48 protein-coding genes and 1 pseudogene (2 of these 49 only partly in view) are annotated in these 57,671 nt (G+C 63.4%); 26 read left to right on the top strand and 23 right to left on the bottom strand.

From position 1 onward, the window contains the following. From dadA to WBK23_RS02900, 5 genes are all read left to right on the top strand, one after another. Positions 1–769, top strand: the 3' portion of a protein-coding gene (dadA, locus tag WBK23_RS02920; RefSeq protein ID WP_424482488.1) for a D-amino acid dehydrogenase. Its footprint begins 530 nt before the window's first position; only the last 769 of its 1,299 coding nucleotides appear in the window; its start codon lies beyond the left edge, outside the window; its stop codon occupies positions 767–769. After that, entirely contained in the window at positions 744–1,094 is a 351-nt protein-coding gene (locus WBK23_RS02915) for a RidA family protein (protein ID WP_424482487.1), read from the top strand. The genes dadA and WBK23_RS02915 overlap by 26 nt, the downstream gene beginning before the upstream one ends. 165 nt (positions 1,095–1,259) lie before the next feature. Continuing rightward, complete coding sequence (gene alr / locus WBK23_RS02910; protein ID WP_424482486.1) at positions 1,260–2,348, top strand: alanine racemase; 1,089 nt, start codon at positions 1,260–1,262, stop codon at positions 2,346–2,348. Between the two features lie 101 nt (positions 2,349–2,449). After that, the gene (locus WBK23_RS02905) at positions 2,450–2,998 is read left to right on the top strand and encodes a cupin domain-containing protein (protein ID WP_424482485.1); all 549 of its coding nucleotides are present in this window, start codon (positions 2,450–2,452) and stop codon (positions 2,996–2,998) included. Between the two features lie 132 nt (positions 2,999–3,130). Further along, the gene (locus WBK23_RS02900) at positions 3,131–3,553 is read left to right on the top strand and encodes a c-type cytochrome (RefSeq protein ID WP_424482484.1); all 423 of its coding nucleotides are present in this window, start codon (positions 3,131–3,133) and stop codon (positions 3,551–3,553) included. 143 nt (positions 3,554–3,696) lie between these two features. Here the strand turns inward: WBK23_RS02900 and WBK23_RS02895 are convergent, their stop codons facing one another. Continuing rightward, complete coding sequence (locus tag WBK23_RS02895; protein ID WP_424482483.1) at positions 3,697–4,269, bottom strand: xanthine phosphoribosyltransferase; 573 nt, start codon at positions 4,267–4,269, stop codon at positions 3,697–3,699. Between the two features lie 122 nt (positions 4,270–4,391). Continuing rightward, on the bottom strand, positions 4,392–6,401 hold the full coding sequence (gene rep, locus WBK23_RS02890; protein ID WP_424482482.1) for a DNA helicase Rep: 2,010 nt from the start codon (positions 6,399–6,401) through the stop codon (positions 4,392–4,394). Positions 6,402–6,665: 264 nt separating this feature from the next. Here rep and WBK23_RS02885 point away from each other — a divergent pair, with 264 nt between their 5' ends. Continuing rightward, positions 6,666–8,339 (top strand): putative bifunctional diguanylate cyclase/phosphodiesterase, encoded by a 1,674-nt coding sequence (locus tag WBK23_RS02885; RefSeq protein WP_424482481.1) that lies wholly within the window; start codon positions 6,666–6,668, stop codon positions 8,337–8,339. 58 nt (positions 8,340–8,397) lie between these two features. Here the strand turns inward: WBK23_RS02885 and pbpG are convergent, their stop codons facing one another. After that, positions 8,398–9,315, bottom strand: coding sequence for a D-alanyl-D-alanine endopeptidase (pbpG, locus tag WBK23_RS02880; protein WP_424482480.1), 918 nt, complete (start codon positions 9,313–9,315; stop codon positions 8,398–8,400). Between the two features lie 140 nt (positions 9,316–9,455). On the opposite strand from pbpG, the gene chrA reads away from it, so the two are divergent. Further along, on the top strand, positions 9,456–10,799 hold the full coding sequence (gene chrA / locus WBK23_RS02875; protein ID WP_424482479.1) for a chromate efflux transporter: 1,344 nt from the start codon (positions 9,456–9,458) through the stop codon (positions 10,797–10,799). Between the two features lie 47 nt (positions 10,800–10,846). Here the strand turns inward: chrA and WBK23_RS02870 are convergent, their stop codons facing one another. The 9 genes from WBK23_RS02870 to WBK23_RS02830 form a co-directional block, all read right to left on the bottom strand. Further along, entirely contained in the window at positions 10,847–11,806 is a 960-nt protein-coding gene (locus WBK23_RS02870) for an HlyD family secretion protein (RefSeq protein WP_424482478.1), read from the bottom strand. A gap of 2 nt (positions 11,807–11,808) precedes the next feature. Beyond that, on the bottom strand, positions 11,809–12,207 hold the full coding sequence (locus tag WBK23_RS02865; protein WP_424482477.1) for a DUF3302 domain-containing protein: 399 nt from the start codon (positions 12,205–12,207) through the stop codon (positions 11,809–11,811). A 116-nt stretch (positions 12,208–12,323) separates the two neighbouring features. Continuing rightward, a complete protein-coding gene (locus WBK23_RS02860; protein WP_424482501.1) occupies positions 12,324–13,670 on the bottom strand; it encodes a glutamine synthetase family protein in 1,347 nt (448 codons plus the stop codon). Positions 13,671–13,694: 24 nt separating this feature from the next. Next, positions 13,695–14,252: a helix-turn-helix domain-containing protein gene (locus WBK23_RS02855; RefSeq protein WP_424482476.1), complete on the bottom strand. Its 558-nt coding sequence runs from the start codon at positions 14,250–14,252 to the stop codon at positions 13,695–13,697. Positions 14,253–14,367: 115 nt separating this feature from the next. Next, a complete protein-coding gene (locus WBK23_RS02850) occupies positions 14,368–15,657 on the bottom strand; it encodes an NAD(P)/FAD-dependent oxidoreductase (protein WP_424482475.1) in 1,290 nt (429 codons plus the stop codon). A 120-nt stretch (positions 15,658–15,777) separates the two neighbouring features. Further along, complete coding sequence (locus WBK23_RS02845; RefSeq protein WP_424482474.1) at positions 15,778–17,454, bottom strand: diguanylate cyclase; 1,677 nt, start codon at positions 17,452–17,454, stop codon at positions 15,778–15,780. Then, positions 17,447–17,833, bottom strand: a complete 387-nt coding sequence (locus tag WBK23_RS02840; RefSeq protein WP_424482473.1) for a response regulator — start codon at positions 17,831–17,833, stop codon at positions 17,447–17,449. The genes WBK23_RS02845 and WBK23_RS02840 overlap by 8 nt, the downstream gene beginning before the upstream one ends. After that, a complete protein-coding gene (locus tag WBK23_RS02835; RefSeq protein ID WP_424482472.1) occupies positions 17,826–22,259 on the bottom strand; it encodes a PAS domain S-box protein in 4,434 nt (1,477 codons plus the stop codon). Before WBK23_RS02835 ends, WBK23_RS02840 begins: the two co-directional genes overlap by 8 nt. 42 nt (positions 22,260–22,301) lie before the next feature. Next, positions 22,302–23,435: an HDOD domain-containing protein gene (locus WBK23_RS02830; protein ID WP_424482471.1), complete on the bottom strand. Its 1,134-nt coding sequence runs from the start codon at positions 23,433–23,435 to the stop codon at positions 22,302–22,304. A 304-nt stretch (positions 23,436–23,739) separates the two neighbouring features. Between WBK23_RS02830 and desA the strand changes: the two genes are divergently transcribed. The 9 genes and pseudogenes from desA to WBK23_RS02785 all read left to right on the top strand — a co-directional run bounded on the left by desA (position 23,740) and on the right by WBK23_RS02785 (position 31,448). Continuing rightward, positions 23,740–24,927: a delta-9 fatty acid desaturase DesA gene (gene desA, locus WBK23_RS02825; RefSeq protein WP_424482470.1), complete on the top strand. Its 1,188-nt coding sequence runs from the start codon at positions 23,740–23,742 to the stop codon at positions 24,925–24,927. A gap of 249 nt (positions 24,928–25,176) precedes the next feature. Further along, a complete protein-coding gene (locus WBK23_RS02820; protein WP_424482469.1) occupies positions 25,177–26,148 on the top strand; it encodes a GGDEF domain-containing protein in 972 nt (323 codons plus the stop codon). Between the two features lie 89 nt (positions 26,149–26,237). Further along, the gene (locus WBK23_RS02815; RefSeq protein WP_424482468.1) at positions 26,238–26,564 is read left to right on the top strand and encodes an ArsR/SmtB family transcription factor; all 327 of its coding nucleotides are present in this window, start codon (positions 26,238–26,240) and stop codon (positions 26,562–26,564) included. Next, positions 26,561–26,992: a YeeE/YedE family protein gene (locus tag WBK23_RS02810; protein WP_424482467.1), complete on the top strand. Its 432-nt coding sequence runs from the start codon at positions 26,561–26,563 to the stop codon at positions 26,990–26,992. The genes WBK23_RS02815 and WBK23_RS02810 overlap by 4 nt, the downstream gene beginning before the upstream one ends. A 2-nt stretch (positions 26,993–26,994) precedes the next feature. Next, on the top strand, positions 26,995–27,429 hold the full coding sequence (locus WBK23_RS02805; protein ID WP_424482466.1) for a DUF6691 family protein: 435 nt from the start codon (positions 26,995–26,997) through the stop codon (positions 27,427–27,429). Next, positions 27,426–28,313, top strand: a complete 888-nt coding sequence (locus tag WBK23_RS02800) for an MBL fold metallo-hydrolase (protein WP_424482465.1) — start codon at positions 27,426–27,428, stop codon at positions 28,311–28,313. Before WBK23_RS02805 ends, WBK23_RS02800 begins: the two co-directional genes overlap by 4 nt. Further along, positions 28,303–30,024, top strand: coding sequence for a SulP family inorganic anion transporter (locus WBK23_RS02795; RefSeq protein WP_424482464.1), 1,722 nt, complete (start codon positions 28,303–28,305; stop codon positions 30,022–30,024). The genes WBK23_RS02800 and WBK23_RS02795 overlap by 11 nt, the downstream gene beginning before the upstream one ends. 107 nt (positions 30,025–30,131) lie before the next feature. Further along, positions 30,132–30,908, top strand: a pseudogene (locus WBK23_RS02790) (PAS domain-containing protein); the annotation flags it as partial. Positions 30,909–31,007: 99 nt separating this feature from the next. Next, complete coding sequence (locus tag WBK23_RS02785) at positions 31,008–31,448, top strand: methyl-accepting chemotaxis protein (RefSeq protein ID WP_424482500.1); 441 nt, start codon at positions 31,008–31,010, stop codon at positions 31,446–31,448. 34 nt (positions 31,449–31,482) lie between these two features. Here the strand turns inward: WBK23_RS02785 and aguA are convergent, their stop codons facing one another. After that, positions 31,483–32,589, bottom strand: coding sequence for an agmatine deiminase (aguA, locus tag WBK23_RS02780; protein ID WP_424482463.1), 1,107 nt, complete (start codon positions 32,587–32,589; stop codon positions 31,483–31,485). A 453-nt stretch (positions 32,590–33,042) separates the two neighbouring features. Between aguA and WBK23_RS02775 the strand changes: the two genes are divergently transcribed. After that, positions 33,043–34,752, top strand: coding sequence for an amidase (locus WBK23_RS02775; protein ID WP_424482462.1), 1,710 nt, complete (start codon positions 33,043–33,045; stop codon positions 34,750–34,752). A gap of 70 nt (positions 34,753–34,822) precedes the next feature. Here WBK23_RS02775 and rmf read toward each other — a convergent pair whose 3' ends face one another. The 4 genes from rmf to WBK23_RS02755 form a co-directional block, all read right to left on the bottom strand. Next, positions 34,823–35,032 carry a ribosome modulation factor gene (rmf, locus tag WBK23_RS02770; protein ID WP_424482461.1) on the bottom strand — a complete coding sequence of 70 codons (210 nt, stop codon included), beginning with the start codon at positions 35,030–35,032 and terminating at the stop codon, positions 34,823–34,825. 149 nt (positions 35,033–35,181) lie between these two features. After that, entirely contained in the window at positions 35,182–36,762 is a 1,581-nt protein-coding gene (gshA, locus tag WBK23_RS02765) for a glutamate--cysteine ligase (protein ID WP_424482460.1), read from the bottom strand. A gap of 148 nt (positions 36,763–36,910) precedes the next feature. Then, positions 36,911–37,666 carry an endonuclease/exonuclease/phosphatase family protein gene (locus WBK23_RS02760; RefSeq protein WP_424482459.1) on the bottom strand — a complete coding sequence of 252 codons (756 nt, stop codon included), beginning with the start codon at positions 37,664–37,666 and terminating at the stop codon, positions 36,911–36,913. A 48-nt stretch (positions 37,667–37,714) separates the two neighbouring features. After that, positions 37,715–40,039, bottom strand: a complete 2,325-nt coding sequence (locus WBK23_RS02755; RefSeq protein ID WP_424482458.1) for a Tex family protein — start codon at positions 40,037–40,039, stop codon at positions 37,715–37,717. Between the two features lie 227 nt (positions 40,040–40,266). Between WBK23_RS02755 and ompR the strand changes: the two genes are divergently transcribed. From ompR to WBK23_RS02740, 3 genes are all read left to right on the top strand, one after another. After that, positions 40,267–41,001, top strand: a complete 735-nt coding sequence (gene ompR / locus WBK23_RS02750; RefSeq protein WP_424482457.1) for a two-component system response regulator OmpR — start codon at positions 40,267–40,269, stop codon at positions 40,999–41,001. A gap of 431 nt (positions 41,002–41,432) precedes the next feature. Then, entirely contained in the window at positions 41,433–42,746 is a 1,314-nt protein-coding gene (locus tag WBK23_RS02745; RefSeq protein ID WP_424482456.1) for an ATP-binding protein, read from the top strand. Between the two features lie 310 nt (positions 42,747–43,056). Continuing rightward, positions 43,057–46,821, top strand: a complete 3,765-nt coding sequence (locus tag WBK23_RS02740) for an EAL domain-containing protein (RefSeq protein WP_424482455.1) — start codon at positions 43,057–43,059, stop codon at positions 46,819–46,821. A 141-nt stretch (positions 46,822–46,962) separates the two neighbouring features. On the opposite strand, the gene rimK is transcribed toward WBK23_RS02740, so the two are convergent. Together rimK and WBK23_RS02730 are read right to left on the bottom strand one after the other, a co-directional pair. Continuing rightward, positions 46,963–47,868: a 30S ribosomal protein S6--L-glutamate ligase gene (gene rimK, locus WBK23_RS02735; protein ID WP_424482454.1), complete on the bottom strand. Its 906-nt coding sequence runs from the start codon at positions 47,866–47,868 to the stop codon at positions 46,963–46,965. Next, positions 47,865–48,332 carry an ATP-dependent zinc protease gene (locus WBK23_RS02730; protein WP_424482453.1) on the bottom strand — a complete coding sequence of 156 codons (468 nt, stop codon included), beginning with the start codon at positions 48,330–48,332 and terminating at the stop codon, positions 47,865–47,867. The genes rimK and WBK23_RS02730 overlap by 4 nt, the downstream gene beginning before the upstream one ends. A 148-nt stretch (positions 48,333–48,480) precedes the next feature. Here WBK23_RS02730 and WBK23_RS02725 point away from each other — a divergent pair, with 148 nt between their 5' ends. From WBK23_RS02725 to WBK23_RS02705, 5 genes are all read left to right on the top strand, one after another. Continuing rightward, positions 48,481–48,789, top strand: coding sequence for a metalloregulator ArsR/SmtB family transcription factor (locus WBK23_RS02725; RefSeq protein ID WP_424482452.1), 309 nt, complete (start codon positions 48,481–48,483; stop codon positions 48,787–48,789). A gap of 33 nt (positions 48,790–48,822) precedes the next feature. After that, positions 48,823–49,791 (top strand): acyl-CoA desaturase, encoded by a 969-nt coding sequence (locus tag WBK23_RS02720; RefSeq protein WP_424482451.1) that lies wholly within the window; start codon positions 48,823–48,825, stop codon positions 49,789–49,791. A gap of 5 nt (positions 49,792–49,796) precedes the next feature. Further along, positions 49,797–50,219 carry an RNA-binding S4 domain-containing protein gene (locus WBK23_RS02715; protein ID WP_424482499.1) on the top strand — a complete coding sequence of 141 codons (423 nt, stop codon included), beginning with the start codon at positions 49,797–49,799 and terminating at the stop codon, positions 50,217–50,219. A 261-nt stretch (positions 50,220–50,480) separates the two neighbouring features. Next, positions 50,481–51,368 (top strand): Hsp33 family molecular chaperone HslO, encoded by an 888-nt coding sequence (hslO, locus tag WBK23_RS02710; RefSeq protein ID WP_424482450.1) that lies wholly within the window; start codon positions 50,481–50,483, stop codon positions 51,366–51,368. A 159-nt stretch (positions 51,369–51,527) separates the two neighbouring features. Beyond that, a complete protein-coding gene (locus WBK23_RS02705) occupies positions 51,528–53,069 on the top strand; it encodes a phosphoenolpyruvate carboxykinase (protein WP_424482449.1) in 1,542 nt (513 codons plus the stop codon). A 64-nt stretch (positions 53,070–53,133) separates the two neighbouring features. Here WBK23_RS02705 and WBK23_RS02700 read toward each other — a convergent pair whose 3' ends face one another. Continuing rightward, positions 53,134–53,559 carry a hypothetical protein gene (locus tag WBK23_RS02700; RefSeq protein ID WP_424482448.1) on the bottom strand — a complete coding sequence of 142 codons (426 nt, stop codon included), beginning with the start codon at positions 53,557–53,559 and terminating at the stop codon, positions 53,134–53,136. A 167-nt stretch (positions 53,560–53,726) separates the two neighbouring features. Here WBK23_RS02700 and WBK23_RS02695 point away from each other — a divergent pair, with 167 nt between their 5' ends. Beyond that, on the top strand, positions 53,727–55,655 hold the full coding sequence (locus WBK23_RS02695) for a RecQ family ATP-dependent DNA helicase (RefSeq protein ID WP_424482447.1): 1,929 nt from the start codon (positions 53,727–53,729) through the stop codon (positions 55,653–55,655). 31 nt (positions 55,656–55,686) lie between these two features. Here WBK23_RS02695 and WBK23_RS02690 read toward each other — a convergent pair whose 3' ends face one another. The 3 genes from WBK23_RS02690 to WBK23_RS02680 form a co-directional block, all read right to left on the bottom strand. Beyond that, complete coding sequence (locus WBK23_RS02690) at positions 55,687–56,613, bottom strand: exopolyphosphatase (RefSeq protein ID WP_424482446.1); 927 nt, start codon at positions 56,611–56,613, stop codon at positions 55,687–55,689. A 184-nt stretch (positions 56,614–56,797) separates the two neighbouring features. Continuing rightward, positions 56,798–57,451 carry a DUF3313 domain-containing protein gene (locus WBK23_RS02685; protein ID WP_424482445.1) on the bottom strand — a complete coding sequence of 218 codons (654 nt, stop codon included), beginning with the start codon at positions 57,449–57,451 and terminating at the stop codon, positions 56,798–56,800. A gap of 130 nt (positions 57,452–57,581) precedes the next feature. Beyond that, positions 57,582–57,671 carry the final stretch of a class I SAM-dependent methyltransferase gene (locus tag WBK23_RS02680; RefSeq protein WP_424482444.1) on the bottom strand. It continues 849 nt past the right edge of the window, so only the last 90 of its 939 coding nucleotides appear in the window; its start codon lies beyond the right edge, outside the window; the stop codon is at positions 57,582–57,584.

Raw genomic sequence — 57,671 nt, 5'->3', positions numbered from 1 at the left:
GGCCCTGGCCGCCGTTACCGACAAACTGGCCGGCGCGCTGCGTCTGCCCAACGATCAGACCGGCGATTGCCAGCTGTTCACCACCAAGCTGGCGGAAATGTGCATCAAACTGGGTGTGCAGTTCCGCTTCGGCCAGAACATTCAGCGCATCGACGCCGTGGGTGATCGGGTCAATGGCGTGTGGATCGACGGCAAGCTGGAAACCGCCGACCGCTACGTGCTGGCGCTCGGCAGCTTCAGCCCGCAACTGCTCAAGCCGCTGGGCATCAAGGCTCCGGTGTATCCGCTCAAGGGCTACTCGCTGACCGTGCCGATCACCAATGCGACGATGGCACCGACCTCGACCATCCTCGATGAAACCTACAAGGTCGCCATCACCCGTTTCGACCAGCGCATCCGCGTCGGCGGCATGGCCGAGATCGCCGGTTTCGACCTGCATTTGAACCCAAAGCGTCGCGCGACCCTGGAAATGATTACCGCCGATCTCTACCCGCAGGGTGGCGATCTGAGCCAGGCCGAATTCTGGACTGGCCTGCGCCCGGCCACCCCAGACGGCACGCCGATTGTTGGCGGCACTCGCCTGCGCAATTTGTTCCTCAATACCGGTCACGGCACACTAGGCTGGACCATGGCCTGCGGTTCTGGTCGTCTACTCGCCGACCTGATCGCCAAGAAGCGCCCGCAAATCAGCGCCGAAGGTCTGGATATTTCCCGTTACAGCCGTACCCAGGAGAGTCACAAGCATGTCAGTACAGCGCCTGCGCACTGAAAGCCGCTACAGCGAAATCGTCATCCATAACGGCACGGTTTACCTGGCCGGCCAGCTGGCCGACGATTACAGCGGCGACATCGCGCAGCAAACCCGCGAAACCCTGGCCAATACCGACCGCATGCTGGCCGAGGCCGGCAGTGACAAGGCGAAGATCCTTTCGGTGACCATCTACCTTAAGGACCTGGAGCGTGATTACGCCGGGTTCAACCAGGTCTGGGACGCCTGGGTCGCGCCCGGTGCCGCACCGGCAAGGGCCTGCGTCGAGGCGAAGATGTACAAGCCTGAGGTTCTAGTGGAGATCACCGTGGTGGCGGCGCTCTAAGCCGGCTCCATCCCATTTGCGATAAGTGTTTGCCCGGCCATCACACCGGGCTTTTTTATAGCCTGCCATCCCTGGCGGCCACCCTTCGGGCCATTGCTGTGCAATGTTAAAAATGGCTCCCGGCCATTTTTTATAGCCTGAGTACTACTGATAGCCGAGAACATCATGCGTCCTGCCCGTGCCCTGATCGACCTCAACGCCCTGCGTCACAACTACCAATTGGCCCGTGAACTCAGTGGCGCGCGCGCCCTGGCAGTGATCAAGGCAGACGCCTACGGCCATGGCGCGGTGCGCTGCGCCCAGGCGTTGCAGGAGCAGGCCGATGGCTTTGCCGTGGCCTGTATCGAAGAGGCGCTGCAACTGCGTGAGGCCGGCATTCGTGGGCCGATCCTGCTGCTGGAAGGGTTTTTCGAAGCCGACGAATTGCCGCTGATCGAGCAGCACGAGCTGTGGTGCGTGGTGCATTCGTTGTGGCAGCTCGAAGCCATCGAGCGCAGCACTCTGCGCAAGCCGTTGACGGTCTGGCTGAAAATGGACAGCGGCATGCACCGCGTCGGCCTGCATCCGGCCGATTATCAGGCGACTTATCAGCGCCTGCTGGCCAGTGGCAAGGTGGCGAAAGTCGTACTGATGAGCCACTTTGCCCGCGCCGACGAGCTGGACTGCCCGCGCAGCGAGGAGCAGTTGGCGGTCTTTCAGCAGGCGCGCCAGGGCATTGTCGCCGAGGTCAGCCTGCGCAATTCGCCAGCCGTATTGGGTTGGCCCCAGCTATTTGAAAAGCAGGTGCCGAGTGACTGGGTGCGTCCCGGCATCATGCTCTACGGCGCCACCCCGTTCGAGCAGGCGCAGGCCGTGGCGGCGCGTCTGCAACCGGTGATGACCCTGGAATCGAAGATCATCAGCGTGCGCGAACTGCCGGCCGGCGAGCCGGTGGGTTACGGCGCGCGCTTTGTCAGCGAGCGGGCGACCCGTGTCGGTGTGGTCGCCATGGGTTATGCCGATGGCTACCCACGCCACGCGCCAACCGGCACGCCGGTGATGGTTGACGGCCAACTGGCTCGCCTGATCGGCCGGGTGTCGATGGATATGCTCACCGTTGACCTCACCGATCTGCCGCAAGCGGGCCTGGGCAGCCGAGTCGAGTTGTGGGGCAAGCAGGTGCTGGCCAGCGATGTGGCCGCTCAGGCCGGCAGCATTCCCTACCAGCTTTTCTGCAATCTGCGCCGGGTGCCACTGCTCTATCTCGGGAGTTAAACGGGCGTTTGCCAAGGAATTCGTTCAGGGTGTTGTAAATACTGAACGCTGTTGCCATGATACGGCGACTTTTCCGCATATTCCCGAGGGGGACTCCAGCATTGGACGTCGGTGTTCGACTGCAATCCATTCGCAAACTCAAAGGCCTTTCCCAGCGTGAACTCGCCAAGCGGGCGGGCGTCACCAACAGCACCATTTCGATGATCGAGAAGAACAGCGTAAGCCCTTCGATCAGTTCGTTGAAAAAGGTGTTGGCGGGCATCCCCATGTCGCTGGTGGAGTTCTTCTCCCTGGATGTGGAGCAGGATAACCAGGCTCAGGTGGTCTATCGCGCCGCCGAACTCACCGATATCTACAGCGGGGCCATCACCATGAAGCTGGTGGGCAAGGCGCATCCGAGCCGGGCCATTGCCTTCCTCGATGAAACCTACCCCGTCGGCACTGACACCGGCGACGAGATGTACGCCCATGAAGGTGAAGAGGCCGGCATGCTGGTTGAAGGCAAGCTGGAGCTGACCGTAGGCGACGAGGTATTTATCCTCGAGCCGGGCGATAGCTACTACTTCGAGAGCAGCAAGCCGCATCGATTCCGCAACCCATTCGAGCAGCCGGCGCGTCTGATCAGCGCCACCACGCCCGCTAACTTCTAACCGTCTGCCCGCTGAAAGACTAATAACCCTGCGACAATCTGGGTTGTTTCAGCGGCAGCGGCTTCTCGTTATACTGTCGCCCGCTCGCGAAACCGTGGCCGCGAGCGTGACTAGCCACGATGAGGGTGTACCGTGAACCTGATTAAAAAGATCCTGGTAGCACCGGCTACCGTATTGGCCCTGTGGGCAGTGACTGCTCAGGCCACGACCGACGAAGCCATTGCCGAGCGACTGAAGCCGGTAGGTCAAGTCTGCGTAATGGGTGAAGAGTGCAAGGGTGTTGGCGCGGTGGCAGTTGCCGCTGGCGGCGCTGCACGTACTGCCGATGACATCATTGCCAAGCACTGCGGTGCCTGTCATACCCCAGGCATCCTGGGCGCGCCGAAAATTGGCGACACCGCTGCCTGGAAAGAACGCGCTGACCACCAGGGCGGCCTCGATGGCATCCTGGCCAAAGCTATTTCCGGCATCAACGCCATGCCGCCGAAAGGCACCTGCGCCGATTGCTCGGATGACGAGCTGCGTGGCGCGATCCAGAAGATGTCGGGCCTGTAAGCCGAGCATCACTAAAAAAACCGCCTGAGGGCGGTTTTTTTATGGCCTGCCATCCTTGGCGGCCACCCTGCGGGCCGTCGCTGGTGCGACGTGAAAAATTTCTCCCGGAAATTTTTTATGCCTGGAGTTTCGCCCTGCCGCGCTTATTCGAGAAAGCTGACCTGGCCGTCGGCCAGCGAGCTGATCCGTGCCAGCGACTCGACCCGGTAGCCCTGGGCATCCAGCTCGGCGCGGCCGCGTTGGAAGGATTTTTCAATCACCACACCGATGCCGGCGATGCTCGCGCCGGCCTGGCCGATCAGGTCGATCAGGGCGCGGGCGGCATGGCCGTTGGCGAGAAAATCGTCGATCAGCAGCACGTGATCCTTGGCGTTCAGGTGCTTGGCGGCAATTGCCAGGGTGCTTTCGGTCTGCTTGGTAAAGGAAAACACCTTGGAGATGTAGAGGTTGTCCTTGAGCGTCAGCGACTGGTACTTACGCGCGAAAATCACCGGTACGCCCAGTTCCAGGCCGGCCATCACCGCCGGGGCAATACCCGAGGCCTCGATGGTGACGATCTTGGTGATGCCCTGGCCGGCGAAGCGTAGGGCAAACTCATGGCCGACCTGCTGCATCAGTTTTGGGTCGATCTGGTGATTGAGAAAAGCATCTACCTTGAGCACTTGGTCAGAGAGCACGGTGCCTTCTTCGCGAATCTTCTGTTTCAGCGCTTCCACGCGGTTACCCTCGTCGTTCTTTCTGGTGCCCGGTCTGTGCCGGGATGTAATAGTTCAGCGTAGCGCGGATGCAATCCTGGACGAAATTCTACGGATTAGATCCAGCCACGCAGAGTCGTGGTTTATTTCTTCAGCATGGCGCGCATATTGGCCAGCGCCGAGTTGCCAGTGGCGGCCTTGACCTCCGGAGGGGCGTCGTCCTGGCCTTCCCAGATTAGATCCTCGGGCGGCAGCTCATCGAGGAAGCGGCTCGGCGCGCAGTCCATGATCTCACCGTATTGCTTGCGCTTGGCGGCGAAGGTCATGGTCAGGTTGCGCTTGGCGCGGGTGATGCCGACGTAGGCCAGGCGGCGCTCTTCCTCGACCGTGTCGGCCTCGATGCTGGAGCGGTGCGGGAGGATTTCCTCCTCCACGCCGAGGATATACACCGAGGGGTATTCCAGCCCCTTGGAGGCATGCAGAGTCATCATCTGCACACCCTCGGCGCCTTCCTCTTCTTCCTGCTGGCGTTCCAGCATGTCGCGCAGCACCAGCTTGCCGATGGCGTCCTCGATGGTCATGTCGCCGTCTTCGTCGCGCTCCAATGTGTTCTTTAGCGCCTCGACCAGAAACCAGACGTTGCCCATGCGTGCATCGGCAACCTTGTCGTTGGAGGCGTTCTGCCGTAGCCAGTTCTCGTAGTCGATGTCCATGACCATGCTGCGGATCGCCGCAATCGGGTCATTCTGCGCGCATTCCTGGCGCACCCGGTCCATCCACTTGGTAAAGCGCGCCAGGCGTTCGGTGTAGCGCGCATCCAGCTGCTCGCCGAGGCCGATTTCGCCAGCGGCGGCGTACATGCTGATCTTGCGGCTGGTGGCGTAGTTGCCGAGCTTTTCCAGGGTGGTCGAGCCGATTTCGCGGCGCGGCACGTTGATCACGCGCAGGAAGGCGTTGTCGTCGTCCGGGTTGACCAGCAGGCGGAAGTAGCTCATCAGGTCCTTCACCTCCTGGCGGGCGAAGAAGCTGGTGCCGCCCGAGAGGCGATAGGGAATCTGATGGTGCTGCAGCTTCAGCTCCATCAGCTTGGCCTGGTAGTTGCCGCGATAAAGGATGGCGTAGTCGCTGTACGGGCGCTCGGTGCGCAGGTGCTCGGTGAGGATCTCCAGGGCCACCCGCTCGCATTCGGCGTCCTCGTTGCGGCAGCGGATCACGCGGATCTCGTCGCCCATGCCCATCTCGCTCCACAGCTGTTTCTCGAACGCATGCGGGTTGTTGGCGATAAGAATGTTGGCGCATTTGAGGATGCGGCTGGTGGAGCGGTAGTTCTGCTCCAGCATCACCACCTTCAGCGAGGGGTAATCCTCTTTCAGCAGCATCAGGTTTTCCGGGCGCGCGCCGCGCCAGGCGTAGATCGACTGGTCATCGTCGCCGACCACGGTGAACTGGTTGCGCATGCCCACCAGCAGCTTCACCAGCAGGTACTGGCTGGCGTTGGTGTCCTGGTATTCGTCGACCAGCAGGTAGCGGATGCGGTTCTGCCACTTCTCCAGGATGTCCGGATTGTCCTGGAACAGCTTCACCGGCATCAGGATCAGGTCGTCGAAGTCCACCGCGTTGTACGCCTTGAGCGTGCGCTGGTAGTGCAGGTAGACGATGGCGGCGGTCTGTTCCTTGGGGTTGCGCGACTCGGCCAGGGCCTGCTCGGGCAGGATCAGCTCGTTCTTCCAGCTGCCGATGTAGTTCTTGATCTCGTCGGCGCCGTCATCGCCGGCATATTCCTTCTGCATGATGTCCGACAGCAGCGCCTTGATATCGCCCTCGTCGAAGATCGAGAAGCCCGGCTTGTAACCCAGCGCCGCGTATTCCTTGCGGATGATGTTCATGCCCAGATTGTGGAAGGTCGACACCGTCAGGCCGCGGGCTTCGGGGCCCTTGAGCAGGCTGCCGACACGCTCTTTCATCTCGCGCGCGGCCTTGTTGGTAAAGGTCATGGCGACGATATGCCGGGCCTGGATGCCGCAGTTCTGCACCAGGTGGGCGATCTTGCGGGTGATCACGCTGGTCTTGCCGGAGCCTGCGCCGGCGAGCACCAAAAGTGGGCCGCCGACGTAGTTCACGGCTTCCTGCTGCCGGGGGTTCAGTCGGGACATTGCATCGATCATCAGGGGAGTGGGCGCGCATTTTAACAGGCCCGGCGCTTTCTGCCGTGACCATCTGGAAGTGTGTCGCAGCGCACATAATGGCGATGCGCCAGGCTTGGTTAATTTCAGCAATCCAGTACTCTGGTGCCACTTTCGGAGAATTACCTGACCGCAGGATACGCGCCACTGACACACGGATGTGCGTGATTAGACGTCGATTACGACGCATCCGGGCGGCTGTATTGCCCTTTATAGTGCTGTGGGGGAAGTTGTTTGTCCGCGTTAGTCGAACCTTTACGGTTGGTCCTGTTGGCCGAAGCGCCAGACTGGGCCGAGTCGCTGCGTGAGCGCCTGAGCATTCTGGGCAGCGGCTATGCGCTGATTACTGCACCGTCCTGGGAAGCGGCCAGCGGCCTATTCGATACGCTCAGCAGCGCGCTGCTGTTGACCACCCCGCGCTACCTGCCTGCCCCCGGGCACTGTTCGCTACCCACTATCCTGCTGCTCGACGCCGAACCCAGCGAGGTTCCGGATGGCGTGTGCGACTGGCTGGTGCGCGAGCACCTCAGTACCGAAGTGCTGCGCCGCTGCCTGCGCTATGCGCGTGAGCGCGGCAACCTGAAAGACACCTTGCACCGCCTGGCCGAGCAGGATGCCCTGACCGGCATCGCCAACCGCCAGGGTTTCCAGACCCTGCTGGCCGCGCGCCTGGCCGAGTACGAAGGCCGCGGCCTGACCCTCGGCCACCTCGATTTGGACAACTTCCGCCACGCCAACGATGCCCTCGGTTACCAGGGCGGCGACAGCCTGATTCTGCAGGTGGTGGCGCGGATCAAGGCGCAGTTGCAGGCCGGCGACCAGGTGGCGCGGCTGGGCAGCGATGAATTCGCCTTGCTCCTCGACAGCCGCCGCGACCCGCAACGCGCCGAACGCCTGGCCGCGCAGCTGACCGAAGCCCTGGGCGAGCCTTACTGGATCGACGGCGAAAGCCTGCTGATCGGTTGCAGCCTGGGGCTGGCCCATTCCCGCGCAGGCGGCAGTGCCGACCCGCTGATGTGGCATGCGCATATCGCCATGCAGCAGGCCAAGAGTCAGCAGGGCTGCACCTTTCATATCTATGACGAGCGGATCAACCGCAGCGCGCGCAACCAGGCCGACCTGGAAAGCGAACTGCGCCGCGCCCTGCGCCGTGACGAGCTGGAGCTGCATTACCAGCCGCGCCTGTGCCTGCAGACCGGGCGCATTGTCGGCCTGGAAGCGCTGGTGCGCTGGCGCCACAGCGTGCACGGCCTGCTGGCCCCCAACGAATTCGTGCCGCTGGCCGAGGAAAGCGGGCTGATCGTGCCGCTCGGCTACTGGGTGATTTCCCGCGCGCTGCGCGATATGCAGTGGCTGCGCGGGCGTGGCCTGCCGGCGCTGCATATGGCGATCAACCTGTCATTCCGCCAATTTCAGGACAGCCAGCTGCTGCCGACCCTCAGCCGCCTGATCGAAGAGCGCGGGGTGGATGCGCAGTGGCTGGAGTTCGAGCTGACCGAGACCGCGGTAATGCGCCGCAGCGATCAGGTGCAGCAGACCATGCTGGCCCTCGGTCGCCTCGGCGTGCGTTTCTCCCTCGACGATTTCGGCACCGGATTCTCCTCCTTTGTGCACCTGAACAACCTGCCGATCACCCTGCTGAAAATCGACAAGAGCTTTGTCGGCGGCATGAGCGAGCGCGCGGAGAACCGCCAGCTGGTACGGGCGATGATCAACCTGGCGCACAACCTCAACCTGCAGGTGGTGGGCGAGGGCGTGGAAAACGCCGAGCAACTGGCGCTGCTGCGTCAGTTCGGCTGCGATCAGGTGCAGGGCTACCTGATCAGCAAGGCCTTGCCGCTTAACGAGCTGGCGCGGTTCCTGGTATTTGGCATGCGCCAGCCCTTGCTTGGACTGAGCAACAGCTGAGCTACTCGCTGATGCAAAAAGGCCCGCACTTGCTGCGGGCCTTTTGGGTTTTAAGGGCTTACTGCGCGGTCTGGCTTTGGGCTTGGGCCTGGCGCTGCGCCAGTTTCTGTTGGCGGTAGCTGATGGCCGCCGCTGGTACGGCGGTGACCTTGCCGGTTTCCAGCCAGCGCTTGAGGCGATTGGCGTCGGCCATATGGGTGTATTTGCCGAAGGCATCCAGCACCACGAACGCCACTTGGCGCTTATTCATTACGGTATTCATCACCAGGCAGCGGCCGGCTTCACCGGTGTAGCCGGTCTTGCTCAGCTGCACGCTCCAGTCGGCCTTGCGCACCAGGTTGTTGGTGTTGCGAAAGCCCAGGCTGTAGTTGGGTTTGCGGAACGCCTGGGTCTTCTCCGAGGTGGTGCTGAACTGGCTGATCAGCGGGTACTGGCGTGCGGCCTGGAGCATCAGCACCAGGTCGCGGGCGCTCGACACGTTGTACTCCGACAGCCCGGTGGGCTCGACAAAGCGTGAGCTCTTCATGCCCAGGGCGCGGGCCTTGGCGTTCATCGCCGCGACAAAGGCCGCGTGGCCGCCCGGATAGTGGTGCGCCAGGCTCGCGGCGGCGCGGTTTTCCGAGGCCATCAGGGCCAGCAGCAGCATGTCGCGGCGGCTCAGCTCGCTGCCTACGCGCACGCGGGAGAATACACCGCGCATTTCATGGGTGTCGCGAATCATGATCGGCAGCACCTGATCCAGCGGCAGCTTGGCGTCGAGGGTGACCATGGCGGTCATCAGCTTGGTCACCGAGGCAATCGGCACCACGCTGTCGGCGTTGCGCTCGTAGAGCACCTGGTTGGTCTGCAGATCGACCAGCAGCGCGCTGCCGGCGGCCAGTTCCTGTTGCTTGGGCGCGGCGGCCTGGGTGTTCGATGCAACTACAACGCAGCTGCAGATCAGCAGCAGGCTTACTATCGATTGGCGGATTTTCACGGAGGCTTCACGGGCAGGTTGGAAGGAGGGTGCGCGCTGCCAAGTATACGGAAATCCGTGCCCGAGCTTGAGCGCTGCAGGCTTAAATCGTCATTCTGGCGCGCTATAGTGCGCCAACCCTGATTGCCGTGAGCCACCGCATGTCCAGCCTGCCTGAACACTCCCCGCCTGCCTCGGTCAGCCTGCGCGAGGCGGTTCTTTTCTGGCTGAAGCTCGGCCTGATCAGCTTCGGCGGGCCGGCCGGGCAGATCGCGATCATGCACCAGGAGCTGGTGGAGAAGCGCCGCTGGCTGTCCGAACGGCGTTTTCTGCATGCGCTGAACTACTGCATGCTGCTGCCGGGGCCGGAGGCGCAGCAGCTGGCCACCTATATCGGCTGGCTGCTGCACCGCACCTGGGGCGGGGTGATTGCCGGCGTACTGTTCGTGCTGCCGTCGCTGTTTATCCTGATCGGCCTGTCCTGGCTGTATATCGCTTATGGCGATGTGCCGCTGGTGGCGGGGATCTTCTACGGGATCAAACCGGCGGTCACCGCCATCGTCATGCAGGCGGCCTGGCGCATCGGCTCACGGGCGCTGAAGAACAACTGGCTGTGGGGTATTGCCGGGGCTTCCTTTGTGGCGATTTTTGCCTTCAATGTGCCGTTTCCGTTGATCGTGCTTGGCGCAGCGCTGCTCGGTTACCTCGGTGGCCGTCTGTTGCCGCAGCAGTTCAGTCTGGGCGGCGGGCATGCGCAACAGGGCAAGTCTTATGGTCCGGCGCTGATCGATGATGACAGCCCACCGGCGGCGCACACGCGCTTTCGGGCTTCGCGTCTGGCGTTGTTGCTGCTGGTAGGCGCGCTGCTCTGGTTGCTGCCGATGGGCCTGCTGACCTGGCTGTATGGCTGGGATGGCACGCTGACGCAGATGGCCTGGTTTTTTACCAAGGCGGCGCTGCTGACCTTTGGCGGTGCCTATGCGGTGCTGCCGTATGTCTACCAGGGAGCGATCGGCCACTACGGCTGGCTAACGCCGACGCAGATGATCGACGGCCTGGCCCTGGGGGAAACCACGCCGGGGCCGCTGATCATGGTGGTGGCGTTTGTGGCCTTTGTCGGGGCTTATCTGCAGCCGGTATTTGGTGGCGATTCGGGCTTTGTCAGCGGCGCAGTGGCGGCGGCGCTGGTCACCTGGTTTACCTTTCTGCCGTCCTTTCTATTTATTCTCGCTGGTGGGCCGCTGGTGGAATCGACCCATGGCGAGCTGAAATTCACCGCGCCACTAACCGCGATTACTGCCGCAGTGGTGGGGGTGATCCTAAATCTGGCGCTGTTCTTTGCCTACCACGTGCTCTGGCCGCAGGGCTTCGGCGAGACTTTCGACTGGCCGTCGGCTGTGCTTGCCGTGGCGGCGGCGCTGACGTTGCTGCGCTTCAAGCGTGGGGTGATGGAGGTGCTGCTGGTGTCGGCGCTGGCGGGGTTGGCGGTGTATCTACTGCGCTAAAAAAACCGCCGGGCGATTGCCCGGCGATCTGTGTAGCGCTGGCACTATCAGTGGAAGGGGAAGATGTAGTTCATCCAGGCGGCCATGCGCAGGAGGATCTTGCGCATGATGGCGACGTGGTGGAAATGCTCGGAATACAGCGCTGCCTGGCCATAGGCGCCGCCAGGCATGATGTCGCGGTACTGGGCGAAGTCCGGATCGGTCACCTCGAGCACCACCGGCACGCGGCCAGCGGGTGGTGAACCGGTGAAGCCGATCAGCGTGCCGCTGGCTTGCACCTGCCCCTCGGCGATCACTGGTAGCACCCTGCGTACCTTGGCCGTGAAGACCTGACCGGGCAGGCCGTCGAAGGCGATCTCGGCCTCGTCGCCGATGGTCAGGCGCAGCTGGCTGTTCTGCCGCATCCAGGCCACATAGTAGTAGTCCTCCTGCGGAATAAAGACCATCGACGGGCGCAACGGCAAGCGGGCCGCGAAAACCCCCGGACGCAGTGCGACCTGGGTGACGTAGCCGCGTGACGGCGCGCGGACCACGGTGCTGTCCAGCTCGAACTGGGCAATATTCAGCTGTGCCTGCAAGTCATCGACTTGCGCGCGGGTGATGTCGACATTGCGCAGGTTGCCGACGTTGCGCTTGGCCAGTTCGCTGGCGCGTGACAGATCAGCCCTGGCCGAGAACAAGCGGGCCTTGAGCGACTTGACCTGGTTTTCGAATGGCGTGGGGTCGATACGGAACAGCACGTCGCCTTTTTCCAGGGTCCGGTGCTCGTGCGCGGGTACCTCGATCACCAGGCCGCTGACTGCCGGGACGATCGGTGTGCTGACGAAGTAGCTGCGCGACACCTCGGAGTAGGGGTGGTTGTAGTTCATCAGAAAGATCAGCGAACCGATCAATACGATCCCGCCGAGCACGGCGGTCGGCACCGTCCATTTATTCAGCGGAATCTTGAATATTTTGAAGATGGCGACGCAGATGGCGGTGTAGGTAAGGATCAATAACAGGTCCATGTTTACACCTCCTCTGGGCGTTGTGGGGCAGACGCTGGCAGCGTGCTGGCGGGGCTGTCCTGCGGTTCAGCCGGTGTAGCTGGCGGCGCACTCAGCGCTGCCAGGCTGGCCTGCAGTGCGCTGACTTGCTGCTCCAGCGCCTCAAGGCGCGCGTCTTCTACCTTGGCTTGGCTGAAGCCCCAGCCGCGGTCTTCGCGATACAGGGTGGCCCAGATCCACAGGAACGGCCAGATCGCATGCAGGGTGAACAGGCTGACCCAGCCGGCCACGTGGATCGCATCTTGTTGTGGGTGGTTGCGGTGTACGGCGATGTCATAAGGGATGTCGTGCATCACGATAACCCCGTAAAACAGCACCACTGCGGCAAACACGAGAATGCCCAGCGCTATGTAGTCCAGCATCGTTAGCCCCTCCTTGCTTATTCTGATTTGCGGCCATTGTAGACAAATCAGTGTTACCAGGAAGCGCTATCTGCGCTAACAGCGGCCAGGCCATTGTTCGCGCAGATGACGTGCGGCTATAGAAACCAGCGGTACTCCCGCGCACTGACTTCCTGCATAAAGGCCAGGTGGTCCTGGCGCTTGTTCTCGCAGTAGACCATCACGAACTCACTGCCCAGGCCCTGGTTGACCACTGGATGATCGCGCATGGCGCTGACGGCGCTGAGCATGTCCTGGGGGAAGTCGATGCCGCTGCCGCGATCTTCGTTGAGCGGCGCAATCGGCTCCCTGGCGGCATCCAGGCCGTGCTCCATGCCGGTGAGGATGGCCGCCAGCACCAGGTACGGATTGGCGTCGGCCCCGGCCAGGCGGTGTTCGATGCGCAGGTTCCTGCCGTCCGACTCGGGGATGCGGATGCACGCATCGCGGTCCTCAAAACCCCAGCTGGCGCGGCTGGCGGCGTTGACCATGGCCCCGTAGCGGCGGAAGGCGTTGTGGTTGGCGGCGAAGATCGGCATGCAGTGTGGCAGCAGTTCCAGGCAGCCGGCCACGGCGTGGCGCAGCGGGCGCTGTTCGTCGGCGGCCAGCAGGTTGTTGCCGGCCGCGTCATACAGGCTGACATGCACATGCATGCCGCTGCCCGGCGCGTGCAGGTAGGGCTTGCTCATAAAGCTGGCGCGCTGGCCGTGCTTGAACGCCACGCCACGGGTACTGCGGCAGAACAGGGCGGCCCAGTCGGCGGCGCGCAGGCCGTCGTCGCAATGGCCGAAGTTGATCTCGAACTGGCCCGGGCCGAGTTCGGCGGTGATCACGTTGGCGTCCACGCCCTGTTCGTTGGCGGCGTCGACGATCTCGTGCAGCACATCGGCAAAGCGCGACAGGCGTTCGATATGCATATTCGGCTGATCGTCTTCGTCGCCGCACAGCGGGTCGCGGGGGAACTGCGGCAGGCCGTCTTGCAGCTTGCGATCAAACAGATAGAACTCCAGCTCGAACGCCACCACCGGGCGGATACCGCGCGCTTCCAAACGCTTGAGCACACGGGCGAGCACTTCACGCGGTTCGAAATCGATGGGTGCGGCGGTTCCATCGGAGCTGATCAGCATCTGCCCCAGCGGCTGGCTCTCCCAGCGCACCGGCTTGAGCGTGCCGGGGATCAGTCGGCGTGGTGCATCCGGGTCACCGTCGTTAAAGCAGTAATCGCCAATCGGATGCAGGCCGCCCTGCACGCCGAGCAGCACGCAGTTCTGCGGGATTTTCAGCGGGCTGCCGGCGGCGACCTTCTCCAGCATGTCGATGGGGTAACGTTTGCCGTAGAAATGCCCGGGGATGTCCAGGCTGATCAGGTCGACATAGCGCACCTCGGGGTGGGCGCTGCGGAAGGCGCGGACTTCGCTGAGCAGGTCGGGGAATGCTGTTGTTATTGTCATGGCGGCTATCTGCGCGGGTCAGGTGAAGACCCAGAGCACTCGTGTTGGGGAATCGGAAAGGTTGGCGTAGCGAAACTGTGCGTGTGGCGGTAACTGGAAGCTGTCATTCGGGCCGAGGGTGACCGGCTCGGCAGCGTCGCCGTACCAGATCGTCAGCTCGCCTTCGAGGACGAAACCGCCCTGTTCGGAGCTGTCGTTCAAATGCCCGTCACCGCTGCTGGCGCCAGGATCCAAACGGCTTTCGAGCATGGAGAAGCCGCCGGCCATGGTTGGCGAGGCCAGTACGTCGGTGATACCGCCGGCGTAATACAGGGTGCGGCGCTCGCCGGGGCGGGTGACCCAGGGCACGTCGCGCGGCTTGCTCAGGCTGTAGAAATAGGTGGTCGGTACGCCAAGGGTTTCGCTGATGGCGGTGAGATCGGCCACGGTCGGGCGGGACAGGCCGCGCTCGACCTGGGAGAGAAAGCCCACCGAACGGTCGATACGCGCGGCCAGCTCACCCAGGGTGAGGTTCTTGTGCTTGCGCAGGTCGCGGATCAGGATCGCCAGACCTTCGACTTCTTCCTGCATATCCATCGGGTGTTCCTTGCTGTGGTTGGGCTCTTGTAGGGTGGATGACGCTTTTTCATCCACCGGCTTTGGTGGAAAACGCTGCGCGGTTTTCCACCCTACGAGAGCAAGTTGCCCATCATCAAATGACGTCGCGCAGGCGGTACCAAGCCTTGCCGACGGCCTCGATCGGCGCAGCTAGCAGGTCGCCGCCAGGGAAGCGCGGGTTGCTCAGGCCCTGGTACAGCTCAAGCAGATCGCTGTCACCGAGGATCGCATCGCTGACCGCGCGGGCGGCGGCCAGGGTCGGCAGGATGCCGTGGCCAGAGAAGCCTTGTAGCCAGTACTTCTGCCCGTTGCGGCCGACATCCGGGGTGCGGTGCATGGTGCAGTCGATATGCCCGCCCCAGCCGTAGTCGATCTGCACGCCGCGCAGTTGCGGGAATACGCGTTCCAGATAAGGCCGGGTGGCCGCCGGCACGTCCGCCGGGATGCCGCCCAGATAAGTGCAACCGCCGCCGAACAGCAGGCGATTGTCCGGGGTGACGCGGAAGTAATCCGGGACGAACTGGTTGTCGATGGCGCAGGTGCCGCGCGGGAACAGTGAGCGCGCCAGCTCCGGGTCCAGCGGCGCGGTGGCGACCTGGTAGGAGCCGACCGGCAGCAGGCGTTTCGACAGTTGCGCATCGAGCTTGTCGATATAGGCGTTGCAGGCCAGCACCAACACGTCGCTGCGTACCTCGCCGTGCTCAGTGCGCGCTACATAACCGTCCGCCGTCTCTTGATAACTCAGCGCTTTGCTCTGCTCGAAGATTTTGCCGCCGGCTTTCTCGATGGCGTCTGCCAGGCCCTGGGCCAGTTTCAGCGGGTTGAGATGCGCTGCGCCGCTGTCATGCAGGGCGGCCAGGTAGCGCGGGCTGGCGATCCACTCGGGCAGTTCGTCCTTGGGAATAAAGCTCAGCTGCGTGTAGCCGTACTTCTGCTCGGCTTCTTCCAGGCTGTCCTGCAGCTGACGCACGCGGCGCGGCAGCACGGCGGTGTAGATCGCGCCGGTGCGGTAGTCGATATCGAAGTTATGGCGCTCGGGCAGTTCGCGCATTTCCTCGGCGGCCCAGACCATGCTGTCCCACAGGCGGCGGGCGCGTTCCAGGCCGAGGGCCTTCTCGAACGGCGACATATCGCAGGACCAGCCCGGCAGCGCCTGACCACCGTTGCGTCCGGATGCCGCCCAGGCCAGCCGACTGGCTTCCAGCAGCACCACCTTCTTGCCGGCCAGGGCCAGGCGTAGCGCGCTGTGCAGGCCGCTGAAGCCGCCACCGATAATCAGCACGTCGCACTGCAGCGCTTCCTGCAGGCGCGGGCGCAGCGGGATGGAACCGGGGTAGGTGCCGGCGTAGTAGGTGCCGATATGCTGGGCGGATTGTTTGAACACGGTGCGCCTCATGAAATTTCGTAATTAGAATTTCATGAAAAGATACGCGATAAATTTCATAAGGCCAAGCGCCTGGAGCACCTCGCTCGGTTGCAAGCCCGGCTGACGCTTAGGTCGGGCTCAACCTGCGGCCCCCACGTCAAACTGCTGAACACGGTTACGCCCGCTGTTTTTCGCCGTGTACAGCGCGCGGTCGGCGCGTTCCAGCAGGCTGTCGGCGTTGTCCGTGGTGTCTTCGGTGGAGGCGATGCCGGCGCTCAGGGTCACCGAGAACTCGCTGCCGCTGGCGATAAACTGCAGCTCGGCAAAGCGCTGGCGGATTTCGTCGAGAATCCGCAGCGCCTGTTCGGCCGGGCAGTCGGGCAACACCACCAGGAACTCCTCGCCGCCGTAACGGCCGAGGCTGTCGATGCGCCGCAGGCGCTGGCGCAGCAGGTTGGCCAGGGCGCGGATGACGTTGTCACCGGCGGCGTGGCCATGGCTGTCGTTGACCTTCTTGAAGAAGTCGATATCCAGCATCGCCACGCTGGCGGGCTTGCCGCTGCGCTGGGCGCGCTCCAGTTCGACCGCCGCCTGCTCCTTGATGTCGGCGTGCTTGAGCAGCCCGGTCAGGCTGTCGCGGGCCAGGGCGTTGCTCAGCAGGCGCGCGCGCTGGGCGCGGGAGAACACCGCGGCGACCAGGGCGTTGTCGGAAATCGGCTTGGTGACGAAATCATCGCCGGCCTTGATCAGCGCGTTCATCTGCCGGCCGATATCGGTTTCCGCCGACAGGTAGACGATCGGCACGCGCAGCCAGTCGTCGTTCATGCGGATGATCTGCGCCAGTTCCGGACCGGTGCAGTCCGGCATGCTGACGTCCAGCAGCACCACTTCGGGGTTGAAGCTGCGCATGCGGGCGAAGATTTCCGCGGGCTCATGGAGCATTTCCACCAGCATATTGGCCCCGCGCAGAATCAGGCTGAAACGGCTGGCCAGTTCACGGTCGTCATCGATGATCAGCACCCGGTACGGCTCGCCCTGCTGCTGGGCGAAACAGCGCTCCAGGCGGTTTTCCAGCTGGGGGATGTCCACCGGTTTGGTGAAGAAGCCCAGAGCCCCGACGCGCACCGCTTCCAGGTAGGTGGCGAAGTCGTCCTGGGTGGTGATCACCAGCAGCGGCAGCGGTTCATCCAGGCGTTGTTGCAGGCTGGCGGCGTAGGCCAGCCCGGTCTGGCTTTCGTCGGGCAGGTTGACGTCGACAATCAGCGCATCGGGCAGTTGCTGCTGCAGGGCGGCGTCGAGGTCGGCGATGTGGCTGAAGTGTTCGGCGTGATAGCCGAAGTTGTTCAGCGTCAGGCGCATGGTTTCGCCAATCGAGCGCTGGTCCTCGAGGATATAGATGCGCCGCGAGCTGCTGCTCGGCTTGACTGCCTTGGCCTTGCGCGTGGCCCGTGCCTGCGGGCGCTCGGCCTGGAACTGCTGGCTGGCCAGCTGCTGCAGGCTGTGGCTGAAGTCCTGCAGGCTCTGCTGTTCCTGTTGCAGGGTTTCCAGCCAGATGTCCGCTTGCTGCTCCAGCTCGCGGGCGCGCTGGCCGAGGCTGCTGAAGCCGAAGGTGCCGGCCGCGCCTGCCAGCTTGTGCAGCTGGTCGCGCAGGCTCTGCAAGCAGCGCAGCTGGTCCTGCGGGTCGGTGGCGTGCAGCAGGCGTTCGGCGTTCACCCCCAGCGCGGGCAGTTCCTGCTCCAGGCGCTGGGCGAAGGCCGCGCTGAGCCGCTGCAGCTGTTGCTGCAGTTCATCGGCAGGGGCTTTGCCTTTACTCATGGGCCTGGCTCCAGATCTTGCGCACCTGCGCAGCCAGTTGCATCGGGTCGAACGGCTTGATGATCACATCACGCGCGCCGAGGCTGCGGTAGTGCTCGATTTCCGCCGGTTGCACCTTGGCGGTCATAAAGGCCACCGGGATCTGCCCGATATCCACCAGGCGGGCCAGGCGCGCCAGGGTCTGCGGGCCGTCCATGTCCGGCATCATCACATCCAGCAGGATAAAGTCCGGGGCAAAGCCCTGCACCTGGTCCAGGGCGTCCTGGCCGCAGGCGCAACTGAGCACCTGAAAGCCGCCGACGGCTTCCAGGGCGAGCTTGGCGACGGCCTGGATCGACGGGTCGTCTTCGACATGCAGGATGCGCTGCAAATCAGCCATGTCGGTTTTCCTCGGGGGTAGGTGATGCAATCTGGGCGTGCGCAGCCAGGGTAGTCAGCTCGAACCAGAAAGTCGCGCCTTTACCGGCCGGCGAGTCGAAACCGATGGTGCCGCCCATGCGCTCGATGATTTCCTTGCTGATCGCCAGGCCCAGGCCGGTGCCGCCTTTCTGCCGGGTATCGGTGGCATCGGCCTGGGAAAATTTGCTGAAGATCCGCGCCTGGAAATTTTCCGGCACGCCGGGGCCATGGTCGCGCACGCTGACGCGAATGCGTTCGCCCTGCTGCTGCAGGCTGATGTCCACGCTCTGGCCCTGGGGCGAGAACTTCGCCGCGTTCGACAGCAGGTTGGCCAGCACCTGGGCCAGGCGCAGCTTGTCGACTCGCACGCTGGCAGCGGTAGGCGGCGTGTGCAGGCTGAGGCGCACCTGGTACTGACTGGCGTAGGGCTGGTTTTCTTCGATGGCCTGTTCCAGCAGTGGTTGCAGCGCTTCGTCGCTCAGCTCGAAGAGCATCTTGCCGGCCACCAGTTTGTCCATGTCGAGCAGGTCGTTGATCAGCAGGTTGAGCCGCAGGCTGTTGTCCTGGGCAATCTGCAGCATCTGCTGCATGGCGGCGGGCACCGCGCCCAGCGCACCGCCGTTGACCAGGCCGAGGGAGCCGGCAATCGCAGTCAGCGGGGTGCGCAGTTCATGGCTGACGGTGGAGACGAATTCATTCTTCATCTGCTCGATGCGCTTGCGCTCCTCAATGTCGCGGATCACCGCAATAAAGCGCCGCTCGCCCTGGTGGCTGATCTGCGAGATGGCCAGCTCCACGGTGAAGGGCGTGCCGTTCTTGCGCAGGGCGGTCAGTTCGATTTCCTTGCCGAGGATCTGCTGGATATCGGTTTTCAGGTAGTGGCTGAGGTAGCGGGCGCGCTGGCTACGCTGCGGCTCGGGCATCAGCTGGGTGACCCGGTGGCCGCTGATTTCCAGGTGGCTGTAGCCGAAGATGCGCTCGGCGGCATGGTTGAAGGTTTCGATATAGCCCTGCTGGTCGATGGTGATGATGGCATCGAGGACGTTGTCGAGCAGGGTGCGCAGGTAGTCCTCGCGCTCGCGAATGGCCATTTCGGCGGCGATGCGCTCGCTGAAGTCCTGGATCTGCGCGACGAAGTGCACCGGCTGGTTGTCGCTGTCGCGTACCAGCGAGACGCTCAGCAGTACCCAGATGATGCGGTGCTGGCGGTCCAGGTAGCGTTTCTCCATCTGGTAGCTGTCGATACGCCCGGCCAGCAGGTCATCGATGTTCTGCAGGTCGGCGTCGAGGTCGTCCGGGTGGGTGATGTGCTGGAAGTCGATGCTCAGCAGCTCCTCGCGGCTGTAGTCGAGCATCCGGCACAGCACGTCGTTGACCTCCAGCCAGTCGCCCTGCAGCGACACCAGCGCCATGCCCTGGGGCGCGGTGCTGAAGGCGCTGCTGAAGCGCTGCTGGCTGAGGCGCAGTTGGTCTTCGACGGCCTTGCGGTCGCTGATGTCCCAGATAAACCCGGAGATCCACTGCAGGTTGCCGTGGCTGTCGTATTCGCCACGGCCCTTTTCCCGCACCCAGACGCTGTGGCCGTCGGCGTGCAGCAGGCGGTAGGTCAGCTCGAAGGATTCCTGGCGCTCGATGGCGGCCACCGCGCGGTAGGTGATCGGCAGGTCGTCGGGGTGCACCACGCTGGAGAAGCTGCGCGTGCGGTTGTTGACGAAGTCGGCGGCCGGGTAGCCGCTGAGTACCTGAATTTCCTCGCTGAGGTAACTCATCGACCAGTCGGCGTCGTTGCGGCAGCGGTACACCGCGCCCGGCAGGCTGCTGACCAGGCCGCGGAAGCGGCTTTCGCTCTTCTGCAGGGCTCGGGTGGCCTGGTGCAGGTCGTTGATGTCGCTGGCGATGCCCAGGTAACCGCTGATGCTGCCATCCGCGTCATGCATGGCGCTGACGGTGAGGTTGACGATGCGTTGTTCACCGCCCTTGCGCACGTAGGTCCATTGCTGGGTTTGCGCCTCGCCCTTGGCCGGGTTGGTGATAAACACCGCAAAGCCTTCGATGGTGCGCTGCTCCTGCCGGCTGAGCTGCGCGCCGCGGGCCTGGATTTCGCTGTCCAGGTGGAACAGCGCGGGGCTGTGCAGGCCGATCACCTCGGCGCTGCTGTAGCCCAGCAGGCGTTCGGCCCCGGAGTTGAACAGATTGATCAGGCCGTGACGGTCGGTGGTGATGATGCTCACCCCGGTTGCCGAGTCGAGCACGGCCTGCAGGAAGCGCCGCGTCTGGCGGCTCTGCTCTTCATGCTGAAAGCGCTCCAGGGTGGCCCCGACCCAGCGCGCGAACAGGCGCAGGAATTCCTGGTCGGCCTCGTCGAACGGTGCCAGGCGCTCCTCGTGGGCGCAGAAGGCCAGGGTGCCGAAGCGCTGCCCGGCGACCCACAGGCTGATGCCGATGTAGGTCTCCAGGGCGAACAGCGGGTAGCACGGGTGGCTGGCGTATTCGCTCTGGCCCATGTGGCTGATGGCGAGCACGTCGTCGCTGTGCAGCGCGAGGCTGCAATAGGTGTCGCCCAGGGCGAAACACTGGCCGTCCTGCAGGCCGCCTGGCGGGGAGACTTGCACCTGCACGCGGTAGGTGTCCGCCTCGATCTGGCTGATGATGCCGATGGGCAGGTCGTAGAAGCTTGCGCCCAGTTGCAGGGCCTGGCGCAGCTGATCCTGGCTGCTCAGTTTGGGCAGCGCGGCAATTTCGTTGAGCGCGCGCAGGGCCGCCTGCTGGCGCTGCATGCGTTGCTGGGTCTGCTCGCGCTGGATATCCCGGCGCAGGGCCTCGATCAACTGGCCGAGGGTGGCCAGCAGCGGCTGCAGAAATTCGACGAAGGCCGGGTCGTAGCCACCCGGGCGATTGGCCAGGCCGAGCAGGCCGACCCGCTGGCCATCGGCATGCACCGGCAGGCCGGCGAAGGCCTGCAGCGCCAGTGCGTCGGTCGGCACGCTGAGGGCATTGTTGAGCAGCGGCCCCGGGCTGCGCAGCGCCTGCTCGAGCAGGCTGTCGAGATCGGCTGAGTGCAGATCCTGAGGCGCGCCGGCGGGTTTGCCGCGGGTGTAGTCCCAGGCGCTGGCGCTGATGGCGTAGGCGCGCAGCGAGGGCGCGCCCCGCGCGTCGTGCAGCACTTCGCCGATAAAACCGAACTGACTGGCGGTCAGCTCGAGGATGTGCCCGAGCAGTGCATCGAAGGCTTCACGCTGGTTGTGCGCATTGATATAGGCGGCCTGCGCCTGGCTGATCACCGCCAGCAGCCGGCGCGACTGTTCGCTTTGCTGGTGTTTGTCGAGCAATTCGCGGTGATGGCGGTAGATCAGGGTCTGGCTGCTGTGGCGGGTGGCCAGCAACAGCAACAGCAGCAAGGCTTCGGCAGCAATCCAGGCCAGCAGCCACTTGGCGATCAGCCAGCGCTTTTCGGTTTGATGGTGCAGGTAGAGCTCGCTGATGTCGCGCCAGGTCAGAGCAATGGCTGCCGGGCGCGGTGTGGCGGCCGCTGCCTGCGAGTAGCCGGGCAGGACCAGTTGGTTGAGCAGGTAGGTGCGGCCATCGGCCTGCAGCAGCTTGAGGGTGTCGCCGGCATCCGGGGCGGGCAGCAGGTGCTGGGTATGCCAGCGCTGGATCTGCGTGCGTGAGAAGCCTTCCAGGTACCAGCGCTGGGCCGACTCGCCGGGGTTCGGCGACAGTGGTGCGGTGCGCGGCAGCAACAGGGCCACTCCGGCGTCCAGCTCGCGATCCAGTTGTTGCAGGTCACTGAGCACGTCGAGGCTGACCTCCAGGGCCCCGATGCTGAGTGGGCCGTTGCTGCTTTCCACTTGCAGCGGGGTGATCGCATGCATGCCCAGGCCCTCATCGCCCATGCCCAGGCCGACCTTGTCGCTGGCGTCGCGCAGCGCATCGAGCAGCAGCGACCGTTGCGCGGCGGGCTGGTCGGCATAGCGTTCGGGCTGATGCACCCGCAGCAGCACCTCGGCGCTGGGAGCCAGGTGCACATACAGGGTGAACGGGTGGCTGCCTTGCAGGTTGCGCCAGCGTGGGGCGAGGCGGGTGAAGAGTTGCTTGCGGATGGCGTCCAGGGCCTTGTGGTCCGGGCTTGCCGTGGTTTGCAGGGCATGCGCCTGGCGTACCAGTTCGACCAGCCAGGAGTCTGCGGCAATCGTCTGGGCCAGCAGCTGCGCCTGGTCCTGCAAGCCCAGCTGGCTGCTTTGCAGGGCCAGGTTTTGCAGCTCGTGCTGCTTGGCGATCTGCAACTGCCAGAGGGTGTCGCGCTCCTTCAGGGCTACGCCGCCCAGCACGGCAAAGAAGAGTGCCAAGCCAACACTGCCCAGGCCGACGATCCAGCGGATTGTCGTGGGCTTTACCTCTTTACTCATGATGGGGCTGTCCTGATAGCGGGCAAACATGGGCTGACGGCATCAGGTGAGGCCCGCCAGGCGGCGCAGACGCGCGCGTTCCGGGCCGTTGAGGTCGCCGTCGTATTCACAGGCGGCCAGGCGCATTAGAACATTTTCCCGTTTGACGTTGCTGCTGGGCAGGCTGTAACAGGCCCCGATCAACTCGCGCAGGGCCATTGGCAAGTGCCACTGGGCTTTGATGGCGACCGCAAACTCGCCGCTGAACTGCTCAATGGCGCGCAGTACCGCGACTTCCTCCAGGGCATGACCGTCGTCTACCCAGAGTTGCGCGTGGTAGAGCACGCAGAGTTCGCCCATGCGGTGCAGCAAGGCGGCGGTATGCAGGGGCGCGGGGTCCAGGCCGCATTGGCGGGCCAGTGCGGTGCTGCGCTCGGCCAGCTGTTCGGCGGCCTCCAGATGGGGTTGCGCGAGCCCGCCGAGCAAGGCGTGGTGCAGCGTGCTGGATTGGCGCAGGGCCAGGCCCATGGCCATGTTCAGGCTGGTGGCCAGACCCAGGCGCTGCAGCGCCTCGGTGAGGTTGCCGCAGGGTCGGCCGGCACTGTTGTAGGCGCTGCTGTTGGCCACGGCGAGCAGGCGGGCGCTGAGCGCCGGGTCGTGCTGCCAGTCCTCGGCCAGTTCGCGCAGGTCGAGCTGTTCGCCATTGAAGCTTTGCCGCAGGCGGTCACTCACGTTCTGCCGCAGGGGCAGCTGCAGGGCGCTGGCGGGCAGGCTGCGCAGGTGGCTGAGCAGATCAGGGGCGGCGTTGCCGGCGGTACTGGGCCGCGTCTGGGCCTGGACGGGCAGCAGTTTGTCCAGGCTGGCGGCGACATGCGCGGCCTGGAAGGGTTTGCTGATAAAGGCGCTGATATGCAAGGCGCGCACGGCCATCACACTGGCGCGATCGGCGCGGCCGGTAATCAGCACCAGCGGAATGGCGGGGTCATTCTGGCGCACCTGTTCGAGCAGTTGGGTGCCGGGGCCATCCGGCAGGTTCCAGTCGCTGATGATCATGTCCACCGGGTGCTGTTGCCAGTCGTGCAGGGCCGCGCTGACAGTCTCCAGGCACACCACCTGGCTGCCGGGGCGCAGGCTGAGCACGATCTGCTTGAGCAGGTCGGCGATCCAGCTGTCGTCCTCAAGAATCATTACACGCATGCGCTATTCCTTTTCAGCAGCGGCACAGGCTCCAATTGCGGCAGTGGCAGACCCAGGGCGACCAGCTATCCATCGCTGAACAGCGCCCAGCGCATAGCCGAGAGTCAAGCAGCAAGCGCTTTGCGGAGCATTCATAGGCGAAAAAGTCAGTCCTTTGCCTGAGACCGGCAGTATAGATGCTGATAAGGGGGCGGCATCCTTATGCAAAAGACCAACTGGTTTTCTGACCCGGCTCAGGGATAATGGCAGTCGGCGTGTGCTAAAAATCGGCGGCGTCTTTCCTTCTGCACGAGGCACACGATCCATGTGGTACAACGGTTTTCTCGACCTGTCGATCTGGCAGCTGATCGCAGTCACCCTGCTGATGACGCATGTCACCATCGTCAGCGTTACGGTCTATCTGCACCGTTACTCGGCGCACCGCGCGCTGGAACTGCACCCGGCGCTTAAGCACTTCTTCCGTTTCTGGCTGTGGCTGACCACGGCGCAGAACACCCGCGAATGGACCGCGATCCACCGCAAACACCACGCCAAGTGCGAAACCGTGGATGACCCGCACAGCCCGGTGATCAAAGGCCTGGGCACGGTGCTGCGTACCGGTGCCGAGTTGTACGCCGAAGAGGCGAAGAACCCGGAAACCCTGCGCATCTACGGCAAGAACTGCCCGGAAGACTGGATCGAGCGCAACCTCTATTCGCGCTTCCCGGTGGCCGGTGTGGTGCTGATGGGGGCCATCGACCTGGCCTTGTTCGGCGCGGCCGGTATCACCATCTGGGCCGTGCAGATGATGTGGATTCCGGTGTGGGCCGCCGGCGTGATCAACGGCCTTGGCCACGCCGTCGGCTACCGCAACTTCGAATGCCGCGATGCGGCGACCAACCTAGTGCCCTGGGGCATTCTGATCGGTGGCGAAGAGCTGCATAACAACCACCACACCTACCCGAACTCGGCCAAGCTGTCGGTGAAGAAGTGGGAATTCGACATGGGCTGGTTCTGGATCAAGCTGTTCAGCCTGCTCGGCCTGGCTCAGGTGCAGCGTGTTGCACCGATCGCCCATCGGGTGGAAGGCAAGCGCAACCTGGACATGGACACCGCCATGGCCATCCTCAACAACCGTTTCCAGATCATGGCGCAGTACCGCAAGCTGGTGATCGCACCGTTGGTGCAGCAGGAGCTGGCCAAGGCCGATGCCTCGGTTCGTCACCACTTCCACCGTGCCAAGCGCCTGCTGTCGCGTGAGCCGAGCCTGCTCGACGAAGGCCACCAGGTGCGCATCCAGCGCATGCTGGAACAGAGCCAGGCACTCAAGGTGATCTACGAAAAGCGCCTGGCCCTGCAGCAGATCTGGGTGAAAACCAGCGCCAATGGCCACGACATGCTCGAAGCCATCAAGCAGTGGGTCAGCGACGCCGAAGCCAGCGGCATCCAGTCGCTGCGCGAGTTCGCCGAGCAGCTGAAGACCTATTCGCTGCGCCCGGCTGGGGCCGTCTAACGCCTCCTGTGTTGCTCAAGCCCGCCACTCGGCGGGCTTTTTATGGCCTGCCATCCCTGGCGGCCACCCTCCGGGCCGTCGCTGCGCGACGTTAAAAATTGTTCCGGACAATTTTTTATGGCCTGTCATTTATGGCGGTCATCCTCTGGATTGCTGCAGCGCGACGTTAAAAATGCCTCCCGGCCATTTTTTAGTTTCTGGCGTATGCTTCTGCCATTGCCCGGTCATTTAAGTGCAGTGGCGGTTGTTATGGACGAAGTCAGCAGACAGCAACTCGAGCATGAAGAGTTGACCCTGGCGCTGTTGCACACCCGCGCCGAGGTGGCGCGCCTGCAAGAACGCGAGCACCTGTTCAGTACCCTGCTGGGCAGCGTCAACGCGGTGCTCTGGGCCTTCGATTGGGATGCGCAACGGGTGATCTACGTCAGCCCGGCGTACGAGCGGATCTTTGGCCGTTCCGCGGCGCTGCTGATGTCCGGCTACGAGGAGTGGCGCAACAGCATCTACCCGGATGACCTGCAATACGCCACCGAGAGCTTTGCCCAGGTGCTGCAGACCGGCGCGGTCGAGGCGCGCGAATACCGCATCATCCGCACCGACGGGCAATTGCGCTGGCTCAGCGACAAGTGCTTTGTCAGCCGCGAGAATGCTGCTGGCCAACCGCAAATCATCGTCGGCATCGCCGAGGACATCACCGAGAAGAAGCAGCTGGAGGGCGAATTGCACCGCCTGGCCACTACCGATGTGCTGACCCAGAGCAGCAACCGTCGGCACTTCTTCGAATGCGCCCAGCGTGAGTTCGAGCAGGCCCGCGAATACGGCAGCCCGCTGGCGTTTCTCCTGCTCGACCTCGACGACTTCAAGCAGATCAACGACCGTTATGGTCACCAGATGGGCGATCAGGTCTTGCAGCGCCTGGCCTACAGCGGTGCCACCACGCTGCGCCGCGGTGATCTGTTCGGGCGTATCGGTGGTGAGGAGTTCGCCGCGCTGTTTCCGCGTTGCGAGCCCGATCTGGCGGAACAGATTGCCGAACGCCTGCAGCGTGAGGTGCGCCGCCTGAGTTTCAACCACGAGGGCAGCACCTTCGGGGTGACCCTGAGCCAGGGCTTGACCAGCCTGCGGCCCGAAGACACCAGCCTGGACGCCCTGTACGCGCGAGCCGATGCCGCCATGTACCAGGCTAAGCGCCAGGGCAAGAACCGCATCGTGATTGATTGAGCGAGTGTGCCCTGACCGCTGGATCGGCTCATGGTTGTCATTCAATATATAAACTAATAGATTGTTTTTATATTAATTGAGTGGCAGCCATGACCCCCAGCGACGCTTCCATCGATATTCAGCAATTGCGCGCCAATGCCCATGCGGCCGGGCAGCTGCTCAAGGCCTTGGGCAATCCGGATCGCCTGTTGCTGCTGTGTCAGCTGTCTCAGGGCGAGCGCAATGTTAGCGAGCTGGAAACCCTGCTGGGCATTGCGCAGCCGACTCTGTCGCAGCAACTGGCGGTGCTGCGCCGTGAATGCCTGGTGGAGACCCGCCGCGAGGGTAAGCAGATCTACTACCGGATCTGTAGCCCGGCGGCGCTGGCGGTGATCAATACGCTGTATCAACAGTTCTGCGCAGGCGCTCAGGCATGACGATTGACTGGTACAACTTCACGCCCTGGAGCGCCTTGGCCGGCGGTGCGCTGATTGGTCTGGCGGCGAGCCTGTTCGTGGTGATGAATGGCCGGGTGGCTGGCATCAGCGGCCTGTTGGGCGGCCTGCTCGAGGGCGGCGAGGGGCGTGGCGAGAAAGCCCTGTTTCTGCTCGGCCTGCTGCTCGCGCCGCTGCTCTGGCAGCTGTTTAGCCGACTACCTGAAATTCAGATCGATAGCGGCTGGCAGGCACTCACGGTTGCCGGCCTGCTGGTGGGGATTGGCAGCCGCTATGGCGCGGGCTGTACCAGCGGCCATGGGGTTTGCGGGCTGTCGCGGTTGTCGCCACGCTCACTGGCCGCCACCTTGAGCTTTATGGCCGCCGGGTTCGCCACGGTGTTCGTGCTGCGCCATCTATTGGGAGCTTGAGCATGCGCAAACTGTTGGCCTTTCTCGCCGGTTTGCTCTTTGGCATCGGCCTGCTGATGGCAGGCATGGCCAACCCGGTCAAGGTGCTGGGCTTTCTTGATCTGGCCGGTGCCTGGGACCCTTCGCTGGCCTTGGTAATGGCGGCGGCCATCGGCGTGGCATTTTTACCGTTCAGTTGGGCGCGGCTGCAACGCCGCAGCCTGCTCGGCGCGCCGATGCAATTGCCCGGCAAGCGTGCGCTGGATCGCCGGCTGCTCGGCGGCAGTTTATTGTTTGGCGTCGGTTGGGGCATCGCCGGAATCTGTCCTGGCCCGGCTCTGGTTACGTTGCTGACTGGGCGCTGGCAGGTGCTGCTGTTTGTGGTCGCCATGCTGGCCGCAATGGCGTTTTTTGCCGTGCTGGAGCGCCGCACCGCCATGGTTGGGGGCGCGGGATGAGCGCCATCTCAGGGCAGCCTGCACCAGCCGTGATTCAGGCCTTTTTCGATCAGGCGTCATCGACCTACAGCTATGTGGTCAGTGATCCGGCCAGTGCACAGTGCGCCATCATCGACTCGGTGCTGGATTACGATGCCGCCGCCGGGCGCACCGCCTACGACAGTGCCGACCGGCTGATCGCCTACGTGCGCGAGCAGGGGCTGAGCGTGCAGTGGCTGCTGGAAACCCATGTGCATGCCGATCACCTCTCGGCTGCGCCCTACCTCAAGGCCGCGCTGGGTGGGCAGCTGGCCATCGGCGAGCAGATTTGCGTGGTGCAGAACACCTTCGGCAAGTTGTTCAATGCCGGTAGCGAGTTCGCCGTCGATGGCCGCCAGTTCGACCAGCTGTTTAAGGATGGCGAAGCCTTCCAGATCGGCACCATCCCCGCCCGCGCCCTGCATACCCCGGGGCACACGCCAGCCTGCATGAGCTACCTGATCGGCGATGCGGCGTTTGTCGGCGACACCCTGTTTATGCCGGACTACGGCACCGCACGCTGCGATTTCCCCGGCGGCGATGCGCGCACCCTGTACCGCTCGATTGCGCGCCTGTTTGCCCTGGCAGACAGCACCCGGCTATTTATGTGCCACGACTACCTGGCCCCGGGACGTCAACAGCATTGCTACCAGACCACGGTGGCCGAGCAGCGCGCGCATAACGTGCATGTGCACCAGGGCATCGGCGAGGATGCGTTTGTCGCCATGCGCCAGGCCCGCGATGCCAGCCTGGAGATGCCTGCGCTGATGTTGCCGGCGGTGCAGGTGAATATGCGCGCCGGCCATCTGCCGCCCGCCGAGGACAATGGTGTGTGTTATCTCAAGGTGCCGTTGAATGTTCTCTAAGTGGCCATTACTCAACACCCTGCGTGGCTATGACCGCGACCAGGCCGGGCGCGACCTGCTGGCCGCCTGCCTGGTCTGCCTGCTGCTGGTGCCACAGGCGCTGGCGTATGCGCAGTTGGCCGGCTTGCCGGCGGTGGCGGGCCTGTACGCGAGCATCCTGCCGCTGGTGGTCTATGCCGTGATCGGCGCGAGCCCAGGGGTGGCGCTGTCGTTCGGCCCGGTGGCGGTGTTGTCGCTGATGACCGCCGCGGCCTTGGCCCCGGTGGCTAGCGCCGGCAGCGCGGCGTATCTGCTGGCGGCCACCACCTTGACCCTGTTGGTCGGCGTGCTGCTGTTGCTGATGGGCCTGCTGCGGATGGGCTTTATCGCCAACTTTCTCAGCCACCCGGTGATTTCCGGGTTTGTCAGCGGCTCGGCGCTGCTGATTGCGGTCAGCCAGTTCAAGCACTTGCTGGGCATTTCGGCCGATGGCCTGACCCTGTTGCAGGTGCTGCCTGCGTTGTATGCGCAGTTATCGGCCGTGCATCTGCCGACGCTGCTGCTGGGGGTGGCCAGCCTGGCGCTGCTGGTGCTGCTGCGTAACCTCAGCCTGCTCGGCGTGCCTGAAGCGCTGGCGCTGCGCATTAGGCAGTTGAGTGCGTTGCTGCTGATGCTGCTGGCGATGGCCCTGGGCGCGCTGCTACAACTGGAGGCTTATGGCGTCAAGGTGGTTGGCGTGGTGGCTGCGAGTGTGCCGCCGCTGGCGCTGCCGAGTCTGGAGCCGGGCTTGCTGCGTGAGTTGCTGCCGGCGGCAGTGCTGATCGCCCTGGTGGGGTTTGTCGAGTCGGTGTCGATCGCCCAGAGCCAGGCGATGCGCAAACGCCAGTCGATCGCGCCGGACTTGGAATTGCTCGGTCAGGGCGCGGCCAACGTCGCCGCCGCCTGCAGTGGTGGCATGCCGGTGGCGGCGAGCTTCTCGCGTTCGGCGCTGGCGCTGCAAAGCAACGTGGCGACGCCGCTGGTCGGGGTGTTTGCCGCTGGCCTGATGCTGGCGGCGGTGCTGGGCCTGGCACCCTTGCTGCAGCATCTGCCGCAGGCGGTATTGGCGGCGAGCATTATCGTCGCGGTGCTGGGCCTGATCGACCTGGCCAGCCTGCGCCGCACCTGGCGCTACTCGCCGCAGGAAGGCGCGGCGCAACTGGCGACGCTGCTCGGCGTTCTGTTGTATGGCGTCGAGGCCGGCATTCTGCTCGGCGTCAGCCTGTCGCTGCTGCTGTTCCTGTGGCGCACCAGCAGGCCGCATATGGCGGTGGTCGGCCAGCTGCCGGGCAGCGAGCACTTTCGCAATGTCGAGCGCTACAAGGTCGTGGAAAGCGCCAGCGTGCTGTCGCTGCGTGTCGATGAAAGCCTGTATTTCCCTAATGCGCGTTACCTGGAGGAGCGCATCGGCGCGCTGATCGCCAAGCGCCCGGACGTGCGCCATCTGGTGCTGATGTGTTCCGGGGTCAACCTGATCGACGCCAGCGCACTGGATACCCTGGAGGCCATCAGCGAGCGCCTGCAGAGTGCCGGCGTGCAGTTGCACCTGGCCGAAGTGAAGGGGCCGGTGATGGACCGGTTGCAACGTTCGGACTTTATCCAGCGCTTTGGCGGCCAGGTATTTGTCAGCCAGTACCAGGCCCTGCGCACGCTGGACTCGGAAAGTACACAGCGCGCCATGCGCCCGCAGTGAAACTGGGCTAAACGTTAAGCACAGTGTGTCGATACGCTGTTTGGATCAGGGATGAATGACCTTGCCGCGTGCCCTGAGCAAATGTTGTCCTTCTTGAGGCTCTTCGCATGTTCGGATCACAGCTTCGCAGTGAGTTGCAGCAGTCCCAGCTGCAACTGGCAACCAGTCAGCAGGTCATAGAGGCCATTCGGCAAACCTTCGCCATGATCGAGTTCACCGCCCAGGGCGAGATTCTCGATGCCAACGCGCCGTTTCTGGCGACCATGGGCTATCGCCTGGAGGAGCTCCGCGGCCAGCATCACCGCATGTTCTGCACTAAGGAGCAGGTGGCAAGCCCCGCCTATGCGCAGTTCTGGCGACGCCTGGGCGATGGCGATAGCTTCAGTGACCGCTATATGCGGGTGGCCAAGGGTGGGCGGGAAATCTGGCTGGAGGCCAGCTACCTGCCGGTGCGCAATGCCCAGGGTCAGGTCATCAAGGTGATCAAACTGGCCGCCGATATCACCGAGCGCATGCATGCCGAGCATCAGCACGAGAGTTATCTGAAGGCGATCAACCGCTCGACGGCGGTGATCGAATTCAACCTGGCCGGCGAGGTGCAGGATGCCAACGAGAACTTCCTCAGCACCATGGGTTATCGCCTGGAGGAGGTCCGTGGCGTGCATCACCGGCAGTTCTGCACCCACGAGGAGGCGTCGAGCGATGGCTACCGGCGGTTCTGGCAGCGTCTGAACCAGGGCGAGTTTATTGCCGACCGCTTCAAGCGCGTGGCCAAAGGCGGCCGTGTGGTGTGGCTGCGCGCCACCTACAACCCGCTGTATGACGCCGGTGGCCGCCTGTATGGGGTGGTCAAGTTCGCCAGCGATATTTCCAGCCAGGTCGAGCACCGCGAGGCGGAGTCCTCTGCTGCCCAGCTGGCCTTCGATATCGCCCGGGAAACCGATGAAAGCGCGATCAAGGGGGCCGCAACAGTCGAGGAAACCGTGCAGGTGGTGCGTGGCATCGCCGATGAGCTGGCGAAGGTGGCGGGCAATATCGAGGCCTTGAGCGCGCAGTCAGAGCGTATCAGCAGCATCGTCCAGGTGATCCGCGGGATTGCCGAACAAACCAACCTGCTCGCGCTCAACGCGGCCATCGAAGCGGCGCGTGCCGGCGAGCAGGGACGCGGTTTTGCCGTGGTGGCCGATGAGGTGCGCAACCTGGCCGCGCGCACCAGCCAGGCCACGGTGGAAATCAATGAAGTGGTGCGCCTCAACCACGATCTGGCTCTGCAGGCGGTCGGTGGTATGGAGGGCAGCAAGCTGAAGGCCGAACAGGGTGTGCTGCTGGCCAACAAGGCGGGCGAGGTGATGCTGGAAATCCGCGATGAAGCGCAGCGCGTGGTGGATGCGATAGGGCAGTTCACCCAGGCCATGCAGGACTAAAAATGCCCAACCGCTGGCGGTCGGGCGTTGTTCATCAGCGCCCTTGCGGCGCGGGCTGCTGCTGGGTGATGCAGTGGATATTGCCACCGCCCAGGAGAATCTCCCGACCGGGCAGCATGACCACGCGGTGCTGCGGGAACAGGCGCCGCAGGATCGCCTCGGCCTCGGCATCCTTGGCGTCGTCGAACTTGGGCGCAATGATGCCGCCGTTGACGATCAGGAAGTTGACGTAGGAGCCGGCCAGGCGGATCGACGGGTCACGTTCCTGGGTGCCCGCCGCCAGGTCGACGCCGGCGCACTCCTCATCGGTGGCATACAGCGGGCCGGGAATCGGCATCTTGTGCACGATCAACTGGCGACCCTTGGCATCGCGCGCGCTTTCCAGCACGCGCATGGCGGCCTGGCAGCGCGGGTAGTTGGGGTTGGCTTCATCGTCGGTCCAGGCCAGCAGCACTTCACCGGGGCGCACATAGCAGCAGAAGTTGTCGACGTGGCCATCGGTCTCGTCGTTGAACAGGCCGTCTGGCAGCCAGATCACCGTGTCGATGGCCAGGTGCTCGGCCAGCAGCTGTTCGATCTGCTCGCGGCTCAGGTGCGGGTTGCGGTTCGGGTTGAGCAGGCATTCCTCGGTGGTGATCAGGGTGCCTTCGCCATCGACGTGGATCGAGCCGCCTTCGAGCACCAGCTCATCGGTGCGATAGCGCGATTGACCTTCGATTTGCAGAATCTTGCGCGCCACCTGGTCGTCGCGCACCCAGTTGGCGTACAGGCCGCCATTCAGGCCGCCCCAGGCATTGAAGGTCCAGTCCACGCCGCGCACTTCACCACTGTTGTTGGTGACGAAGGTCGGCCCGGTGTCACGTACCCAGGCGTCGTCGGTGCTGATTTCCACCACGCGGATATTGGCGTGGGCGAGGCGCTCGCAGGCGTTCTCGTACTGGCCGGCGGACACGCCAACGGTCACCGCTTCGAATTCGGCAATGGCCCTGGCCACGGCGGTAAAGGCCGCCTGCGCGGGTTTGCCACCCAGACGCCAGTTGTCCGGGCGTTCCGGCCAGACCATCCAGGTCTGGCTGTGGGCTTCCCACTCGGCGGGCATGCGGAAACCATCGGCGCGTGGGGTGGTCGTCAGGGTTGTCATAAATTCACCAAAAGACGGAGCAGGGTAAAAGGGCGGCAGACGCTGCGTGACATGGGCTGGCACCTAACAGAAGCGGCTGGCGCTGCTTATCTGACACTAGCAGAGCGCTGTTACGGCACCACGGTACTCGGTGTCGCTGCAGTGGATAGGCTATTTATATCCGATAAAAATCGACTTTTAAAGCGTAATAATCTTTCTTTAAGGGTTTTTAATCGATTAATATCGAATAAAAATCCGTAACGGCTGCCGATTACCTGCTTCGAGGCAGGCCAAAGCAAGCGTCGGGTAAAGACCTCTGGCCAGTCCGGGTTTGAGCTCAGCCCTGCTCGTGTAGCGGTGTGAAACGAGGAACGCTATGAGAAGTGCTTTTGCGATAAATAATGTCTCTGAACCCAAGGTGCAGTGTGATGGATATAGTCACTGCATAACCTTCCAGCAGCCAACGGTGACAGCATGATCGAGGTAACCGAGGTTTCCATTGCGCAACTGCGCGCCGCGCTCGAAGCCGGCCAGACCACGGCGGTCGAGCTGGTGCAGGCCTATCTGGCCCGTATCGACGCCTACGATGGCCCTGACACGGCCACCCAACTCAACGCGGTGGTGGTGCGCAACCCCGAGGCACTCAAGGAAGCGCAGGCCTCCGATGCCCGCCGTGCGCGTGGCGAAACGCTCGGCCCGCTGGACGGCATTCCTTATACGGCCAAGGACAGCTATCTGGTCAAGGGCCTCACCGCCGCCTCCGGCAGCCCGGCCTTCAAGGACCTGATTGCTTACCGCGACGCCTTCACCGTCGAGCGCCTGCGCGCCGCCGGGGCCATCTGCCTGGGCAAGACCAATATGCCGCCCATGGCCAACGGCGGTATGCAGCGTGGCGTCTATGGCCGCGCGGAAAGCCCGTACAACGCCGCCTACCTCACCGCGCCCTTCGCCTCGGGCTCCTCCAACGGTGCCGGCACGGCCACCGCCGCCAGCTTCGCCGCCTTTGGCCTGGCCGAGGAAACCTGGTCGAGCGGACGCGGCCCGGCCTCGAACAACGGCCTGTGCGCCTACACGCCGTCGCGTGGGGTGATCTCGGTGCGCGGCAACTGGCCGCTGACGCCGACCATGGACGTGGTGGTGCCTTATGCGCGGACCATGGCCGACCTGCTCGAAGTGCTCGACATCGTGGTCGCCGAAGATCCCGACACCCGTGGCGACCTGTGGCGGCTGCAGCCCTGGGTGCCGATCCCCAGCGTCAGCTCGGTGCGCCCGGTCGCCTACGCGGAACTGGCCGCCAGCGCCAAAGCACTCGCCGGTAAGCGCTTTGGCGTGCCGCGCATGTTCATCAACAAGGATGAGCAGGCCGGCACCAGCGCCAATCCTGGCATCGGTGGCCCGACCGGCCAGCGCATTCACACCCGGCCCGCGGTGATCACCCTGTGGGAGCAGGCGCGCAAGGCACTGGAAAGCGCCGGTGCCGAAGTCATCGAGGTCGACTTCCCGCTGGTGTCCAACTGCGAGGGCGACCGCCCCGGCGCGCCGACCGTGTACAACCGCGGCATCGTTTCCAAGGAGTTTCTCCATCACGAGTTGTGGGACCTGTCGGCCTGGGCGTTTGACGAATTCCTCCAGGCCAACGGTGACCCCAAACTGAATCGTCTGGTCGATGTCGACGGCCCGCAGATCTTCCCGCACGACCCCGGCACCTTGCCCAATCGCGAGGGCGACCTGGCCGCCGGCATGGACGAATACGTGCGCATGGCCGAGCGCGGCATCACCCCGTGGAACGAGATCAGCACGCTGCCCGACGGCCTGCGCGGCCTGGAGAAGACCCGCAAGCTCGACCTGGAAGACTGGATGGACGGCCTCGGCCTCGATGCCGTGCTGTTCCCCACTGTCGCCGACGTCGGCCCGGCGGACGCCGATGTGAATCCGGTTTCGGCCGATATCGCCTGGAGCAACGGCATCTGGGTGGCTAACGGCAACCTCGCCATCCGCCACCTGGGCGTGCCCACCGTCACCGTGCCAATGGGCGTGATGGCCGACATCGGCATGCCGGTGGGTCTGACCTTCGCCGGCCGCGCCTACGACGACTCGGCGTTGCTGCGCTTTGCCGCCGCGTTCGAGTCGACCGGCTCGAAGCGCCTGGTTCCTCCACGTACTCCGCCAATCGCGCGGAGCTAAAACGGAAACGGGGTTGGCGCGAAAAGCGTCAACCCCGTCTGTCTGTTCTTAGGTCGGTGCCGAATAAGGCTCAGGCGCTGTAGCGTTTGTGCAGCTCGAATTGCTCGTGGCCGTCATCCCAGCCGGCTTCCCAGGCGGCGATCAGCACATCGGCTGAGAGCCCGCGTGGGGTGTTGGCTTGTCCGGTCAGCCCTGCCATATAGCCCTGTTGGTAAGCCTTGTTAAGGCTTTCCAGGCTCCAGTGCTGGTCATCTTCCGTGTTGAGGTCGGCGCAGGCCATGGCGGCAGCTCGCAGTGGATTTACCCATGCAATGCTAGCCGCATCGCCTGGGCAGGGCTGCGCCGCTGATCCCGCTTTTGCCACCGCTGGCGGTTTGTGTGATGCAGTTGGCGAAATGCCGGCTGCGCGCGAGCCGGCATTTTTCGGGCTTAAACAGCCAAGGCCAGAATGCTGGCTTGATAGGCGGCAGCAAAGCTGTCGAAGTCGCCTTCTTCCTGGGCTTCTAGTTCTGCTTGGTCCTGCAGCGACTGGGCGGCGCTGGCCTCGAAGGCGGCCTGCTGTTCGGCGCTTAGCGGCTGGCTGCGGAAGTACGCGGCGTGCTGTTTGCTCTGGCGCAGGGCGAACTCGGTAAAGCTTATGCCCTGTTGCAGCTGCGCCAATACCTGGGCAGACGGCGTCAGGCTGACATCCGCGACCTTGGCCTGCTGCGCCTGCAAGGCCAGACGGTGGGCGTTGTCGCCCTGGTTCTGGTCGAGCAGCTCGGCCAGCGGGCGGATTTGTTCGAGCAACTCATCGGCCCAGGTTTGCAGCGTCACCGGCTGGCCATTGCGTTGCAGTTGCAGGCCGGGGCGACGGCCTTCCTTGACCACCGTGAGGAAGTTGTCGGTGCAGGCGTGGCATTCGCCGCTTTCCAGCAGCGGGCTGTCCTGCAGCGCGCAGAACAGCAGGAAGGCGTCGAGGAAGCGTGCCTCGGTGAGGTCGATACCCAGCGGTAGGAACGGGTTGATGTCCAGGCAGCGCGCCTCGACGTACTGCACGCCACGGGCCATCAGCGCCTGGATCGGCCGTTCGCCGCTGTAGGTCACGCGTTTCGGGCGGATGTTCGAGTAGTACTCGTTCTCGATCTGCAGGATGTTGGTGTTCAGCTGCAACCACTCGCCGTCCTTCTTCGCGCCGATCTCCACATAGGGCGGGTAGGGCGTGCCGACCGCCTGGCGCAGGCTGTCGGTGTAGCTGGCGAGGTCGTTGTAGCAGGGCGTCAGGCCGGCTTGCGCGGTGCTCTGGTAGCCCAGGTCGCTCATGCGCAGGCTGGTGGCGTAGGGCAGGTAAAGGGTGTCGGCGTCCAGTTCCTGCAATTGGTGTGGGCGGCCGCGCATAAAGCCCTTGTGCAGCGCCGGCGAGGCCCCGAACAGGTACATCAGCAGCCAGCTGTAGCGGCGGAAGTTGCGGATCAGCGCGATATAGCGCGCCGACTGGTAATCCCGTGCGCTGCGCTCGTCGCCTTCGGCCTGCTGTTGCAGCTGCCACAGCGCTTCCGGCAGGGAGAAGTTGTAGTGGATGCCGGCGATGCACTGCATGGTCTTGCCGTAACGCAGGGCCAGGCCCTTGCGGTAGACGTACTTGAGTTCGCCGATATGCGAACTGCCGTAGCGGGCGATCGGGATCGTCTCTTCATCCGGCAGGGCGCAGGGCATGGACGGGCTCCACAGGTATTCGCCGTCCAGCTTGCTGTAGGCGAAGCGGTGGATCTGCTCCAGCTCGGCCAGGGTAGTGGCCGGGTCGGGTTCGGCCGGGGTAATAAACTCCAGCAGCGATTCGGAATAGTCGGTGGTGATCTGCGCGTGGGTCAGCGCCGAGCCCAGGGCCGCTGGATGCGCAGTCAGGGCCAGCTGGCCTTCGCCATCGACGCGCAGGCATTCACGCTCGATCCCGTGCAGGCACTGGGACAGCAGGGAGAGGTTGGCGCGTTCGCCAAGCTGGGCCAGGCGGCGGGAGAACAGGTCGCTCAAGATTGCATTCCTTCACGCATCGGTCGCCTCAATATGGGGACGACACGCATGCTCTACAAGGGGGCGAGAAAACCGGTTTTGCCGGTCGATAGCGCTTTATAACCCGAGGCGGGTGAAGAAGGTTATAGCTGGGCGCAGTGCATTTGCGTCAGGGCGACGCGGTGCTGTGGATGGTTAGTGTTAGTGGCATGTGGTCGCTAACCCTGAGCCAGTCGTGCTTCTCACCAATTTCAAGTTGGCTCAATTGCAGCAGGTTGCTGGCCGTGAACACGTAATCGATGTGGTAAGGCTTCGCACTGTTGCGATGTAGATAAAAGGTCGGTCGCTGCTCGCTTCCCTGACGCTCGCCGGTTTGTTGATGATAAATGCTGTGCAGTTCTAGCTCGGCCAGCTCGCGGACTACATCCGAATGGCTCCACCACCTGTCAGGCTTATCCCAGATAGCATTGCTATTGAAGTCGCCCAGTACGATCACGTTGTCATTGGCTAATTCGCGACGGTGAATTTGCAGGTATTTCCACAGTTGCCCGATATAGGCGAACGCTTGCGAGTCACTGCCCTTAGTCCATACGGCAAGTACGGTCAGGCTGTTATTGACCGTAAACGGGAGGAAGTATTTCAGCTCATGGCTGTGCCAAGTATGTGATGGCGCTGAGCTGGCGAGCCCGCTAATGCTGTAGGTGCCAGACCAATCGAGCGCATCAACCCGATGATTGTTTTTTGGGAAAACACCGATGCCTTTGTTTTTTGAATCACCGAACCATAGGTAATTTCCAGCCCACTTCCGGTATGACTCACTGGAGCGGGCTGGGTCTTCACACTCCTGAATGACCAGGATGTCGGCGTGCAGGGCATCTGCCTCGACCAGTTTGTTACGCAGTGCGCCGTTACAGTTCCAGGTCACGATTCTCACAGATCACCCGATAAAGGTAACGGCGCAGGTCTAAACGCCCTATTTCTTCAGTTGCTTGGCATTGGCAAACAGCGCCGCCATGCCGCCGCTGGCCGGGGCCGGCTTGTCCTGGCTGGAATGGCGTTCGCTGCGCGGCGCATTGCCGGCCGGCTTGCCGCCCCGAGCGCCGCCGCGCGGGCCTTCGATCTTCTCGCCGGGGGTGTCGCCCATGCGCATCGACAGGGCGATGCGGTTACGCGGGATGTCGACTTCCATGACCTTGACCTTGACCACGTCGCCGGCCTTGACCGCCTCGTGCGGGTCTTTGATGAACTTCTCCGACAGCGCCGAGATATGCACCAGACCGTCCTGGTGCACGCCGATATCGACGAAGGCGCCGAAGTTGGTCACGTTGGTCACCACGCCTTCCAGCATCATGCCCAGCTTGAGGTCGTTGAGGGTTTCCACACCTTCCTGGAACTCGGCGGTCTTGAACTCCGGGCGCGGGTCGCGGCCGGGTTTTTCCAGCTCGCTGAGGATATCGCCGATGGTCACCAGGCCGAACTTGTCGTCGGTGAACTGCTTTGGATCGAGGCGCTTGAGGAAGCTCGAGTCGCCGATCAGCGAGCGGATATCGCGGCCGGTGTCGGCGGCGATGCGCTGCACCAGCGGGTAGGTTTCCGGGTGCACGGCGGAGGCGTCCAGCGGGTTGCTGCCGTTCATCACGCGCAGGAAGCCGGCGGCCTGTTCGAAGGTCTTGTCACCCAGGCGCGGCACCTTGAGCAGGTCGGCGCGGCTGTTGAACGCGCCGTTGGCATCGCGGAAGGCGACGATATTCTGCGCCAGGGTGGTGTTCAGCCCGGAGATGCGCGCCAGCAGGGCGGCGGAGGCGGTGTTCACATCGACGCCGACGGCGTTTACGCAGTCCTCGACCACCGCATCCAGCGAACGCGCCAGCTTGAGCTGGGACACGTCGTGCTGGTACTGGCCAACACCGATGGATTTCGGGTCGATCTTCACCAGCTCGGCCAGCGGGTCCTGCAGACGGCGGGCGATGGATACAGCGCCACGCAGCGACACGTCCATGTCCGGGAATTCCTTGGCGGCCAGCTCGGAAGCCGAGTACACCGAGGCACCGGCTTCACTGACCATGACCTTGGTCAGCTTCAGGCCCGGCAGCTTCTTGATCAGGTCAGCGGCCAGCTTGTCGGTCTCGCGGCTGGCGGTGCCGTTGCCGATGGAAATCAGGTCGACCGAGTGCTTGGCGCACAGCTTGGCGAGGATCGCCAGGGTGCCGTCCCAGTCGTTGCGCGGGGCGTGCGGGTACACCGTGGCGGTTTCCAGCACCTTGCCAGTGGCATCCACCACTGCGACTTTGCAGCCGGTGCGCAGGCCCGGGTCCAGCGCCAGAGTGGCGCGCGGGCCGGCCGGGGCGGCCAGCAGCAGGTCATGCAGGTTACGGGCGAACACGTTGATCGCCTCGTCCTCGGCGGCTTCACGCAGCTCGCCGAACAGGTCGGTTTCCAGGTGGGTGTAGAGCTTGACCTTCCAGGTCCAGCGCACCACTTCGCCCAGCCATTTGTCGGCGGCGCGGCCACGGGCGCTAATGCCGAAGCGCTCGCCGATCATGCCTTCGCACGGGTGCATGCTGCCCGGCAGCTCGTCGCCGACCTTCAGGCTGGCGCTGAGCACGCCTTCGTTACGCCCGCGGAAGATTGCCAGGGCGCGGTGCGAGGGCGCGCCCTTGAGCTTCTCGTCGTGCTCGAAGTAATCGCGGAATTTCGCCCCTTCGTTCTCTTTGCCGGCGACTACGCGGGCGCTGAGGATGGCGTTGTCTTTGAGGTAGCTGCGCAGGCTGGCCAGCAGATTGGCGTCTTCGGCGAAGCGCTCCATGAGGATGTACTTGGCGCCTTCGAGCACAGCCTTGACGTCGGCAAAGCCTTTTTCAGCGTCGATAAAGCGTTCGGCTTCGTTCTCGGGATTCAGGGTCGGGTCGTTGAACAGGGCGTCGGCCAGCTCGCCGAGGCCAGCTTCCAGGGCGATCTGGCCCTTGGTGCGGCGCTTCTGCTTGAACGGCAGGTACAAATCTTCGAGACGGGTCTTGGTTTCGGCTAGGTTGATTTCGCGGGTCAGCTCGGCGGTCAGCTTGCCCTGTTCCTCGATGCTGGCGAGGATGCTGGCGCGGCGCTCGTCGAGTTCGCGCAGGTAGCGCAGGCGCTCTTCCAGGTTGCGCAGCTGGGTGTCATCCAGGCTGCCGGTGACCTCTTTGCGGTAGCGCGCGATAAACGGCACGGTGGAGCCTTCATCGAGCAGCGCCACGGCGGCGGCGACCTGTTGCGGGCGTACGCCCAGTTCTTCGGCGATGCGGTTGTTGATGCTGAGCATATAAAAAGCTACCCACACTGAAACGAAAAACCAGCCACGCAGACCACGGGCCAGACACGAAAGCCGCGCATTATAAACACTGCCCGGCAGCGCACCGGGAACCACTCGGGGAAAAATCTGCTAACAATGGGCTGCACGTCGGATTCGGCAGCTGAGCCATAATGCCGGCAATTGCACACTGCCCGCGCTCGGTCGAGCCCGGTGGATGCCTGGCCAAGGAGCCCTGAATGAGCAGCACTGCACTTCCCGCTGAAGGCGAAAAAATCCTTATCGTCGATGACGATGCCCGTCTACGCCGCCTACTCGAACGCTTCTTCGACGAGCAGGGCTACCGCGTACGCGCGGTGGAAAACGTCGAGCAGATGGACCGTTTGCTGTCGCGTGAGCTGTTCAATCTGGTAGTGCTCGACCTCATGCTGCCGGGCGAGGACGGCCTGTCCGCCTGCCGCCGTCTGCGTGAGGCGAACAATCAGGTGCCGATCATCATGCTCACCGCCAAGGGCGACGAGGCCAGCCGCATCCAGGGCCTGGAGCTGGGCGCCGACGATTACCTGGCCAAACCGTTCAACCCGCGCGAGCTGCTGGCGCGGATCAAGGCCGTGCTGCGCCGCCAGGCCCCGGTAGTCCCGGGTGCGCCGGGTGCAGAGGATGAAAGCGTGAGCTTTGGCGAGTACGAGTTGTCCCTGGCCACCCGCGAGCTGAAGAAGGGTGACGAGGTGCACATGCTCACCACCGGCGAGTTCGCCGTGCTCAAGGCCCTGGTGCAGCACGCTCGCGAGCCGCTGACCCGCGACAAGCTGATGAACCTGGCCCGTGGCCGTGAGTGGGACGCCCTGGAGCGCTCCATCGACGTGCAGATCTCGCGGCTGCGCCGGCTGATCGAGCCGGACCCGTCCAAGCCGCGCTATATCCAGACGGTCTGGGGCGTGGGCTATGTGTTTGTGCCGGACGGTAATAAGTGACATGGCGTGTGTTTCTCACGGCCTGCTTGCAGACTGTGTTGTTAAGCGCTGCGGCTGTTCTGTTGTTCGTGTATTTGCATGACGCGGCTGTATCAATAGCGGTGTCGCGTGGGCGAACCCTACGTGGCGGGGTCAACTGGGGCATTACAGTGCAGATTGCACTGTATGTTTTTGTTTTCCTGTCATTGCTGCAAAACGCTGCCGCATTGCGTTGGCCTGCCAGGCGGATAAGGCTGGCGGTGCTGGCTTGGCTGGTCTTCGCGGTACTTCTAACCCTGCTGGGTAATCCCTTTGCTTCCTGGGCCCACCCTTATCGTTGGGCGCTTCTGATGTTCTGTTCCGCGGCAGGTTGTGCGCTGTCTCTGGTTGGCCAGAGTGTATGGCCGCTTTTGCAGCGGCGCTGTTTCCCTGATCCGCTTACGGTCTGATCTATGAAAACCCCGCTGTGGTTCCCGCAAAGTTTCTTCGCCCGCACCCTGTGGCTGGTGCTGATCGTGGTGCTGTTCTCCAAGGCGCTGACTCTGGTTTATCTGATGATGAACGAGGACGTGCTGGTCGACCGCCAGTACAGCCACGGCGCGGCACTGACCCTGCGCGCCTATTGGGCGGCGGATCCGGAAGACCGGGAAACCATCGCCGCGGCGGCGGGGCTCAAGCGGGTGGCGCATGACCTCGTGCCCGTGACCGAGCAGCATTGGCCCTACAGCGAGATTTTCGCCCGGCAGATGCAGACCGAACTGGGCCCGGACACCGAGGTGCGGGTGCGCGCCAAGAGCCCGCCGGCGCTCTGGGTGCATGCGCCGAGCCTGGGCAGCGACTGGCTGCGCGTGCCGTTGTACCCGCATCCGCTGCGTGGGCAGAAGATCTGGAACGTGCTCGGCTGGTTCCTCGCCATCGGTTTGCTCTCCACCGCCGCGGCGTGGATTTTCGTCCGCCAGCTCAATGCGCCGTTGAAGCGCCTGGTGTTCGCCGCGCGGCAACTCGGCAAGGGTCGCAGCGTGCGCCTGCCGGTCGGCGATACGCCGAGCGAGATGACTGAGGTGTACCGCGCCTTCAACCAGATGGCCGAAGACGTCGAACAGGCGGCGCGCGAGCGTGAACTGATGCTCGCCGGGGTTTCCCACGACCTGCGCACGCCACTGACTCGCCTGCGCCTGTCCATGGAATTTCTGCATACCGACTCGGAGCTGACCGAGGACATGGTCCGCGATATCGAGGATATGGATGCGATCCTCGACCAGTTCCTCGCCTTTATCCGCGATGGCCGTGACGAGCCGCTGGAAGAGCTCGACCTGCTCGAACTGATCCGCGAGGTGGTGGCTCCCTACAACCAGAAGCAGGAAGTGGTGCGCCTGTGCTTGCAGGCGGTGCCGGTGTTCCCGCTGCGCCGGGTGTCGTTCAAGCGCCTGCTGGTCAACCTGATCGAGAACGCCCTGCGCTACGGCGGCAATGCGGTGGAGGTGGCGGTGTCGCTGTCCGGCGACTGCAGCGCGCCGTATGTGGTGCTCAGCGTGCTGGACCGTGGCGCGGGCATCGACCCGGCCGAGCTGGGCAGCATCTTCAACCCCTTTATCCGCGGTGACCGTGCCCGTGGCGGCCAGGGTGCCGGGTTGGGGCTGGCGATCGTCAAGCGCATCGCCGCCCTGCACGGCGGCAGTGTGGAACTGCGCAACCGCTCGGGCGGTGGCCTGGAGGCGCGGGTTTGCCTGCCATTGGGGCTGCTGCTGCCGCGCGACGCGGTGTAAGAACCTGTTTACGATCTGCTGCGCGTCGGCGATACGGCGTTAGAAATGGCCTCGAGCTGCTCATTTACAGCCAGTAAACTCGACTCGGGCATCCAGCTTCGTTCTACCTCCTGCATCCATGCAGTCGTCCGCGCCCTCGGCCTTTTCTGCCTTGTCTCGCGCTAGCTCGCGAGATCGTAAACACGTTCAAAGGCAGAAACTGCTGCTGCAGGCTCTAGCGCGAGATTTTGCACGGCTTCTTCAATAGCCTGGGCATACTGGCGCGACTACGCTGAACTATGCTGGTTCAGCGTAATGACATGAGGTCAGCATGCCTGCAGTTCCTGATCGCCTTCCTCATTGGACGTGGTGGCTGCCGCTACCGCTGCTCCAGTTGGCCACCTGGCTTTCCCTGGCGACCCAATTCACTGAAGGGGCGGCGCTGTGGTACCTGCCATTTGCCCTGGGCCTGGTGCTGACCCTCTGGTGGGGGCCGCGCGTGCTGCTTGCGGTGTACCTGAATGCAGCGCTGAGCTCCCCGTTGTGGGGGCTAGACTGGCAGTGGGCAGCGCTCTACGGCCTGCCGGAAACCCTTGGTGTTGGTCTGGCCTGGCTGCTGTTGCGGCTGCGGCCGTTTGATCCGGCCTTGCCCGATCTCAGTCATGTGCTGCGGTTTATGTTGCTCGGCGTACTGGTGCCCGCGTTGCCAGTGGCCCTGGGCGTGCAGGGTAATCTCTGGCTGACCGGGCATTTGTCGGTGTCGGACATGCTGCCGGGCAGCGTCACCTTGTGGTTGGCCGATAGCCTGAGTGCCCTGGCCATCGCCACGCCGCTGTTGGCCTACCTGAGTCCCTGGGCGCGCCGCCGCGGCTGGCTGCTGGCGCGCGATGGCAGCGAGCGGGTGCCTGCGGTGTTGCGCCAGTTGCCGCCCTGGCCGCTGCTGCTTCTGCTGCTAGTGAGTCTGCCCTGGTTGCTGGGGCTGCTGCCGCTGACCCTGAACCTGCCGCTGATCGGCGTGATGATGCTCAGCCTGGCGCTGGTCTGGGGATTTGCCGGGGGCATCTGTGGTGCGTTGCTGAGTGTGTTGATGGTGCTGATTCTGCCGCTGCTGCGCGGCCTCGGCGAGGCCGCTGCCTGGCTCGACCCGCAGCGTCTGGAGCTGCACTTCAGCGTGCTGCTGTTTATGCTTGCGACCCTGCTGGTGGGGCGCAGTCTGAGTGACCTGCGCGAGTCGCTGGCGCGCAGCGCACGCATGCAGCAGCAGTTGGCCCTGGCCAACCTGGCGCTGGAGGCCAGCCCGCTGGGCGTGATCATCGCCGATGCACGTGAGCCGGGCCTGCCGCTGATCTACTGCAACCCGGCGTTCGAGCACATCACCGGCTACAGCCGTGAGGAAACCCTGGGCAATAACTGGAATTTTCTGCTCCGTGACGACCATCAGCAGCAGGCTGTCAGCCGTTTGCAGCAAGCCGTGCGCGATGGCGTGGGCTGCGATGTGGTATTGCGCAACTACCGGCGCAACGGCCAGCAGTTCTGGAATGAATTCACCCTCGCGCCGATGCGTGATGACCAGGGCGTCAGCCATTTTGTCGCCTTGCAGAGCGATGTCACCGCGCGCGAGCAACTGGCCACCCAGGTGCGCTCGCAGAGCGATGAGCTGCTCAAGCAGAGCTACCTGTTCAGCCAGACCGAGCATGTCGCCAACCTGGGTGGCTGGGTGCTGAACATGCCGGATCAGAGCATGGACTGGAGCCCCGGCTGCTTTCGCATCTACGAACTCGACCCGAAGAACGGCACGCCTTGCCTGAGCGAGGCGCTGAGTTATCTGGACGCCAGTGGCCGCGCGCTGTCCGAGCAGATTCTCCAGCAACTGATCGACGGCCAGGAGCAGTTCGACATCGAGGTGCGCCTGCTCACGGCCAAGGGCAAGAGCCGCTGGCTGCGCATCCGCGGTATCGCCGAGCACGATGGCGCGGAGCTGGTACGGGTCTACGGCGCGCTGCAGGACGTCAGTGCGCGCAAGTACGCCGAGCAGCAGCTGCGTGAGCGTGACGAGCGCTTGCGCCTGTTCTTCGAGGCTCCGCTGATCGGCATGGCCCTGACCAGCCCGAACTTTGCCTGGGAGGAGGTTAACCACAAGCTGTGCAGCATCCTCGGCCGCAGCCGCGAGGAGTTGCTGGCCTGCAGCTGGACGGGGCTGTCGCTGGAGGAGGAGCTGGTCGCCGAGCAGCCGTTGCTGGACCAGGTGCTGGGCGGCACGCGGGAAGGCTTCGAGTTGGAGAAGCGCTTTCTGCGCCCCGATCATTCAGTGGTGCACACCCGTGTCAGTTTGCGCGCGGTGCGCCATAGCACCGGGCGGGTGCGCATGCTGTTGCTGCTGGTCGAGGACATCAGCGACCGCATGCAGGCCGAGGCGCGCTACCGCACCCTGGTCGAGAACGCCCCCGAGGCGATCATGTTGTTCCGTCTGGATGGGGCGATGGTCGACTGCAATGACAACGCCCTGCGCCTGCTGCGCTACAGCCGCGAGGAAATGCTCAGCAAGTGCGTCTACGAGCTGAGCCCGGCGAAGCAGCCTGACGGTCAGACCTCGATCGAGGCCGGTCAGGTCTACCTGCAGCAGGCGGTGGCCGGCGAGACCCCGGTATTCGACTGGCTGCACCGCGACAGCGCGGGGCGGCAGATTCCCTGCGAGGTGCGCCTGGTGCGCATGCCGGGCGAGCCGGTGCTGGTGCGCGGCAGCGTCACCGATATTTCCGAACGCCAGCGCTACCAGCGCGAGATCGAACGCCTGGCCTTCAGTGACGAACTCACCGGCCTGCCGAACCGCCGCTTGCTGCTCGACCGCCTGCAGCATGCGATGGACCGCGAGCAGCGCGAGCACACCCTGGGTGCCCTGCTGTTTATCGACCTGGATCATTTCAAGAACGTCAACGACAGTCTTGGCCATCTGGTCGGCGATGGCCTCCTGCGTGAGGTGACGGCGCGGCTGGCCGGTGGCTTGCGTGCCGAAGATACGCTGGCGCGGATGGGCGGCGACGAGTTTGTGGTGTTGCTCGAAGGGCTCGACAACAACCCGCAGCTGGCTGCGGAAGCGGCTGCGATCACCGCGGAAAAACTGCTGAAGAGCCTGGTCGGCACCTGCTGGATCGACGGTCACGAGCTGTCGATCAGCGCCAGTATCGGCATCGCCCTGCATCCGTTCGGCAGCCAGGTCGCCTCCGACGTGCTCAAGCAGGCGGACACCGCCATGTACCGGGCCAAGCAGGGCGGGCGCAATGCCTTGCACTTCTTTGCCCCGGAAATGCAGGCCGCCATCGATCAGCGTTTGCACTTGCAGAACGAACTGCGTCAGGCGGTGCAGCGCAACCAGCTGTACCTGGTGTTCCAGCCGCAGTTGGCGCTGAGTACCGAACTGGTGACCGGAGCCGAGGTGCTGCTGCGCTGGGTGCATCCGGAGCGGGGCGAGGTGATGCCCGGCGACTTTATTGCGCTGGCCGAGGAAACCGGGCTGATCGAGGAACTCGGGGGCTGGGTGCTGGAGCAGGCGTGCGCGGCCCTGGCGCGCTGGCTGCCGAGCTGGCCGCAGATGGTTTTGGCGGTCAACCTGAGCCCGCGTGAGCTGCGCCAGGCCGGCTGCGTGGCGCGGATTCGCGATTGCCTGCAGCACCACCAGATCCCGGCTACGGCACTGGAGCTGGAAATTACCGAGGGTGTGCTGCTGGAGGATGTCGAGCAGTGCATCGCCAATATGCAGGCGCTCAAGGCGCTGGGGGTGCGTTTCGCCATCGACGACTTCGGTACCGGCTATTCCTCGCTGACCTACCTCAAGCGCCTGCCGCTGGACCGCCTGAAGATCGACCGCAGCTTTACCTGGGACATGGACGGCGAAGACGGCAGCGGCCTGATGCTGGTACAGACCATCCTGGTGATCGCCCGCAACCTGGGCCTGGAGTGCGTCGCCGAAGGCATCGAAAGCCAGTGGCAACTCGATTGCCTGCGCCAGCATGGCTGCTCCCTGGGGCAGGGCTACCATTTCAGTCGGCCGCTACGTGAGGCCGACTTCCTCAGCTGGCTGCAGACGCGCCATCGCTAGCGATTAACGGTGTATTGGTGGTGGGTTGCTTGAGCCTGTGTCTCGGCATCCCTGCCGCGTCCTGTAGTCATCTGTCCCCCCGGCCCGACCATCCCTGGCCGGGCGTTCGCCGGGGCGAAGCATGCTTCGCCTAAATCCGGGTTACCCCTTGCCTTTGGTGCGGGTCAGGTGCGGCCCGCCGTTCTTCTCCAGGTACTGGATCACCAGACTGGCGACGTCCTTGCCGGTGGTGGTTTCGATACCTTCCAGGCCCGGCGAGGAGTTCACCTCCATCACCAGTGGGCCGTGGTTGGAGCGCAGGATATCCACTCCGGCGACCGACAGGCCCATGACTTTGGCGGCGCGGATGGCGGTCATGCGCTCTTCCGGGGTGATCTTGATCAGGCTGGCGCTGCCGCCGCGATGCAGGTTGGAGCGGAACTCGCCGGGCTTGGCCTGACGCTTCATTGCGGCGATCACCTTGTCGCCGACCACGAAGCAGCGGATATCCGCGCCGCCGGCTTCCTTGATGTATTCCTGCACCATGATGTCCTGTTTGAGGCCCATAAAGGCCTCGATCACCGACTCGGCCGCGGTGGCGGTTTCACACAGCACCACGCCGATGCCCTGGGTGCCTTCCAGCACCTTGATCACCAGCGGCGCGCCGTTGACCATGTCGATCAGGTCGGCGATGTCATCCGGGGAGTGGGCGAAACCGGTCACCGGCAGGCCGATGCCACGGCGTGACAGCAGTTGCAGCGAACGCAACTTGTCCCGCGAACGGGCGATGGCCACCGACTCGTTAAGCGGGAACACCCCCATCATCTCGAACTGGCGCAGCACCGCGCAGCCGTAAAACGTTACCGACGCGCCAATCCGCGGGATTACCGCATCAAAGCCTTCCAGCGGCTTGCCACGGTAATGGATCTGCGGCTTGTGGCTGGCGATGTTCATATAAGCGCGCAGGGTGTCGATCACCACCATCTCGTGGCCCCGCAACTGCCCGGCTTCAACCAGGCGGCGGGTGGAATACAGGCGCGGGTTGCGCGACAGCACGGCGATCTTCATTGGTCACCAGAAGGTTCAGCAAGAGTGGGTTTGTTTTGTACGTAGGTCAGCGCCGGATTGACCAGCAGCTGTCCGTCAATCAGTGCCTTGGAGCCGAGCAGCACGCGGTAGCGCATGGTCTTGCGGCAGGTCAGGGTGAATTCCACCGGCCATTCGCGCTCGCCCAGGGTCAGGTGGGTGCGGATCACATAGCGTGACTGCGTGTGGCCGTTGGAGCTCTTGATGGTTTTCACCGACACCAGCTGCGCCTCGCAGCGGTGGCGGCGCTGCACCAGGGTGCCGAGGTGGGCGGTAAAGCGCACCCATGGCTCGCCGTCGCGCTCGAACGACTGGATGTCACTGGCATGCAGGCTGGACGTGCTGGCCCCGGTATCGATCTTGGCGCGCAGGCCGACCATGCCCAGTTCCGGCAGGTTGATCCATTCGCGCAGGCCGATCACGCCGAGTTGGTCAAAAGTCTTCAAGATGAGCGCTTCTCTAGATACTGCGGGCATTCTAGACAGGTCGGATGACAACCGCATCACTACCCTGTCATCAGGACAAAAGGATTTGCCAGGCTGCATTTAGTGGAATATAAGCATTTAACTCATTGGTTAAATTAATGGTTCGACAATGACTGAAGACCGTGTTTTTGAGGCGCTGGCATCCACGCCGCGCCGGCAGATACTGGCTTTTCTCTCGACTCAGGAGTTGGCTGCTGGGGAGATCGCGAGTCGTTTTGAGATGAGTGCTCCCGCGATTTCTCGGCATCTATCGATACTCGCTGCCGCCGGCCTGGTAGTCAGCGAGCGCAGGGGGCAGTTTCTGCTGTATCGACTCAATCCGGACAGCCTGCTTAACACTCTGCTCGGCTTTGCCTTCGAGGTCTGCCCCACGGGCAGTCAGTTGAAGCGTGAAGGTGAGGAGTTGAGTAAGAAATAATCGACAGCGGCCGCTTCAGGCCAGGAGGTGCATATGGATGTGATGCCAGAAAGTCTCAAGGACCATCGCGTGCAGCAAGGGGGTGATGTCGTGCACGGCGAGGTGCGTTGGGAGCCGATCCGTTCGCTATGGTTTACCGGCATGACCTTAGCGGCGGTTGTGGGGGGAACTCTGACCTTCACCTGGGCAGCTGTTGTCTTGTTCGCAGGCTCGACTGCTCTTGTGTTGTTGCTAGGGCATTCGCTGGGAATGCATCGCAAGCTGATTCACGACAGTTTTCAGTGTCCCAAGTGGTTGGAATATTTTCTTGTTTATTGCGGCGTACTGGTCGGACTGTCCGGGCCCCTGGGGCTTTTACGCACTCACGATCTGCGAGATTTTGCCCAGAGGCAGAAAGATTGCCACGACTTCTTTGGGCACCGTCGTTCGCCGCTACTGGATGCTTGGTGGCAATTGCACTGTGAGTTGCGCTTGGGCGGCCCGCCGACTATTCAAGTCGAATCGCGTGTTGCCGACGATGCCTTTTACTCTTTTCTACAGCGCACTTGGATGGCTCAGCAACTGCCTTGGGCGCTACTGTTTTTTGCCATCGGCGGTTGGGCCTGGGTGTTTTGGGGTGTATGCGCGCGAGTTACAGCGGGGGTTTTTGGCCATTGGCTGATAGGTCATTTCGCCCACCGTCATGGCGAGCAACGCCATGTGGTTGATGGAGCCAGCGTGCAGGGCTTCAACGTGCCGTTTTCTGCACTACTGACCATGGGGGAGTGCTGGCACAACAACCATCATGCCTTTCCCGGCTCTGCTCGACTTGGTCTATACGCTGGCGAATGGGATCCGGGTTGGTGGGTGCTTCTTGGTCTGGAGCGTTTAGGGCTGGTTTGGGGGTTGAAGACCCCAGCGGATCTGTCTCATCGAGCAGAGTTACGGAGGGTTGTGGAGCCTGTGGAGAGCTCTTGTGATTGCCGGGTGCGTATGTGGCTGAAACGACGGGTATGGGGCTAATGGGATTGCACGATAAAGACGATGACAAGGTACGCCTGGATAAATGGCTGTGGGCCGCACGCTTCTACAAGACCCGCGCTCTGGCTAAGGCGGCCATCGAAGGCGGCAAGGTGCATCACCGCGGTGAGCGCTGCAAGCCGGGCAAGGAGCCGAAAGTCGGCGATGTGTATGTGATTCGCACCGGCTTCGAGGAGCGCAGCGTGGTGGTGCAGGCGCTTTCGGTGGTGCGTCGCGGTGCGCCAGAAGCGCAGGCGCTGTATGCGGAAACTGCCGACAGCATCGTCCGCCGCGAGGCCGCCGCCGCACAGCGCAAGGCCGGGGCGCTGGGCATGCAGACCGATGGCCGACCGAGCAAGAAACAGCGCCGGCAGATCCAGCAGTTCTATGACGGCCAGGGTGTTACTCATCCCTGGGCGGACGAGGAGTAGCAGGCCGTTGGAAAACTACCTGCGTTGCCGATACGGCGTTAAAAACAGGTTCGAATGCTCATTAACAGCTCGTAAACTCCGCCTCCTCACCTGTTTTTGCCTTGTCTCGGCGGCCTCGCCAACATTTTCCAACGGCCTGCTAGGCAGGCGGCCTGCTCCCGTCGATAGCTTCTACCCGCGGCGCTGATAGATAAGAGGCGCTTGGTCAGATGGGCGTTTGCGCCTAAAATCGCGGGCCGAGTCACATTCAGTGAAGTTGGTATGCCTGATTTTTCCCAACGCTTCTTGTTCGACGACAGCGACATTCGCGGTGAGCTGGTCGGCCTGACCGACAGTTACAGCCACGTCTTGGCCAAACATCCCTACCCGCAGCCGGTTGCCCAGCTGCTCGGTGAACTGCTGGCGGCGGCCTCCTTGCTGATCGGCACGATGAAATTCGACGGCCTGCTGATTCTGCAGGCGCGCTCTTCCGGTGCCGTACCGTTGCTGATGGTCGAATGCTCCAGCGAAGGCGAGTTGCGCGGCATTGCCCGCTACCACGCCGAGCAAGTCACGGCCGACGCCGGCCTGCGCGAGCTGATGCCCGATGGCGTGCTGGCGATCACCGTTGACCCCAAGGCTGGCCAGCGTTACCAGGGCATCGTCGACCTCGAAGGCGACACCCTGGCGGACTGCCTGACCAATTACTTCGCCACCTCCGAGCAGCTGCCCACCCGTTTCTGGCTCAGCGCCGACGGCCAGCGCGCCCGTGGCCTGCTGTTGCAGCAGTTGCCCGCCGACCGCCTGAAAGAGGCCGATGAGCGTGAGGCCAGCTGGCAGCATGTGATTGCCCTGGCTGACACGCTGAAAACCGAAGAGCTGCTCGGCCTGGATAACGAAACCCTGCTGCATCGCCTGTACCACGAAGAACCGCTACGTCTGTTCGACCCACGTGACCTGCAGTTCCGCTGCAGCTGCTCGCGGGAACGTTCGGGTCGGGCGCTGATCAGTCTCGGCCAAGCCGATGCCGAGGCCCTGGTGCAGGAGCACGGCGGCAGCGTGGAAATCGATTGCCAGTTCTGCAACGAACGCTACCTGTTCGATGCCGCCGATGTGCTGCAGCTGTTTATCGACGGCAGCAGCGAAGCGCCGTCGGATACGCGTCACTGAAGAAAAACGCTGTAAATCGCGCCGAAATGATCTGATCAGAGGCTGCACCCGCAGCCGGCTTTTTCTGGCATAATCCGGCGCACTTTTTTCGCTGTAGTAGTGCTCAGTTTCTACTACAAAACGTTCGGAGACTCGGCCGCGTGGCCGACGGGGACCCACATGACGCAAGCCAACAACGCCGTGTACACCGACATCAGTGCCGCTCAACTGGTCGAAGAAGCCCTTCGTCGCGGTGAAGGCGAACTGGCCGCCAACGGCTCGCTGGTCGTCCGCACAGGCCATCGTACTGGTCGTTCGCCGGCTGACCGCTTCATCGTGCAAGAGCCGAGCACTGAGGCGAAAATCGCCTGGGGCGCGATCAACCGTCCGTTCCCGGCCGACAAGTTCGATGCCCTGTGGGATCGCGTCCAGGCGTTCTCCGACGCTCAAGACAGCTTCGTTTCTTACGTTCATGTAGGTTCTGCCGACGCGCACTACCTGCCGGTCAAGATGACCACCCAGACCGCCTGGCAGAACCTGTTCGGCCGTTGCCTGTTTATCAACCCGGAGCAGTACAACCCGGCTGGCAAAGACGAGTGGCAAGTGCTCAACGTCGCCAACTTCGAGTGCGTACCGGAGCGTGACGGCACCAACTCCGACGGTTGCGTGATCATCAACTTCGCCGCCAAGAAGGTTCTGCTGGCTGGCATGCGTTACGCCGGTGAAATGAAGAAAGCCATGTTCTCGGTGCAGAACTTCCTGTTGCCGGACGCCGACGTGCTGCCGATGCACTGCGCTGCCAACATCGGCGAAGAAGGCGACGTGACCCTGTTCTTCGGTCTGTCCGGCACCGGCAAGACCACCCTGTCGGCCGACGAAAGCCGCTACCTGATCGGCGACGACGAGCACGGTTGGGGCGTGGGCGTGGTGTTCAACATCGAAGGCGGCTGCTATGCCAAGTGCATCGACCTGTCCGAAAAGAACGAGCCGGTGATCTGGAAAGCCATCCAGTTCGGTGCCGTGCTGGAAAACGTGGTGCTCGACGACAACCGTGTACCGGATTACGCCGACGACAGCCTGACCCAGAACAGCCGTGCGGCCTACCCGCTGGAACTGGTCGATAAGCGCAGCGAGAAGAACCTCGGCGGCGAGCCGAACGCGGTGATCTTCCTCACCTGCGACCTGACTGGCGTACTGCCGCCGGTATCGATCCTCAACGAAGAGCAGGCGGCCTACCACTTCCTCTCCGGTTACACCGCGCTGGTCGGTTCCACCGAAATGGGCAGCGGCGGCGGCATCAAGTCGACCTTCTCCACCTGCTTCGGTGCGCCGTTCTTCCCGCGCCCGGCTGGCGAATACGCTGAGCTGCTGATCAAGCGCATCCGTGGCTTCGGCTCCAAGGTGTACCTGGTCAACACTGGCTGGACCGGTGGTGGTTATGGCGTTGGCAAGCGCTTCAACATCCCGACCACCCGTGGCGTGATTGCGGCGATCCAGAGCGGTGCGCTGATCGGTACCGAGACCGAATTGCTGCCGATCATCAACCTGAGCGTGCCGAAATCGGTGCCGGGCGTTGAAACCCAGCTGCTCAACCCGCGCAACACCTGGGCTGATCAGAACGCCTACGACGATGCCGCCAAAGGCCTGGCCGGTCTGTTCATCGATAACTTCAAGAAGTTCGATGTGTCTGACGCGATCAAAAACGCTGGCCCACAGTTGTAAGCGCTAGCGCCCAATAGAAAAAGCCGCCCTCGGGCGGCTTTTTTGTGCGCTGCTGTTGAGCAGATCAGGCACGGGTGCTGATGTAAGGCTCCGGCTTCACCGGTGGTGCTTCGGGCCGCTCAGGGCGGTTGGTGTCGCTCGCAATTTTCTGTGCCACATCGTTGCGGCGTACATCGTCACGCAGTTCCAGTGCTGTTTCCACCGTGCTCGGCTGGCTGTCGATCTCACCTTCGCTGGCTACTGCCAGATATGTATCGATTTGCCGCTGCTGGCTGGTGGCGCTGTATAACTGAGTGGCGGCGCTACGCCGGTTAGACTGGCTCAGTTCTCGACTTTCTTGCTGCTCGGCGACTCGATCACTGGCGCGGTCGACTGCTTTGTTCACCTGTTCAGGGCTCACCGGAGCCGTGGGTGATTCTGCAGCCTGTCCGGCTTTTTTTATGATCTGGGTCGAGGGGGGCAAGCTGCCGCTGTAACCAGATACCTGCATACTCACCTCCTCTGTTGCCTGCAGTGAGTTCAATGTACTCCAGCCCCGTCGGGCCTGTTAGTTGGATTGGCAATAGCGGCCCCGGCTCTAGTTATCTAATCGTTGTTTGATTTGCCCTGCTTGGCGCATAGCGCTGTGCAGCCTGCGTTTACTGGAGTGACCCTGTTATGCAAGACAGCCTGCAACGGATTTTCGGCTTCAGCCAGCTGCGCCCCGGCCAGGACCGCGTGGTCAGCGCCGTGCTGGCCGGCCGTTCGGCGGCGGCGATCTTCCCCACCGGCTCGGGCAAGTCGCTGTGCTACCAGTTGCCGGCGCTGCACCTGCCGCACCTGACCCTGGTGGTGTCGCCACTGCTGGCGCTAATGCAGGACCAACTGGCCTTCCTGCATGCCCGCGGTATCAGCGCCGCCAGCATCGACTCGGCGCAGAGCCGCGAGCAGGCCGCCGAGACCATGGCCAAGGCCAAATCCGGCGAACTGAAGATCCTGATGATCTCGGTCGAGCGCCTGAAGAACGAGCGTTTCCGCCACTTCATCAGCCAGGTGCCGATCTCCCTGCTGGTGGTCGATGAGGCGCACTGCATTTCCGAATGGGGCCACAACTTCCGCCCGGACTACCTCAAGCTGCCCGACTACCAGCGTCAGTTCGGCATTCCCCAGGTGCTGCTGCTCACCGCCACGGCCACCCCGCCGGTGATCGCCGATATGCAGAAGAAGTTCGCCATCGCTGCGGACGACGTGGTCACCACCGGTTTCTACCGGGCCAACCTCAACCTGCTGGTGGAACCGGTAGCCGGGCGCGACAAGCAGCGCCGGCTGAGCGAGTGGCTGGGGGCCAAGGCCGGCCAGCCGAGCATCGTCTACGTCACTCAGCAGAAGACCGCCGAGCAGGTGGCAGAGCAGCTCAGCCAGCGCGGCTTTCCTGCCAGCGCCTACCACGCCGGCATGCCACACGAGACGCGCGAAGCGATCCAGCGCCAGTTTATGGACGGGCGGATCAACTGCATCGTCGCCACCATCGCCTTCGGCATGGGTATCGACAAGGCCGACATCCGCAACGTGGTGCATTTCGACCTGCCCAAGTCGACCGAGAACTACAGCCAGGAGATCGGCCGTGCCGGGCGCGACGGCCAGCCGTCCGACTGCCTGGTGCTGGCCAACCGCGACAGCCTCAACGTGCTGGAAAATTTCGTTTACGGCGACACGCCGGAGCTGGCTGGTATCCGCTGCGTGCTGGATGAATTGCTCAGTGCTGGCCAGGGCGGCGAATGGGAGCTGATGCTCAACCAGCTCTCCGAGCAGAGCAATATCCGCCAGTTGCCGCTGAAGACCCTGCTGGTGCAGCTGGAGCTGCGCGGCATCATCGCCCCGCGTTATGCCTACTTCGCCGAATACCGCTTCAAGTACCTGATCGAGCCGGAGGCGCTGCTGGACAAGTTCGAGGGCGAGCGTCGGCAGTTCGTCGAGGCCATAGTCGCCAGCTCCAGCCGCGCGCGCACCTGGTGCACGGTGGATTTCGACGCGCTGTACAGCCAGCACCAGGCCGAGCGCGGACGGGTGGTCAAGGCACTGGATTTCTTCCAGGAGCGCGGCTGGATCGAGCTGGAAAGCAAGCAGATGACCGACGTCTATGCGCTGCTCGACCCGCATTTCGACCCGCAGGCCCTGAGCCAGGAGCTGCACGCCTACTTCAGTCAGCAGGAAGCCAGCGAAATCGCCCGCATCCAGGCCATGCTCGAACTGTTCGCCAGCGACCACTGCCTGAGCCAGCGTCTGGCCGCCTACTTCGGCGATGCCAATGCACCGCTGCACTGTGGGCACTGTTCGGTCTGTCAGGGTCGGGTTGCCGTGCTGCCGCCACCACCGGCCTTGCCGGCATTGGCCGAGCAGAACCTGCACAGCCGTTGCGATGGCTTTATCCAGAAGTACCGCGACCATACTGGCCATGAGCCCAGCGCCGAATGCCTGACGCGCTTTCTCTGCGGCATCAGCGTACCGCTGTTTACCAAGCTCAAGGCGCGGCAGGTGGCGGGGTTTGCCAGCCTGGAGGATTACCCCTACGCCGCGGTGCGCCGCTGGGTCGAGCAGCAGGGCTAGGCTGCTGTCGACTTATGCGCAGGCGGATGCTTCAACCGTCGGCGCTGATCTCGGCAACCAGTTCGCGCAGGGCGGCTTCGGCGTCCTCGTTGGCGACCTGGCAGGTGCCGGCATTGGCATGGCCGCCGCCGTTGTAGCTCAGGCACAGTTCGCCGACATTGGTCTTGGAACTGCGGTCGAGGATCGATTTGCCGATGGCGAACACGGTGTTCTGCTGCTTGACGCCCCACATCACGTGGATCGAGATATTGCACTGCGGGTACAGGGCATAGATGACGAAGCGGTTGACCGCATAGATGGTCTCCTCATTGCGCAAATCCAGCACCACCAGATTGTTGTAGACCGTGGCGCAGCGCTGGATCTGTTCCTTGGCCGCGCGCTGGTGTTCGAGGTACAGCGCCACGCGTTCGTCGACATCAGGCAGTTCGAGGATCTCGTCGATGCCATGGCTCTGGCAGAAGTCGATCAGCTGCATCATCAGCTGGTAGTTGGCGATGCGGAAGTCGCGGAAGCGCCCCAGGCCGGTGCGCGCATCCATGATAAAGCTCAGCAGCTCCCAGCCCTGCGGGTCGAGGATGTCGTCGCGGCTGAATTGCGCGGCGTCGGCCTTGTCCACCGCGGTCATCATTTCATCCCAGTCGTGCGGGAAGGCGTCATGGCCGCCGTAATGCTTCCACACCACGCGCGCCGCCGACGGCGCATCGGCATCGATCAGGTGATTGCTGGCAGGCTGGTTGCGGATGGTTTCGCTGAGGTGGTGGTCGAAGGCCAGGTAGCAGCCGGCCACGTAGGGCAGGTTGGTGGTGATGTCGTTACTGGTGATCGCCACCTTGCCGTCCTGCATGTCCTTGGGGTGGACGAAGAGGATGTCGTCGATCAGATTGAGGTGTTTCAGCAGGGCGGCGCATACCAGGCCGTCAAAATCACTGCGGGTGACCAAGCGGTAAAGACTGGACATAGGGCATCTCCGAATCGGGCAAGCGGCGGGAAAAACCAACAGGCCCCATTCAAAGTAGCACGCGCTTCCGGCCTCAGCCTGGCAGTGTGGTACGGCACTATTTTTAGTGATGATGCGAAAATCATGAGTCCTGGCAGGTGGTCGGGCCGGGCGCAAGCAGCGCGTCGGCCCGAACCTTCAGGCGTCAGGGTTTGAAGTTGCGGGCATCCTTGGCCCACGCATCCAGCGCCGGCTTGATGTCTTTGAGGCTCAGCTGGGTGCTGTCGTTTTCCAGTTGCAGACCGTGGCCCTTGCGCACTACGCGGGTCATCGGCTTGCTGGTGCGGCCGTCGATGGCTTCCAACTCGACATAAATATTGGTGTTTAGATCGCGGGTGCCAATAGCCGTGCTGGTGGCTGCCGCGACCAGGGCAATCGGTATCACTTCGTAGACCTTCAGTCCTTCTGCCGACAGGTTTACTGCGCTGATTGCGCTGCGTAATACCAGGGTGTCCTGATCGGCTTGTTGGACGACGCGATATTGCCCAGCGAGTTCGAGTTGCATGGCCTGTTGCAGGTAACTGGCAATTTCATCCAGCGTTTTCTGGCTGACCTGTTCGCTAGGAGTCGGGGCGGGATAGAACACTGGCTTCTCTACTAGCACCGAACGGTAGTTCTGCGCTTTGAAATCTGGCGACACCCAGCGCAGCACCGGTGCGCCGCTGGCCGATTGCGCCGGTTGCAGCTGCGAATAGTCACTGAGAAAGCCGGAGTATTGTTCGGGTTGGGTGGTCTTGCTGGCGCAACCGGCCAGCAGCAGGGTGACGGACAGGCCAAGGGCTAGAGCTTTAAGTGGCATATCAGAGGTCTCTGTTGGGGGAAATTGGCATAACTGTAGACGAACCTAACACAACCGTTGGTCAACTGGTCAGCGGACACGGCGCAGCCTACAACCTTTGCATCAGAGCTCTTTGGGGGACTGAAAGGCCTCAGCCGCGGCGAAACACCAGGGCCTTGAGTGCGCTGTCCGGCTGGCTGTCGGGGAACTCCGGCGGGTTTTCCAGGCGTTCACTGAAGTG

It is taken from the genome of Pseudomonas sp. (genome assembly GCF_049653025.1).
In the GTDB taxonomy this organism is placed as follows: Bacteria; Pseudomonadota; Gammaproteobacteria; order Pseudomonadales; family Pseudomonadaceae; genus Aquipseudomonas.
This window is presented reverse-complemented; position numbering and strand designations above follow the sequence as displayed.

Bases quoted from the DNA above. Each gene is read 5' to 3' on its own strand.
- chrA (WP_424482479.1), top strand. From the start codon at position 9,456: ATGTCCAGCCTGCCTGAACACTCCCCGCCTGCCTCGGTCAGCCTGCGC.
- aguA (WP_424482463.1), bottom strand. From the start codon at position 32,589: ATGACAACCCTGACGACCACCCCACGCGCCGATGGTTTCCGCATGCCC.
- WBK23_RS02775 (WP_424482462.1), top strand. From the start codon at position 33,043: ATGATCGAGGTAACCGAGGTTTCCATTGCGCAACTGCGCGCCGCGCTC.
- rep (WP_424482482.1), bottom strand. From the start codon at position 6,401: ATGTCCCGACTGAACCCCCGGCAGCAGGAAGCCGTGAACTACGTCGGC.
- desA (WP_424482470.1), top strand. From the start codon at position 23,740: ATGTGGTACAACGGTTTTCTCGACCTGTCGATCTGGCAGCTGATCGCA.
- rimK (WP_424482454.1), bottom strand. From the start codon at position 47,868: ATGAAGATCGCCGTGCTGTCGCGCAACCCGCGCCTGTATTCCACCCGC.
- WBK23_RS02725 (WP_424482452.1), top strand. From the start codon at position 48,481: ATGACTGAAGACCGTGTTTTTGAGGCGCTGGCATCCACGCCGCGCCGG.
- WBK23_RS02755 (WP_424482458.1), bottom strand. From the start codon at position 40,039: ATGCTCAGCATCAACAACCGCATCGCCGAAGAACTGGGCGTACGCCCG.
- WBK23_RS02690 (WP_424482446.1), bottom strand. From the start codon at position 56,613: ATGTCCAGTCTTTACCGCTTGGTCACCCGCAGTGATTTTGACGGCCTG.
- WBK23_RS02915 (WP_424482487.1), top strand. From the start codon at position 744: ATGTCAGTACAGCGCCTGCGCACTGAAAGCCGCTACAGCGAAATCGTC.
- WBK23_RS02805 (WP_424482466.1), top strand. From the start codon at position 26,995: ATGCGCAAACTGTTGGCCTTTCTCGCCGGTTTGCTCTTTGGCATCGGC.
- ompR (WP_424482457.1), top strand. From the start codon at position 40,267: ATGAGCAGCACTGCACTTCCCGCTGAAGGCGAAAAAATCCTTATCGTC.
- WBK23_RS02720 (WP_424482451.1), top strand. From the start codon at position 48,823: ATGGATGTGATGCCAGAAAGTCTCAAGGACCATCGCGTGCAGCAAGGG.
- WBK23_RS02855 (WP_424482476.1), bottom strand. From the start codon at position 14,252: ATGGATATGCAGGAAGAAGTCGAAGGTCTGGCGATCCTGATCCGCGAC.
- WBK23_RS02705 (WP_424482449.1), top strand. From the start codon at position 51,528: ATGACGCAAGCCAACAACGCCGTGTACACCGACATCAGTGCCGCTCAA.
- alr (WP_424482486.1), top strand. From the start codon at position 1,260: ATGCGTCCTGCCCGTGCCCTGATCGACCTCAACGCCCTGCGTCACAAC.
- WBK23_RS02845 (WP_424482474.1), bottom strand. From the start codon at position 17,454: ATGAGTAAAGGCAAAGCCCCTGCCGATGAACTGCAGCAACAGCTGCAG.
- WBK23_RS02745 (WP_424482456.1), top strand. From the start codon at position 41,433: ATGAAAACCCCGCTGTGGTTCCCGCAAAGTTTCTTCGCCCGCACCCTG.
- WBK23_RS02815 (WP_424482468.1), top strand. From the start codon at position 26,238: ATGACCCCCAGCGACGCTTCCATCGATATTCAGCAATTGCGCGCCAAT.
- WBK23_RS02685 (WP_424482445.1), bottom strand. From the start codon at position 57,451: ATGCCACTTAAAGCTCTAGCCCTTGGCCTGTCCGTCACCCTGCTGCTG.
- rmf (WP_424482461.1), bottom strand. From the start codon at position 35,032: ATGGCCTGCGCCGACCTCAACACGGAAGATGACCAGCACTGGAGCCTG.
- WBK23_RS02840 (WP_424482473.1), bottom strand. From the start codon at position 17,833: ATGGCTGATTTGCAGCGCATCCTGCATGTCGAAGACGACCCGTCGATC.
- WBK23_RS02830 (WP_424482471.1), bottom strand. From the start codon at position 23,435: ATGCGTGTAATGATTCTTGAGGACGACAGCTGGATCGCCGACCTGCTC.
- WBK23_RS02865 (WP_424482477.1), bottom strand. From the start codon at position 12,207: ATGCTGGACTACATAGCGCTGGGCATTCTCGTGTTTGCCGCAGTGGTG.
- hslO (WP_424482450.1), top strand. From the start codon at position 50,481: ATGCCTGATTTTTCCCAACGCTTCTTGTTCGACGACAGCGACATTCGC.
- WBK23_RS02810 (WP_424482467.1), top strand. From the start codon at position 26,561: ATGACGATTGACTGGTACAACTTCACGCCCTGGAGCGCCTTGGCCGGC.
- WBK23_RS02740 (WP_424482455.1), top strand. From the start codon at position 43,057: ATGCCTGCAGTTCCTGATCGCCTTCCTCATTGGACGTGGTGGCTGCCG.
- WBK23_RS02870 (WP_424482478.1), bottom strand. From the start codon at position 11,806: ATGGACCTGTTATTGATCCTTACCTACACCGCCATCTGCGTCGCCATC.
- WBK23_RS02700 (WP_424482448.1), bottom strand. From the start codon at position 53,559: ATGCAGGTATCTGGTTACAGCGGCAGCTTGCCCCCCTCGACCCAGATC.
- WBK23_RS02695 (WP_424482447.1), top strand. From the start codon at position 53,727: ATGCAAGACAGCCTGCAACGGATTTTCGGCTTCAGCCAGCTGCGCCCC.
- WBK23_RS02835 (WP_424482472.1), bottom strand. From the start codon at position 22,259: ATGAGTAAAGAGGTAAAGCCCACGACAATCCGCTGGATCGTCGGCCTG.
- WBK23_RS02795 (WP_424482464.1), top strand. From the start codon at position 28,303: ATGTTCTCTAAGTGGCCATTACTCAACACCCTGCGTGGCTATGACCGC.
- WBK23_RS02820 (WP_424482469.1), top strand. From the start codon at position 25,177: ATGGACGAAGTCAGCAGACAGCAACTCGAGCATGAAGAGTTGACCCTG.
- WBK23_RS02800 (WP_424482465.1), top strand. From the start codon at position 27,426: ATGAGCGCCATCTCAGGGCAGCCTGCACCAGCCGTGATTCAGGCCTTT.